53 protein-coding genes are annotated in these 54,040 nt (G+C 67.0%); 26 read left to right on the forward strand and 27 right to left on the reverse strand.

The features are described from left to right. Positions 1–102: 102 nt before the first annotated feature. A complete protein-coding gene (gene metH, locus ACZ2IA_RS01370; protein WP_470290757.1) occupies positions 103–3,822 on the reverse strand; it encodes a methionine synthase in 3,720 nt (1,239 codons plus the stop codon). A 115-nt stretch (positions 3,823–3,937) separates the two neighbouring features. Here metH and ACZ2IA_RS01375 point away from each other — a divergent pair, with 115 nt between their 5' ends. Both ACZ2IA_RS01375 and ACZ2IA_RS01380 read left to right on the forward strand, forming a co-directional pair. Then, positions 3,938–4,717, forward strand: a complete 780-nt coding sequence (locus tag ACZ2IA_RS01375; RefSeq protein WP_470290758.1) for a substrate-binding periplasmic protein — start codon at positions 3,938–3,940, stop codon at positions 4,715–4,717. Positions 4,718–4,805: 88 nt separating this feature from the next. Further along, positions 4,806–5,378, forward strand: a complete 573-nt coding sequence (locus ACZ2IA_RS01380; RefSeq protein ID WP_470290759.1) for a YqiA/YcfP family alpha/beta fold hydrolase — start codon at positions 4,806–4,808, stop codon at positions 5,376–5,378. A 24-nt stretch (positions 5,379–5,402) separates the two neighbouring features. Here the strand turns inward: ACZ2IA_RS01380 and ACZ2IA_RS01385 are convergent, their stop codons facing one another. After that, positions 5,403–5,837, reverse strand: a complete 435-nt coding sequence (locus ACZ2IA_RS01385; protein ID WP_470290760.1) for a hypothetical protein — start codon at positions 5,835–5,837, stop codon at positions 5,403–5,405. A gap of 64 nt (positions 5,838–5,901) precedes the next feature. Further along, positions 5,902–6,099, reverse strand: coding sequence for a hypothetical protein (locus ACZ2IA_RS01390; RefSeq protein WP_470290761.1), 198 nt, complete (start codon positions 6,097–6,099; stop codon positions 5,902–5,904). A 673-nt stretch (positions 6,100–6,772) separates the two neighbouring features. Between ACZ2IA_RS01390 and ACZ2IA_RS01395 the strand changes: the two genes are divergently transcribed. Together ACZ2IA_RS01395 and ACZ2IA_RS01400 are read left to right on the forward strand one after the other, a co-directional pair. Beyond that, entirely contained in the window at positions 6,773–7,498 is a 726-nt protein-coding gene (locus ACZ2IA_RS01395; RefSeq protein ID WP_470290762.1) for a response regulator, read from the forward strand. Beyond that, a complete protein-coding gene (locus ACZ2IA_RS01400; protein ID WP_470290763.1) occupies positions 7,495–8,814 on the forward strand; it encodes an ATP-binding protein in 1,320 nt (439 codons plus the stop codon). The genes ACZ2IA_RS01395 and ACZ2IA_RS01400 overlap by 4 nt, the downstream gene beginning before the upstream one ends. A gap of 144 nt (positions 8,815–8,958) precedes the next feature. On the opposite strand, the gene ACZ2IA_RS01405 is transcribed toward ACZ2IA_RS01400, so the two are convergent. Both ACZ2IA_RS01405 and ACZ2IA_RS01410 read right to left on the reverse strand, forming a co-directional pair. Continuing rightward, on the reverse strand, positions 8,959–9,861 hold the full coding sequence (locus ACZ2IA_RS01405) for a DMT family transporter (protein WP_470290764.1): 903 nt from the start codon (positions 9,859–9,861) through the stop codon (positions 8,959–8,961). Next, positions 9,858–10,745, reverse strand: a complete 888-nt coding sequence (locus tag ACZ2IA_RS01410) for a methylated-DNA--[protein]-cysteine S-methyltransferase (protein WP_470290765.1) — start codon at positions 10,743–10,745, stop codon at positions 9,858–9,860. Before ACZ2IA_RS01410 ends, ACZ2IA_RS01405 begins: the two co-directional genes overlap by 4 nt. 179 nt (positions 10,746–10,924) lie before the next feature. Here ACZ2IA_RS01410 and ACZ2IA_RS01415 point away from each other — a divergent pair, with 179 nt between their 5' ends. Continuing rightward, positions 10,925–12,550, forward strand: a complete 1,626-nt coding sequence (locus ACZ2IA_RS01415) for a methyl-accepting chemotaxis protein (protein ID WP_470290766.1) — start codon at positions 10,925–10,927, stop codon at positions 12,548–12,550. A gap of 1,060 nt (positions 12,551–13,610) precedes the next feature. Here ACZ2IA_RS01415 and prfA read toward each other — a convergent pair. Both prfA and hemA read right to left on the reverse strand, forming a co-directional pair. Beyond that, positions 13,611–14,687 (reverse strand): peptide chain release factor 1, encoded by a 1,077-nt coding sequence (prfA, locus tag ACZ2IA_RS01420; protein WP_470290767.1) that lies wholly within the window; start codon positions 14,685–14,687, stop codon positions 13,611–13,613. Further along, on the reverse strand, positions 14,687–15,943 hold the full coding sequence (hemA, locus tag ACZ2IA_RS01425) for a glutamyl-tRNA reductase (protein ID WP_470290768.1): 1,257 nt from the start codon (positions 15,941–15,943) through the stop codon (positions 14,687–14,689). Before hemA ends, prfA begins: the two co-directional genes overlap by 1 nt. A gap of 187 nt (positions 15,944–16,130) precedes the next feature. Here hemA and pdxH point away from each other — a divergent pair, with 187 nt between their 5' ends. Then, complete coding sequence (gene pdxH, locus ACZ2IA_RS01430) at positions 16,131–16,772, forward strand: pyridoxamine 5'-phosphate oxidase (protein WP_470290769.1); 642 nt, start codon at positions 16,131–16,133, stop codon at positions 16,770–16,772. A gap of 1,235 nt (positions 16,773–18,007) precedes the next feature. Here pdxH and parC read toward each other — a convergent pair. Continuing rightward, a complete protein-coding gene (parC, locus tag ACZ2IA_RS01435; protein WP_470290770.1) occupies positions 18,008–20,377 on the reverse strand; it encodes a DNA topoisomerase IV subunit A in 2,370 nt (789 codons plus the stop codon). A 74-nt stretch (positions 20,378–20,451) separates the two neighbouring features. On the opposite strand from parC, the gene ACZ2IA_RS01440 reads away from it, so the two are divergent. Continuing rightward, entirely contained in the window at positions 20,452–20,922 is a 471-nt protein-coding gene (locus ACZ2IA_RS01440) for a GNAT family N-acetyltransferase (RefSeq protein ID WP_470290771.1), read from the forward strand. Between the two features lie 102 nt (positions 20,923–21,024). Here ACZ2IA_RS01440 and ACZ2IA_RS01445 read toward each other — a convergent pair whose 3' ends face one another. Next, a complete protein-coding gene (locus tag ACZ2IA_RS01445) occupies positions 21,025–21,765 on the reverse strand; it encodes a BPSS1780 family membrane protein (protein WP_470290772.1) in 741 nt (246 codons plus the stop codon). 204 nt (positions 21,766–21,969) lie between these two features. Between ACZ2IA_RS01445 and tkt the strand changes: the two genes are divergently transcribed. The 5 genes from tkt to fba all read left to right on the forward strand — a co-directional run bounded on the left by tkt (position 21,970) and on the right by fba (position 28,281). Beyond that, positions 21,970–23,958, forward strand: coding sequence for a transketolase (gene tkt / locus ACZ2IA_RS01450; RefSeq protein WP_470290773.1), 1,989 nt, complete (start codon positions 21,970–21,972; stop codon positions 23,956–23,958). A 61-nt stretch (positions 23,959–24,019) separates the two neighbouring features. Beyond that, positions 24,020–25,033 (forward strand): type I glyceraldehyde-3-phosphate dehydrogenase, encoded by a 1,014-nt coding sequence (gene gap, locus ACZ2IA_RS01455; protein WP_470290774.1) that lies wholly within the window; start codon positions 24,020–24,022, stop codon positions 25,031–25,033. 185 nt (positions 25,034–25,218) lie between these two features. Further along, positions 25,219–26,400 (forward strand): phosphoglycerate kinase, encoded by a 1,182-nt coding sequence (locus ACZ2IA_RS01460; protein ID WP_470290775.1) that lies wholly within the window; start codon positions 25,219–25,221, stop codon positions 26,398–26,400. Positions 26,401–26,496: 96 nt separating this feature from the next. Continuing rightward, positions 26,497–27,132 carry a LysE family translocator gene (locus ACZ2IA_RS01465; protein ID WP_470290776.1) on the forward strand — a complete coding sequence of 212 codons (636 nt, stop codon included), beginning with the start codon at positions 26,497–26,499 and terminating at the stop codon, positions 27,130–27,132. An 84-nt stretch (positions 27,133–27,216) separates the two neighbouring features. Then, the gene (gene fba / locus ACZ2IA_RS01470; protein WP_470290777.1) at positions 27,217–28,281 is read left to right on the forward strand and encodes a class II fructose-bisphosphate aldolase; all 1,065 of its coding nucleotides are present in this window, start codon (positions 27,217–27,219) and stop codon (positions 28,279–28,281) included. Positions 28,282–28,425: 144 nt separating this feature from the next. On the opposite strand, the gene ACZ2IA_RS01475 is transcribed toward fba, so the two are convergent. The 4 genes from ACZ2IA_RS01475 to ACZ2IA_RS01490 all read right to left on the reverse strand — a co-directional run bounded on the left by ACZ2IA_RS01475 (position 28,426) and on the right by ACZ2IA_RS01490 (position 31,232). Beyond that, positions 28,426–29,712, reverse strand: coding sequence for an RNA polymerase sigma factor (locus tag ACZ2IA_RS01475; protein WP_470290778.1), 1,287 nt, complete (start codon positions 29,710–29,712; stop codon positions 28,426–28,428). Then, positions 29,709–30,137, reverse strand: a complete 429-nt coding sequence (locus ACZ2IA_RS01480) for a YciI family protein (RefSeq protein ID WP_470290779.1) — start codon at positions 30,135–30,137, stop codon at positions 29,709–29,711. Before ACZ2IA_RS01480 ends, ACZ2IA_RS01475 begins: the two co-directional genes overlap by 4 nt. 205 nt (positions 30,138–30,342) lie before the next feature. Continuing rightward, a complete protein-coding gene (locus ACZ2IA_RS01485; protein ID WP_470290780.1) occupies positions 30,343–30,756 on the reverse strand; it encodes a VOC family protein in 414 nt (137 codons plus the stop codon). A 38-nt stretch (positions 30,757–30,794) separates the two neighbouring features. Then, positions 30,795–31,232: a YciI family protein gene (locus ACZ2IA_RS01490; protein WP_470290781.1), complete on the reverse strand. Its 438-nt coding sequence runs from the start codon at positions 31,230–31,232 to the stop codon at positions 30,795–30,797. A 528-nt stretch (positions 31,233–31,760) separates the two neighbouring features. Here ACZ2IA_RS01490 and ACZ2IA_RS01495 point away from each other — a divergent pair. After that, the gene (locus ACZ2IA_RS01495) at positions 31,761–32,252 is read left to right on the forward strand and encodes a hypothetical protein (protein WP_470290782.1); all 492 of its coding nucleotides are present in this window, start codon (positions 31,761–31,763) and stop codon (positions 32,250–32,252) included. A 103-nt stretch (positions 32,253–32,355) separates the two neighbouring features. Here ACZ2IA_RS01495 and ACZ2IA_RS01500 read toward each other — a convergent pair whose 3' ends face one another. The 3 genes from ACZ2IA_RS01500 to ACZ2IA_RS01510 form a co-directional block, all read right to left on the reverse strand. Then, positions 32,356–34,263 carry a B12-binding domain-containing radical SAM protein gene (locus ACZ2IA_RS01500; RefSeq protein WP_470290783.1) on the reverse strand — a complete coding sequence of 636 codons (1,908 nt, stop codon included), beginning with the start codon at positions 34,261–34,263 and terminating at the stop codon, positions 32,356–32,358. A 247-nt stretch (positions 34,264–34,510) separates the two neighbouring features. Continuing rightward, positions 34,511–35,653, reverse strand: a complete 1,143-nt coding sequence (locus ACZ2IA_RS01505; RefSeq protein WP_470290784.1) for an HPP family protein — start codon at positions 35,651–35,653, stop codon at positions 34,511–34,513. 139 nt (positions 35,654–35,792) lie between these two features. Continuing rightward, positions 35,793–36,206 carry a MarR family transcriptional regulator gene (locus ACZ2IA_RS01510; protein ID WP_470290785.1) on the reverse strand — a complete coding sequence of 138 codons (414 nt, stop codon included), beginning with the start codon at positions 36,204–36,206 and terminating at the stop codon, positions 35,793–35,795. 98 nt (positions 36,207–36,304) lie between these two features. On the opposite strand from ACZ2IA_RS01510, the gene ACZ2IA_RS01515 reads away from it, so the two are divergent. From ACZ2IA_RS01515 to ACZ2IA_RS01550, 8 genes are all read left to right on the forward strand, one after another. Next, positions 36,305–36,538 (forward strand): hypothetical protein, encoded by a 234-nt coding sequence (locus tag ACZ2IA_RS01515; protein ID WP_470290786.1) that lies wholly within the window; start codon positions 36,305–36,307, stop codon positions 36,536–36,538. Next, positions 36,496–36,828 (forward strand): CBS domain-containing protein, encoded by a 333-nt coding sequence (locus ACZ2IA_RS01520; RefSeq protein ID WP_470290787.1) that lies wholly within the window; start codon positions 36,496–36,498, stop codon positions 36,826–36,828. Before ACZ2IA_RS01515 ends, ACZ2IA_RS01520 begins: the two co-directional genes overlap by 43 nt. Before the next feature lie 69 nt (positions 36,829–36,897). Then, positions 36,898–37,149, forward strand: coding sequence for a MoaD/ThiS family protein (locus ACZ2IA_RS01525; protein WP_470290788.1), 252 nt, complete (start codon positions 36,898–36,900; stop codon positions 37,147–37,149). A 1-nt stretch (position 37,150) separates the two neighbouring features. Further along, positions 37,151–37,615 (forward strand): molybdenum cofactor biosynthesis protein MoaE, encoded by a 465-nt coding sequence (locus ACZ2IA_RS01530; protein WP_470290789.1) that lies wholly within the window; start codon positions 37,151–37,153, stop codon positions 37,613–37,615. Beyond that, on the forward strand, positions 37,612–38,202 hold the full coding sequence (mobA, locus tag ACZ2IA_RS01535; RefSeq protein WP_470290790.1) for a molybdenum cofactor guanylyltransferase MobA: 591 nt from the start codon (positions 37,612–37,614) through the stop codon (positions 38,200–38,202). Before ACZ2IA_RS01530 ends, mobA begins: the two co-directional genes overlap by 4 nt. 80 nt (positions 38,203–38,282) lie before the next feature. Further along, positions 38,283–39,992 (forward strand): bifunctional metallophosphatase/5'-nucleotidase, encoded by a 1,710-nt coding sequence (locus ACZ2IA_RS01540; RefSeq protein ID WP_470290791.1) that lies wholly within the window; start codon positions 38,283–38,285, stop codon positions 39,990–39,992. A 112-nt stretch (positions 39,993–40,104) separates the two neighbouring features. Beyond that, positions 40,105–40,761, forward strand: a complete 657-nt coding sequence (locus ACZ2IA_RS01545) for an FMN-binding negative transcriptional regulator (RefSeq protein WP_470290792.1) — start codon at positions 40,105–40,107, stop codon at positions 40,759–40,761. After that, positions 40,754–41,152 carry a GFA family protein gene (locus tag ACZ2IA_RS01550; RefSeq protein ID WP_470290793.1) on the forward strand — a complete coding sequence of 133 codons (399 nt, stop codon included), beginning with the start codon at positions 40,754–40,756 and terminating at the stop codon, positions 41,150–41,152. The genes ACZ2IA_RS01545 and ACZ2IA_RS01550 overlap by 8 nt, the downstream gene beginning before the upstream one ends. A 990-nt stretch (positions 41,153–42,142) precedes the next feature. Here the strand turns inward: ACZ2IA_RS01550 and aroG are convergent. Together aroG and dksA are read right to left on the reverse strand one after the other, a co-directional pair. Further along, the gene (gene aroG, locus ACZ2IA_RS01555) at positions 42,143–43,219 is read right to left on the reverse strand and encodes a 3-deoxy-7-phosphoheptulonate synthase AroG (RefSeq protein ID WP_470290794.1); all 1,077 of its coding nucleotides are present in this window, start codon (positions 43,217–43,219) and stop codon (positions 42,143–42,145) included. 141 nt (positions 43,220–43,360) lie between these two features. Next, positions 43,361–43,777, reverse strand: coding sequence for an RNA polymerase-binding protein DksA (gene dksA, locus ACZ2IA_RS01560; RefSeq protein WP_470290795.1), 417 nt, complete (start codon positions 43,775–43,777; stop codon positions 43,361–43,363). Between the two features lie 357 nt (positions 43,778–44,134). Here dksA and ACZ2IA_RS01565 point away from each other — a divergent pair, with 357 nt between their 5' ends. Then, positions 44,135–44,347 carry a DUF4260 family protein gene (locus ACZ2IA_RS01565; protein ID WP_470290796.1) on the forward strand — a complete coding sequence of 71 codons (213 nt, stop codon included), beginning with the start codon at positions 44,135–44,137 and terminating at the stop codon, positions 44,345–44,347. Continuing rightward, positions 44,344–44,850 (forward strand): cupin domain-containing protein, encoded by a 507-nt coding sequence (locus ACZ2IA_RS01570; protein WP_470290797.1) that lies wholly within the window; start codon positions 44,344–44,346, stop codon positions 44,848–44,850. Before ACZ2IA_RS01565 ends, ACZ2IA_RS01570 begins: the two co-directional genes overlap by 4 nt. Positions 44,851–44,908: 58 nt before the next feature. Here ACZ2IA_RS01570 and ACZ2IA_RS01575 read toward each other — a convergent pair whose 3' ends face one another. The 4 genes from ACZ2IA_RS01575 to ACZ2IA_RS01590 all read right to left on the reverse strand — a co-directional run bounded on the left by ACZ2IA_RS01575 (position 44,909) and on the right by ACZ2IA_RS01590 (position 47,514). After that, positions 44,909–45,211 carry a c-type cytochrome gene (locus ACZ2IA_RS01575; RefSeq protein ID WP_470290798.1) on the reverse strand — a complete coding sequence of 101 codons (303 nt, stop codon included), beginning with the start codon at positions 45,209–45,211 and terminating at the stop codon, positions 44,909–44,911. Positions 45,212–45,231: 20 nt separating this feature from the next. After that, complete coding sequence (locus ACZ2IA_RS01580; RefSeq protein ID WP_470290799.1) at positions 45,232–45,813, reverse strand: YggT family protein; 582 nt, start codon at positions 45,811–45,813, stop codon at positions 45,232–45,234. A gap of 3 nt (positions 45,814–45,816) precedes the next feature. After that, positions 45,817–46,620: a pyrroline-5-carboxylate reductase gene (proC, locus tag ACZ2IA_RS01585; protein ID WP_470290800.1), complete on the reverse strand. Its 804-nt coding sequence runs from the start codon at positions 46,618–46,620 to the stop codon at positions 45,817–45,819. Between the two features lie 192 nt (positions 46,621–46,812). Beyond that, a complete protein-coding gene (locus ACZ2IA_RS01590) occupies positions 46,813–47,514 on the reverse strand; it encodes a YggS family pyridoxal phosphate-dependent enzyme (RefSeq protein WP_470290801.1) in 702 nt (233 codons plus the stop codon). 86 nt (positions 47,515–47,600) lie between these two features. On the opposite strand from ACZ2IA_RS01590, the gene ACZ2IA_RS01595 reads away from it, so the two are divergent. The 3 genes from ACZ2IA_RS01595 to ACZ2IA_RS01605 all read left to right on the forward strand — a co-directional run bounded on the left by ACZ2IA_RS01595 (position 47,601) and on the right by ACZ2IA_RS01605 (position 50,046). Next, complete coding sequence (locus ACZ2IA_RS01595) at positions 47,601–47,753, forward strand: hypothetical protein (protein ID WP_470290802.1); 153 nt, start codon at positions 47,601–47,603, stop codon at positions 47,751–47,753. Between the two features lie 110 nt (positions 47,754–47,863). After that, positions 47,864–48,901, forward strand: a complete 1,038-nt coding sequence (locus ACZ2IA_RS01600; RefSeq protein ID WP_470290803.1) for a type IV pilus twitching motility protein PilT — start codon at positions 47,864–47,866, stop codon at positions 48,899–48,901. An 8-nt stretch (positions 48,902–48,909) separates the two neighbouring features. Then, positions 48,910–50,046, forward strand: coding sequence for a PilT/PilU family type 4a pilus ATPase (locus tag ACZ2IA_RS01605; RefSeq protein ID WP_470290804.1), 1,137 nt, complete (start codon positions 48,910–48,912; stop codon positions 50,044–50,046). A 2-nt stretch (positions 50,047–50,048) separates the two neighbouring features. Here the strand turns inward: ACZ2IA_RS01605 and ACZ2IA_RS01610 are convergent, their stop codons facing one another. The 5 genes from ACZ2IA_RS01610 to ACZ2IA_RS01630 all read right to left on the reverse strand — a co-directional run bounded on the left by ACZ2IA_RS01610 (position 50,049) and on the right by ACZ2IA_RS01630 (position 53,935). Beyond that, positions 50,049–50,654 carry an EAL and HDOD domain-containing protein gene (locus tag ACZ2IA_RS01610; RefSeq protein WP_470290805.1) on the reverse strand — a complete coding sequence of 202 codons (606 nt, stop codon included), beginning with the start codon at positions 50,652–50,654 and terminating at the stop codon, positions 50,049–50,051. A 128-nt stretch (positions 50,655–50,782) separates the two neighbouring features. Next, positions 50,783–51,520: an amino acid ABC transporter ATP-binding protein gene (locus ACZ2IA_RS01615; RefSeq protein ID WP_470290806.1), complete on the reverse strand. Its 738-nt coding sequence runs from the start codon at positions 51,518–51,520 to the stop codon at positions 50,783–50,785. Further along, the gene (locus ACZ2IA_RS01620; RefSeq protein ID WP_470290843.1) at positions 51,517–52,182 is read right to left on the reverse strand and encodes an amino acid ABC transporter permease; all 666 of its coding nucleotides are present in this window, start codon (positions 52,180–52,182) and stop codon (positions 51,517–51,519) included. The genes ACZ2IA_RS01615 and ACZ2IA_RS01620 overlap by 4 nt, the downstream gene beginning before the upstream one ends. Further along, positions 52,182–52,928 (reverse strand): amino acid ABC transporter permease, encoded by a 747-nt coding sequence (locus ACZ2IA_RS01625; protein WP_470290807.1) that lies wholly within the window; start codon positions 52,926–52,928, stop codon positions 52,182–52,184. The genes ACZ2IA_RS01620 and ACZ2IA_RS01625 overlap by 1 nt, the downstream gene beginning before the upstream one ends. A gap of 98 nt (positions 52,929–53,026) precedes the next feature. Next, positions 53,027–53,935, reverse strand: a complete 909-nt coding sequence (locus ACZ2IA_RS01630; RefSeq protein ID WP_470290808.1) for a glutamate/aspartate ABC transporter substrate-binding protein — start codon at positions 53,933–53,935, stop codon at positions 53,027–53,029. Positions 53,936–54,040 lie beyond the last annotated feature (105 nt).

The raw sequence follows: 54,040 nt of genomic DNA on the forward strand, positions 1-54,040 counted from the left end.
CGCAGCAAATATCTGCTCGCCCAAGACCTGGCCGCGGTCGGGCGCGCAGCAAAAAGCCACCCCGCAGGGTGGCTTTGGCGATTTCGGCCAACCTTGGCCCGATCAGGCGATCACCGGCGCGAGGTCGCGCTCGGCCTGCTCGATGCTGACGCCGCGGCGACGAGCGTAGTCTTCCACCTGCTCCTGGGTGATCTTGCCGGTGCCGAAGTAGCGGCTGTCCGGGTGCGCCAGGTAGAAGCCGGACACCGCCGCGGTCGGCAGCATCGCGTAGCCCTCGGTCAGCGTCATGCCGATCGCCGGCGCGTCGAGGATCGCGAACAGGCCGGTCTTGGCGGTGTGGTCCGGGCAGGCCGGGTAGCCGGGGGCCGGGCGGATGCCACGGTACTGCTCGTCGATCAGCTCCTCGTTGGACAGCGTCTCGTCGGCGGCGTAGCCCCAGAACTCCTTGCGCACCCGCTCGTGCATCCGCTCGGCGAACGCTTCGGCCAGGCGGTCGGCCAAGGCTTTCAGCAGAATCGCCGAGTAGTCGTCGTTGGCGTCCTCGAAGCGCTTCACGTGCGGGTCGATGCCGATGCCGGCGGTGACGGCGAACGCGCCGACGTAGTCGGTCTTGCCGGTTTCACGTGGAACCACGAAGTCGGCCAGGCACCAGTTGGGTTTGGCCGGCTCGCCGCCGGCGGCGACCTTCGGAATCTGCTGACGCAGGTTGTGCCAGACCATCGCCACTTGATCGGTATCGGGGTCGCGCAGCTCGATGTCGTCGCAGGCTACGCTATTAGCCGGGAAGAAGCCGATCACGGCGGCGGCTGACAGCCACTTCTCGTCGACGATCTGCTTGAGCATCACCTGCGCGTCGGCCCACAGCGCGCGCGCCGATTCGCCGACGATCTCGTCGTCGAGGATGCGCGGGAAGCGGCCGGCCAGCTCCCAGCTCTGGAAGAACGGCGTCCAGTCGATGAAGGGCACCAGGTCGTCGAGCGGGTAGTCGTCGAAGCGGCGCACGCCGAGGAAACTCGGCTTCACCGGCTCGAACGCCGCCCAATCGGGTGCGAAGCGGTTGGCGCGCGCCTTCTCGAGCGCCACCAGTTTCGACGCGGTGTCGCGGCCTTCGTGGATCGCGCGGGCACGGGCGTAGTCGTCGGCGACGCTGGTGACGAAGTCGTCGCGCAGCGTGTCGGACAAGAGGTTGGAGCAGACGCCGACGGCACGCGAAGCGTCCGGCACGTAGATCACCGGGCCCTGGTAGTTCGGCGCGATCTTCACCGCGGTGTGCACCCGGCTGGTGGTCGCGCCGCCGATCAAGAGCGGAATGGTGAAACCCTGGCGCTGCATCTCTTTCGCGACGTGCGCCATCTCTTCCAGGCTCGGGGTGATCAGGCCGGACAGGCCGATGATGTCGGCCTTGTGCTCGATCGCGGCGTCGAGGATCTTCTGGCACGGCACCATCACGCCGAGGTCGATCACCTTGTAGTTGTTGCAGCGCAGCACCACGCCGACGATGTTCTTGCCGATGTCGTGCACGTCGCCCTTCACCGTGGCCATGATGATCACGCCCTTGGCCGGCGCATCGGCCAACCCTAAGCGGATCTTCTCTTCCTCGATGAACGGCTCGAGGTGCGCGACCGCGGCCTTCATCACCCGCGCCGATTTCACCACCTGCGGCAGGAACATCTTGCCGGCGCCAAACAGGTCGCCGACCACGTTCATGCCGTCCATCAACGGGCCTTCGATCACGTGGATCGGCCGCGCCGACTTCAGGCGCACCTCTTCGGTGTCCTCGACGATGTAGGTGGTGATGCCCTTGACCAGCGCGTGCTCCAGCCGCTTCTCGACCGGCTGGTTGCGCCAGGCGAGATCCTCGGTCTTGGCTTCCTTGGCGTCGCCGCGGAAGGTTTCGGCCAAGGCGATCAGCGATTCGGTCACGTCGCCGCCGTCGCGCGGGACACGCATCAGCACCACGTCCTCGATCCGTTCGCGCAACACCGGATCGACCTCGTCGTACACCTCGAGGGCGCCGGCGTTGACGATGCCCATCGTCATGCCGCGCTGGATCGCGTGGTAGAGGAACACCGCGTGGATCGCCTCGCGCACCTTGTTGTTGCCGCGGAACGAGAACGACACGTTGGAGACGCCGCCGGAAATCTTGGCGTGCGGCAGGTTCTGCTTGATCCAGCCGGTCGCCTCGATGAAGTCGAGGCCGTAGCGGGCGTGCTCCTCGATGCCGGTGGCGACCGCGAAGATGTTCGGGTCGAAGATGATGTCTTCGGGCGGGAAGCCGACCTCGTCGACCAGGATGCGGTAGCTCTTCTCGCAGATCTCGATCTTGCGCGCGTAGGTGTCGGCCTGGCCGACCTCGTCGAACGCCATCACGATCACCGCCGCGCCGTAACGGCGCAACAGCCGCGCCTGCTCGACGAACTTGTCGCGGCCTTCCTTCATCGAGATCGAGTTGACGATGCCCTTGCCCTGGATGCACTTCAGGCCGGCCTCGATCACTTCCCATTTGGACGAGTCGATCATGATCGGCACGCGGGCGATGTCCGGCTCGGCGGCGATCAGGTTGAGGAAGCGCACCATCGCGGCGTGGGCGTCGAGCATGCCCTCGTCCATATTGATGTCGATCACCTGCGCGCCGTTCTCGACCTGCTGGCGGGCGACGTCGAGCGCGGTCGCGTAGTCGCCGTTCAGGATCAGCTTGGCGAACGCCTTCGAGCCGGTGACGTTGGTGCGCTCGCCGACGTTGACGAACAGGTCGTGGTCGCCGATGTTGAACGGCTCGAGACCGGACAGCCGGCACTTCGCCTCGATCTCGGGCCGCTTGCGCGGCGGCACGTCCTTGACCGCCTGGTAGATCGCGGCGATGTGCTCCGGCGTGGTGCCGCAGCAGCCGCCGACGATGTTGATCAGCCCCGATTCTGCCCATTCCTTCACCGATACCGCCATATCGTCCGGCGACAGGTCGTAGCCGCCGAACGCGTTCGGCAGGCCGGCGTTAGCGTGCACCGACACATAGCTCGCCGAGATGCGCGCCATCTCTTCGACGTAAGGGCGCAGCAGATCCGGGCCGAGTGCGCAGTTGAGGCCGTAGGAGATTGCCTCGGCGTGCGACAGACTGTTGTAGAACGCCTCGGTGGTCTGGCCGGTCAGGGTGCGGCCGGACTGGTCGGTGATGGTGCCCGACACCATGATCGGCAGCCGGGTCGCCTCCGGGTGCTCGTCGAAATACTTGTGGATCGCGAACACCGCCGCCTTGGCGTTGAGCGTGTCGAAGATGGTCTCGACCAGCAACAGGTCGGCGCCGCCCTTCACCAGGCCGTCGATCGCCTCGCTGTAGCTTTCGACCAGCGCGTCGAAGGTCACGTTGCGGTAGCCCGGGTCGTTGACGTCCGGGCTGATCGAACAGGTGCGGTTGGTCGGGCCGAGCACCCCGGCGCAGTAGCGCGGCTTGTCGGGATTCTTCGCGGTCTCGGCCGCGCACAGATCCTTCACCAGACGGGCGGCCGCGTGGTTGATCTCCCACACCAGGCTTTCCATCTCGTAATCGGCCATCGCGATCGAGGTGGCGTTGAAGGTGTTGGTCTCGATGATGTCGGCGCCGGCGTCGAGATAGGCCTGGTGGATCGCGCCGATCACGTCGGGGCGGGTGAGCACCAACAGGTCGTTATTGCCCTTGACGTCGCTATGCCAATCGGCAAAACGTTCGCCGCGGTAGTCAACCTCTTCGAGCTTGTGGCGTTGGATCATAGTACCCATGCCACCGTCGAGAATCAGGATGCGACGGTCGAGCAGGGCGGACAGCGGGTGAACAATGGCGTTCGTCATGGCAATATGGGCGAGTAACGGCTAGATATGTACGGCAAAGGCCGCGTGTTGCGGGCATCTTACCATGTCGACATCGCGCCACCCGGCACCGTTAATAACAACAAGGCACAAACATATGCGGTTGATTCATAAGGCACTGCCAGTATTGATGGGCGGCGTATGGGCCTGCTCTCACGCGCACGCGGCCGAACTGCCGGCGCTGACCATCGGGGTCGCCGAGTCGGACGGCCCGGCGATCGTCAAACTGACCGGCAGCGACGCCCAGCCGACCGTGGTCGGCGGCCTGTCGAAGGAGATCGGTGACTCGCTCGCCCACGCGCTCGGCACCCGGCCGCGCTATCAGGTGCTGTCGCGCAACCGGGTCGACAGCAGCATCGAGCAGAGCCGCGTCGACGTGGTCTGCAACGCCAATCCGGCCTGGTACCGCCACCCGGACCAGCTCGGCTGGACCAACGAAATCTACCCGCAGATCGAACGGCTGGTGAGCAAGACTGGCATGCCGAATATCCAGCGCGTCGACCAGCTGGCCGGGCACAAGATCGGCACCATCCTCGGCTACTCGTACGCCAGCGTCGAACCGCTGTGGCACAGCCACCAGGCGAGCAAGGTCAGCGACACCCGTGCCGACCTGCAGATGAAGTCGCTGCTGGTCGGGGTGACCGACGTGGTGATCAATTCGGAGCTGGAGCTGGCCGCCTGGGCGCAGAGCCACCCGAAGGAGGCGCGCCAGGTGAAGATGCACCCGATGACGCTGACCGTGCTGCCGACGATGTGCGCGGTGGCGCCCAAATCGGCGTGGTCGGTGGCGCAGCTCAACCAGGCGATCGCCGAACTCAACCGCACCGGCGAGATCAAGACCATCTTCCGCCGCTACCAGTGGCAGGGTAACCGCTGATTCCCGCCGGGCGGGGTTGGCCGAACACTAGAGCCGGCGATGAGTCTGCTCTACACTGCGGCCAACCCGACCCGCTCCGGAGCCCGCGATGCCCGCCGTCGTCTACCTGCACGGTTTCAACTCCAGCCCGCAATCGGCCAAGGCGCGCGAAACCGCCGCCTGGCTCGCCGCTAACGCCCCCACTATCAGCTTCCATTGCCCGGCGCTGCCGTTCGCACCGGCCGCTGCGCTGACGCTCGCCGGCGAGCTGCTCGCCACGCTGCCGGCCGACACGCTGTTGATCGGCAGCTCGCTCGGCGGCTACTACGCGACCCATCTCGCCGAACGCTGCGAGCGCCGCGCGGTGCTGATCAACCCGGCGGTGCGACCGTTCGCCCTGCTCACCGACCACCTCGGCCCGCAGCACAACCCCTACACCGGCGAACACTACACGCTGACCCCAACGCACCTGGCGGAGCTCGAGGCCGCCTACGTCGCCCACCCGACGCCCGAGCGCTACTGGCTGGTGCTCGGCAGCGCCGACGAGACGCTCGACTGGCGCGAGGCGGCGCAGCACTTCGCCGGCTGCCGCCAGACCGTGTTCAACGGTGACGACCACCGGCTGCAGCGCTGGCCGGAGTGCCTGGCGGCGCTGCCGGAATGGCTATACGAGAGTCGCTAAACCGGGTTGAGAAAGCGTGGCCACTCAGTAGCCGTAGCGGCTCTTCACGCAGCGGCGCCGCTCGGCGCCGAAGATCTCGGCGCAGGCGGTGTCGGCGTCGGCCTGACGGTGGCAGCGCACCGGATCGGCGGCGCGTGAACAATCGGGAGGGGCGAGCTGGCCGCGGATGCACTGCCGGCGTTCGGCGCCGCTGAGGCGGTCGCAGTCCTTCTGCGCCGCCACCAGGCTGTCGCAGCGGCGGCTGTCGCGGTTGCGACGGCAATTGAGCGGGGGGGTGTATTCCTGCAGGCAACCGTTCTGCTGGTTGGGCGCCAGGTCGGCGCAGGACAGCGCGCCCTGGCGGGCGATCTCGCAGCGTTGCGGGGCGGTGGCGTTGCGGCAATCGGGGGCGGCCGCGTCGGCGGCGCCGCCCAGCAGCAGCCAGCCGAACAGCACGGGGATTCCTGCAGTCCAGCGCATCACGCGACTCCCTTGGCTATCGGTAAAGGCTGCTTCGCCCGGCGAGCGGGCGTGCTAGACGGGCTCAGTCGCGTTCGTTGTTATCGCGCCAGCGGTCGCGCCAATGATGGCTGGGCGCGCCCCGCCGCGACGGGTCGCGGCCTTCGTCAAACGCGGGTCGGTCCTGCTGATCGCGCTGGCGCTGCCAGCGTTCCTGGTCCTGGCGGCGCGACTGGCGCGCGTCATCCGGGCTGATATCGCCGTTGCGGATCGCTTCTTGCAAGCGCAGGTTTCTCAGGCGGTAGCGATCCTGTCCTTGGTCCTGTTGCCCCTGCTCACCCCGGCCGCCGGCCCATGGCGGCGGGCCGGCGAAGGCCGGTGCGCTGGTCAGAACAAGTAGCAGTAACCCACCACAAAGCATGCTACGTATCATAGTTCGATTCTATACCGATGTCGGGATGTCGAGTTCCTCAGGCGTGGAGTCGGGTTGGTGATAAAGCCGGCGGCGCGTCGCCTGAATCAAAAGAAACGCGCGCCGGACCTGGAGGCTTGGCCGTCGCCTCGTGCAGTGCGCCGGACTTCGCCGCCACCCTCCGCCGGGTCAGCTTCAATCGCCGTATCGTCATTTATTCCCCCGGATGAGAACAGTCTAGCCGCCAGGTGTTGCCCGGACATGTGCTCGGTGCGGCGGAGTGTTAACAAGTGTAAACGTCGGCCGAATGTTAACAAGTATGTCGCCGGGCCACGCCGTTAACGATTGTTGACCGGGCAGGGCTGACCGGCGTTCGCGAACGCGCTACCCTAAAAGCCTGTAATGAACCTGATCACGGCCGGGTTGCTAGAGCCCGAAGGGCCAGAGCAGATTTATCACAGGCGCCAAGCAGTCATCCACCGTTATCGGGCGGCGCGGGCCGGAATCATGACACCGGCACGCCCCGCTCCACACAGGCTTACCCATGGAAAACGCCAAGATCCTCGTTGTCGACGACGACGCCAAACTGCGCGACCTGCTCAGCCGCTACCTGACGCAGCAGGGCTTCAGCGTCGACACGCTGCCCGACTCGCGCGATCTCGATCGCAAGCTGTCGCGCAACCGTCCCGACCTGTTGGTGCTCGACGTGATGATGCCGGGCGAGGACGGGCTGGCGGTGGTGCGCCGACTGCGCGCGCAGGGCGAGAACCTGCCGGTGATCATGCTGACCGCACGCGGCGAGGACATCGACCGCATCCTCGGCCTGGAAATGGGCGCCGACGACTACCTCCCCAAGCCGTTCAACCCGCGCGAACTGACCGCCCGGGTGCAGGCGGTGCTGCGCCGCCACCGCGCCACCCCGGCGCTGACCGCCAGCCACACCGCCGACGACGTGATCGAATTCGGCCAGTTCGTGCTGCACCTGGGCCGGCGCGAGCTGTGCCGCGACGAGCAGCCGGTGGCGCTGACCAGCGCCGAGTACGCGGTGCTGGCGGTGCTGGCCGCGCACCCGCGCCGGCCGCTGACCCGCGAGCAGCTGATGGAGATGGCGCTCGGCAAGGGCGGCGGTGACTCGCTCGACCGCAGCATCGACGTGCACGTGTCGCGGCTCAGGAAGGCGCTCGACAGCGGCGACAACGGCGCGCGCCACATCCAGACGGTGTGGGGCTACGGCTACGTGTTCGTGCCGGACGGGCAGCCGCGCGAATGAGGGGGTTGACCCGGCTGCGCCGCGCCACCGACACGCTGTTCTTCCGACTGATCCTGCTGGTGGTGCTGGCGGTGATCAGCAGCCAGATGTTCACGCTGTGGCTGGCGGCGCGCGAGCGCAACCAGCTGCTCGGCCAGCAACTGTACACCGAGGTGGTCAACACGCTGGCCGACCTGGAGGGCATGCTCGACGTGCTGCCGCGCGCCGAACGCCCGCGCTTTCTCGAGTCGTACAACCGTCCCGGCCTGCCGCAGCTGTTGTCGACCGACGCCGCCAACGGCGTCGAGTTCGCCACCGAGCTGCCGTCGCTCGGCGAAGCGCTGGCCGAGCGGCTGTCGACCAGCCTCGGCGAGCCGGTGACGGTGCGCTGGCGCCGTCTCGGCGACCGGCGCGAGCTGTGGGTGGCCACCCACGTGGTCGGCCAGCGGTACTGGCTGGTGCTGCCGCTGGGCCGCTTCACCGGCGGACCGACCCACGCGATCTGGTTGGCGGCGACGCTGTCGTCGCTGCTGGCGATGGTGGTGGCGTTCCTGATCGCCTGGCGGGTGACCCGGCCGCTGACGCGGCTGGCCGGCGCGGCGCGCGCCTTGAGCGAGGGCCAGACCCCGGCGCCGGTGCCGCCGACCGGCCCGCACGAGATGGTCAGCTTCACCCAGCACTTCAACAGCATGGTCGGCGCGCTCGACACCGCCGCGCGCGAGCGCCGGCTGATGCTGGCCGGCCTGTCGCACGACCTGCGCACGCCGCTGACCCGGCTGAAGCTCGGCGTCGAGCTGCAGCCGGACAACCCCGACCGCGACGGCATGCTCGACGACATCGACGAGCTGTCGCGGATCGTCCGCCAGTTCATCGACTTCGCGCGCAGCGAGGAAGTGCTGCGCCGCGAACCGGTGGCGTTGGCCGAACTGGCCGACAGCGTGGTGGCACGCTTCATCCGCGAGGGGCTGGACGTGCGGCTGGAGTGCGACGCCGAGCCGGAACTGGAAGTCGATGCGCTGGCGCTGGAGCGGCTGCTGTCCAACCTGATCGAGAACGCCCGCCGCTACGGCGCGGCGCCGATCATGGTGACGGTAGATGGCGACGCCACCAGCGTCAGCCTGACCGTCACCGACCACGGCGCGGGCATTCCGCCGGAGCAGCGCGAGGCGGCGCTGGCGCCGTTCGAGCGCTTGGCCGAACACCGCGGCACCGACGGCGGCAGCGGCCTGGGCCTGGCGATCGTCTCGCGCATCGTCAAGCAGCACGAGGGGACGCTGCGCTTCGTCGACCCGGAGGGCGGCGGCTTCGCGGTACAGGTGCAGCTGCCACGCAGCTGACGCCCCCGACCTTGTCGTTTACTTAAACACCGCCGCTTTCCCCAATGGAAAGCGGCGTTTTGTCTTATCAAAGCCACCACCACAACGTTGGCCGAACGAACGGCATTAGCTGACCCGGGGACGCTGGCGTAGCCAGGAACCGGCTCAGCGCGGGCTCTTCGCCAGCCGGCCGAAGAACCGCAGCGGCAGGCCGCCCTGCGTCCAGGCGACCCCGGCGAGGATCAGCAAGGCGCCTGCCAGCATCGAAGGCCGCAGCGTCTCGCCGAGCAGCAGCACGCCCCACAGCACCCCGAACAGCGGCACCAGATAGGTCACCGTCACCGCGCGGGTGGCACCGAGCCGCGCCAGCAGCCGGTAGTAGAGCAGGTAGGCGAGCGCGGTGCTGCCGAGCGCCAGCCCCGCGACCGCGCACCAGCCGGCCGGCGGGATCGGCGTGGCGGGCCAGTGGCTCGCCGCCAGCGGCAGCGTCAACAGGCTCGCCACCACCAGGCTGCCGCAGGCCGACACCCGCGGCGGCACCGTGCCGAGGTAGCGGCGCGCCAGGTGCGCGGCGACGCCGTAACTGGCGGTGGCGCCGAGCATCGCCAGCACCGGCAGCAGGCCGGCGCCGCCGCCGGCGAAGCCGCCCTTGCCGGCGACCAGCACGACCACCCCGGCCAGCCCCAGCAGCAGCCCGACCAGCCGGCGCCGGGTCAGCGGCTCGCGCGCCAAGGGCCAGGCGAGCAGCGCGGTCATCAGCGGCGTGGTGGCGTTCAGCACCGAGCCGACCCCGGCCGGCAGGCTCAAGAGCGCCCAGGCGATCAGCAGGAACGGCAGCGTCAGGTTGAGCACGCCCATCAGCGCCAGCGGCCCGGCGTGGCTCCGGAAGTAGCGCCATTCGCCCGAGATCACGATCAGCGGCAACAGCGCCAGCGCCGCCAGCCCGACGCGCAGCGCGATCAGCGCGGCCGGGCCGAACAGCGGCGCGGCGACGCGCATGAACAGGAACGACGCGCCCCACAGCGCGGCGAGCAGCAACAGTGCCAACAGGTCCTGACGATTCATCATGCCTCCTCGGCGATGGACAGTTCGACGGCGCGGTCGGTCTCGGCCGCCTCCCAGCCGATCAGCGCGGCCTTGCGCTCGACGCCCCAGCGGTAGTCGCCGAGTGCGCCCTCGGCGCGGATCACCCGGTGGCAGGGGATCAGCCAGGCGAGCGGGTTGGCGCCGATCGCGTTGCCGACCGCGCGGCTCGCCGCCGGCTGGCCGATCGCGGCGGCGATCTGCCGGTAGCTGGCCAGCTCGCCGTACGGAATGGTCAGCAGCGCCCGCCACACCTGCAGTTGGAAGTTGCTGCCCTTCACCAATAGCGGCAGCGGCTGGCCGGAGTCGGCGGCGAGCGGCTCGAACAGCCGCGCCGCGACCGCCGCGGTGGCGGTGGGCTCGGCGACCAAGTGCGCGTTCGGCCAACGTTGCGCGACGCGCAACACCGGCGGCGCGTCGGCGTCGACGAATTCGACCAGGCAGACGCCGCGCGGGCTGACCGCGATCACCACCGGGCCGAAGCGGGTGGCGTGCACGCCCCACTGCAACGTCAGCCCGGCGCCGCCGGCGCGGTACTCGCCCGGCGTCATCGCCTCGAGCGTGACGAACAGGTCGTGCAGCCGCCCGCCGCCGGACAGGCCGAGCGCGTAGGCGTGCGGCAGCAGCGCGCCACCGTCGGCGAGCCGCGCCTTGGCCGCCGACAGCGTCAGGTGCTGGACGAAACGCTTCGGGCTGACCCCGGCGAGCCGGGTGAACAACCGCTGCAGATGGCTCTCGGACAGGTGCAAGGCACCGGCCAGTTCGGCAAGCATGGGCTGCTCGTCGGCGTGCCGGGTCAGCCAGGCTATCGCACTCGCGATGCGCTGATAATCTCTCGCTTGCAAGTCATCTTCATTGTCTGACAACATGACGTTCTCCTACCGGAATCCCTTGAGTCGAGTGTAAGTGGCCGACCCGCCCGTTTCGACCCGATTCTTGCTGAACTACCCGATCCAGCCCGGCCTGGCGCTGCAGCGACAGGCTCCAGCTATCGACGAGCAGGTCGATAACAATACGTCGCCCCCAATTCCACCGGATGCATGCCCTGATGAAAATGACATTACGAACCCGCCTGTTTGCGGCGGTGGCGATCACCATGGTCGGCATGGTGCTGGTCGCCGGCACGCTGATCTATTCGCAACACGACGCGCTCGTCGACGCACGCAAGGGACAGTTGGTCGATCTGGTCGACACCGTCAACGCCCAGTTCGCCCAGCTCGAAGCGCGCGTACAACGCGGCGAGTTGACCCGCGCCCAGGCGCAGGCGATGGCGGTCGCGATGGTCAACCATACCCGCTACGGCCAAGACGGCGACTATTTCGTGTTCGACCGCGACATGATCGAACGCGCCACCGCCACCGTTCCGCAATTCATCGGCAAGTCGCTGCGCGGTGCGAAGAGCGCCGACGGCGTCGACCTGGGCGCCGCCTGGGAAGCCATGCTCAAGCGCGACGGCGGCAAGGGCTACATCGAGTACGCGTTCCCGAAAACCGCCGGCGGCGAACCGCAACCGAAGATCGGCTACGCCGCCGAATTCGCGCCATGGGGCTGGTACACCGCCACCGGCGTCTACATCGACGACCTGAACGAACAATTCTGGCACAGCGTGCTGCGCGTTGGCCTGATCACCGGCACGGTGATGCTGGTACTGGTCACGATGATGACGCTGATCTCGCGCCGCATCCTCGCGCAGCTCGGCGGCGAGCCGAGCTACGCGGTCGAGGCGGTGCGTGAGATCAGCGCCGGCAACCTCAACCACCACCTCGAGGTCAAGGGCGATAACGACAGCCTGCTCGGCAGCATCTCATCTATGCAGCGCGACTTGGCGGCGATGATCCGCGGCATCCGCGAGCATGCGCAGGCACTCAACCAGACCAGCGGCCGGATTCGCGATTCGGCCGACCAGGTATCGACCGGCTCCGGCCAGCAGGCCGAGGCCGCCTCGGCGATGGCGGCGGCGATCGAACAGCTGACCGTCAGCATCAACCACGTGTCGGACAACGCCGGCGAGGCGCTGCAGCTGACCCAGGCGAGCGGCCACGAGTCGCGCGCCGCCAGCGACGTGATCGGCCGCGCCACCGACGAGATCCGCACCATCGCCGGCGCGGTCAACGACACCGCCGGCACGCTGAAGACGCTCGGCGACCAGGTCGGCAACATCTCGGCCATCATCGGCGTGATCAAGGACATCGCCGACCAGACCAATCTGTTGGCGCTGAACGCCGCGATCGAGGCGGCGCGCGCCGGCGAACAGGGTCGCGGCTTCGCGGTGGTGGCCGACGAGGTGCGCAAGCTGGCCGAGAAGACCGCCAGCTCGACCCAGGAAATCGCCGCGATGATCAACAACATCCAGGGCAGCGCCGACCAGTCGATCCGGGCGATGCAGACCGCGGTGTCGCGTGTCGAGGAAGGAGTGCGACTGGCGCAGGCGTCCGGCGAGGCGATGCACGGCATCCAGCACAACGCCGAGCGGGTGGTGTCGGTGAATCACGAGATCTCCGGTTCGCTGAAGGAGCAGAGCATCGCCAGCAACGAGATCGCCGGCCAGGTGGAGCGGATCGCCAGCATGTCGGGCGACAACGCCGACGCGGCGCGGGTCGCCAACGACGCGACCCGCCAGATGGCCGAGCTGGCGCAGCAGATGGAGCAGGCGGTCAGCCGCTTCCAGGTCTGAGTTCCTGCCCGTTTCGCCAAAACGCCGCCCGATGGGCGGCGTTTTTCATGGCGGTTTCACGTGAAACCGTGCAGGGGCATCAGCCATCTCATGGGGCCGAGGGAACTCGGGTTTGGGCGGCACCTTTGTCGGTCTCGCCCGGATTGGCGACCTATTTTTAGCCACGAAACCCGTAGGATGGGGGGAGGCGCTGGCGCGGTAAGCATCGTGCTTTTCGGCCAACGTTAGTGAGGGCCGTGGCTTTGTCGGTCTCGCCCGACCGGCGAGTTCCTTTTAGCTACGCAGCAACTTCATTGTCTTGCTTCGCCAAGAAAAGGAACCAAAAGAAGGCGACCCCACGACGCTGGCCCGCTTCGCGGGCTACCCTGCGGGCGCCACGGCCAACGGGCGGCTGCGCAACTCGCGCCGACTGCGTCGGCACTCGGACAGTGCTCGCCGACATCCCCCGTTGACCGTGTCGTCCTCGGCGGCGTCGAAGGGGAGATGGGTGGTCGTAGGTAGCGGTTGCGAGTTGGTTTGGAAAATCAGCAAATGGCTTGAGCTACTGGTGACTGTGGGTAAAGCCGTCTTCTGATCGCTTGTTGTGGATAAACACAAGGTTGGCAGAAAGTGCCTGATGCGTGCCCCTGCCCGATAAGGTCTGCTTCGGCCAACCTTAAGACAAATGAGCAGGCAAGACGGCTTGCTTGTTTAATCTTCCGAATCCAAATCCGCTGCAATCATCCTGCCCGTCCCCTTTGCGCTGCCGAGCGATCGTCAAGCGGCCAAGTTTTAAGCCGCCGCTTGTTCGAGCGGGCGGACGTTAGCCGCCCGCGAGTTCGGCGGCGCCTGGCCGCTTGGCAGGCGGGAGGGAAGCCGAAGGCCAGCGCATCGGGGTCGCCTTTTCTTTGGATCCTTTCTTTTGGCGAGATAAAAGAAAGGACCTCGCCTGTCGGGCGAGACCGACAAGGCCACAACCCCCGCCAACGTTGGCCGAAGCCACTGAAGTTTGAAACGTCTCATCCACCAAAACAAAAAGGTTGGCCGAATGGCCAACCTTTGCGGGAAAACAGCGCGACGCTTACTCGCCCATCGCCGCCAACAACTCGGCCTGATGCTCGGCCGACAGCGCATCGGTCATTTCGAACAGGTCGCCGTCCATCACCGCGTCGAGCTTGTACAGCGTCAGGTTGATGCGGTGGTCGGTGATCCGCCCCTGCGGGTAGTTGTAGGTACGGATCCGCTCGGAACGGTCGCCGGAGCCGACCAGGCTCTTGCGCTCGGCCGCCTCCTTCTGCTGCGCCTCGCGGCGCTGGATGTCGTTGATCCGCGCCGCCAGCACCGCCAGCGCGCGCGCCTTGTTCTTGTGCTGCGAGCGGTCGTCCTGGCACTCGGCGACGATGCCGGTCGGCAGGTGAGTGACGCGCACCGCCGAGTCGGTCTTGTTGATGTGCTGACCGCCGGCGCCGGAGGCGCGGTAGGTGTCGATGCGCAGGTCGGCCGGGTTCAGCACCACCTCGACCAGTTCGTCCGCCTCGGCCAGCACCGCCACGGTGCACGCCGAGGTGTGGATGCGGCCCTGCGTCTCGGTGGCCGGCACGCGCTGCACGCGGTGGCCGCCCGACTCGAACTTCAGCTTGGAATAGGCGCCGAAGCCCTCGATCCGCGCGATCACCTCCTTGTAGCCGCCCAGGTCCGACTCGGATGCCGACACAATCTCGACCTGCCAGCGGTTGCGCTCGGCGAAGCGGGTGTACATGCGCAGCAGATCACCGGCGAACAGCGCCGCCTCGTCGCCGCCGGTGCCGGCGCGCACTTCGAGGAAGATGTTCTTCTCGTCGTTCGGGTCTTTCGGCAACAGCAGCTTCTGCAGCTCGACCTCGAGCGCGTCGAGCCGCACCTTGCCGTCGGCGATCTCGGCCTGCGCGAATTCCTTCATCTCCGGGTCGGCCAGCATCTCTTCGGCGGTGGCGATGTCGGCCTCGGCCTGGCGGAACGCCGCGAACGCCTCGACCACCGGGGTCAGCTCGGCGTGCTCGCGGGTAAGCTTGCGGAACGCGTCCATGTCGCGGGTGGCGGTCTCGCTGGCCAGGAGGTGGGTGACCTCCTCGAGCCGCTCGGTCAACGTCGTCAGTTTGGCGGCGATCGACGCTTTCATCAAAAATCACTCCGGTTCAATCGGTAAAGCCGCGCGATGGTGTCGATCAGCGCGTCCTGCTCGTCGCCGCGGGCCTGCGCCAGCGCCTGCGTCGGCGGGTGCAAAAACTTGTTGGTCAGTTGCTTGGACAGCGTCTCGAGCACCTTGTCGGCCGGCTCACCGCGGGCGAGCTGTTTGAGCGCCGCGTCGAGCGCGTTGCGGCGCACCCGTTCGCCCTCGTCGCGCAGCGCGCGGATCGTCGGCACGCTGTCGCGCTGCTTGAGCCAGCCGAGGAACTCGTCGACCCGCTCGCGGATGATCGCCTCGGCCTGCTCGGCGGCCACCTGGCGCGCCTCGCGGCCGACCTCGACGATGCCGGCGATGTCGTCGACGCTGTACAGGAACACGTCGTCGAGCTCGCCGACCTCCACCTCGATGTCGCGCGGCACCGCCAGATCGAGCATGAACATCGGCCGGTGACGGCGCGCCTTGATCGCGCGCTCGACCAGGCCCTTGCCGACGATAGGCAGGGAGCTCGCGGTCGACGACACCACCACATCGTAGCGCGCCAGCGCGTCGGGCAGCTCGGACAGCAGCATCGCGGTGCCGTTCAGCTGGCTCGCCAGCTTCTCGCCACGCTCGAGCGTGCGGTTGGCGACGGTGATACAGGACGGGTTGCGCGCGGCGAAGTGGGTGGCGACCAGCTCGATCATCTCGCCGGCGCCGATGAACAGTACCTTCAGCTCCGAGATGGTCGGGAAGATCTGTTCGGCCAGCTTCACCGCGGCGGCGGCCATCGACACCGAGCTCGCGCCGATCGCGGTCTTGCTGCGCACTTCCTTGGCGACCGCGAAGGTGCGCTGGAACAGGCCGTTCAGCAGCGTGCCGAGCGTGCCCTCGTGTTCGGCGACGCGCACCGCGTCCTTGATCTGGCCGAGGATCTGCGTCTCGCCGAGCACCATCGAGTCGAGGCCCGACGCGACGCGGAACGCGTGGCGCGCCGCCGCCTGCGCGTCGAGCTGGTACAGGTACGGGGCCAGTTCCGCCGCGTCGATGCGATGGAACGCCGCCAGCCACGCCAGCGCCGCTTGCGCATCGTTGGCCGCGCAGTACACCTCGGTGCGGTTACAGGTCGACACGATCGCCGCCTCGCGCGCCGCGTGCGAGCCGACCAGGCTCGTCAGCGCCGACGGCAGCATCTCCGCCGGAAAAGCGAGCTTTTCGCGGATGGCGAGCGGGGCGGTGTGGTGATTCAGACCGAAGGCGACCAGAGGCATCGGGACGAGGCAACAGCGTTGACAAAGGTGCTGATTTTACATCAAGAGGGCTCCCCCGTGGCGGCCAACACCGCCCGGCGTCGGTCGACGCGCGCTTGAGCCGGCTCAGCGGTGGCCCCATCACCGCTCGCCGTTTTGCCGCGACGGTTCTAAGATACCGCCATCTTGCTATTGGAGAGTTGTCCCCATGCCGCTGAATCTGGCCGATATCCGTCAGGAGTATTCGCAACACGAGCTGTCGCCGGACGACTGCCTGCCCGACCCGGTCGCTCAGTTCGAACTCTGGCTGCACGAGGCGGTGCTGGCCGAGGTCAACGAGCCGACCGCGATGCACGTGGCCACCGTCGGCGCGGACGGCCGACCGAGCGCGCGGATCGTGCTGCTCAAGGGCGTCGAGGACGGCCGACTGGTGTTCTACACCAATTACCAGAGCCGCAAGGGCCAGGCGCTGACCGCGCACCCGTTCGCCGCGCTGACCTTCTTCTGGCCGGAGCTGGAGCGCCAGGTACGGATCGAGGGCCGGGTCGAGAAGGTGGCGCCGGAGGTGTCGGACGCCTACTTCGCCAGCCGGCCATATACCAGCCGCCTCGGCGCCTGGGCGTCGGAGCAGAGCCAGGAGATCCCGGGCAAGGGCACGCTGGTGAAGCGCGCGGCGATGTTCGGGGTGAAGTACCCGCTGGCGGTGCCGCGGCCGGAGCACTGGGGCGGCTTCGCGCTGCAACCGGACCGGGTGGAGTTCTGGCAGGGCCGGCCGAGCCGGCTGCACGACCGGGTGGAATATACGCTGCAGGCGGATGGCAGTTGGCGGCGGGCGCGGTTGGCGCCGTAGGTGAGCGTCGAGCGCGCGCCGCTGTCGCTAAAGGTTGGCCGAACGGGAGTCGATTTCCGTTCGGCCAACTTTTTTGGTGAATCTCAAACTTGAGAGGCTGCTTGCTCGTGGTTGGGAAACTCACCGGCTTTCAGCCAACGTTCGTGCTGGCGGCGGCCTTGTCGGTCTCGCCCGACAGGCGAGTTCCTTTTCTTGCTTCGCCAAGAAAAGGAACCAAAAGAAGGCGACCCCTGCTGCGCTGGCCTTCGGCTTCCCTCGCGCCTGCCAAGCGGCCAGGCGCCGCCGAACTCGCGGGCGGCTAACGTCCGCCCGCTCGAACAAGCGGCGGCTTAAAACCTGGCCGCTTGACGATCGCTCGGCAGCGCAAAGGGGATGGGCAGGATGATTGTGGCGGGTTCGAGTTCGGAGGGTTAAAAACCGGCAAGCGGTGGACTAGTTCGCCAAGGTTGGCCGAAGAGGATCTGACCCCCACAACAACCAGCAGGGTCTTTCACCCAACCTTTGCACTTACCCACAGCAAGATGCCAACAGGCGGTTTTATCCACAGCGTCCAATCGCTCTCGCAAACGCTGATTTTCCAGACCCATTCACGAATACCACCTACGATCACCCAATCCCCTTCGACGCCGCCGAGGACGTCACGGCCAACGGGGGTAGTCGGCGAGCACTGTCCGAGTGCCGGCGCAGCCGGCGCGAGTTGCGCAGCCGCCCGTTGGCCGGGGCGCCCGCAGGGCAGCCCGCGATAGCGGGCCGGCGTCGTGGGGTCGCCTTTTCTTTGGGTACTTCCTTTTGGCGAAGCAAAAGAAAGTACCTCGTCCCGCCGGGCGAAACCGGCGCTGCAACAGCTCACAAGAATGCCACCAACGACCACCTCTCTCCTTCGACGCCGCCGAGTATGTCACCACCAACGGGGGATGCCAGCGAGCACTGTTCGAGTGCCGGCTTCAGCCGGCGCGAGTTGCGCAGCCGCCCGTTGACCGTGGCACCCACAGGACAGCCCGCAAAGCAAGCCGGCGTCGTAGGGTCGCCTTTTTGCTTCGCAGAAACTTCGTTTTCTTTGGGTACTTCCTTTTGGCGAGACATAAAGAAAGTACCCCGCCCCGCCGGGCGGGACCGGCGCAGCAACAATCCTCACCCATCTCCGAAAGACATCACCCGCCAAAAAAATCGGCCGAACCAACATCCCGCCGGTTCGGCCAACCTTTACACACTGCGCTCATCGCAAGCGCCAGCGCTCACTCCTTCTCGACGCTCTCCGGATCGCGAATCGCCGTCACCGTGCCCTTCTTACCGGATGGCTTGCCCTTCTTGCCGCGCTTGCCGACGAACTCGGCGAGCAGAAGCTTCTCGACGCCATCCTTGCCGCGCGGCCCGGTGATGGCCAGCAGCGCCTTGTCGCCGGCCACCAGGCCGATCGCGGTCAATGCCTCGCCGGCGTCGAGCGCCATCAGCATCAGGCCGCGGCCCTTGGCCAGTTCCTTCAGCTCGCTCGCCGGGAACACCAGCACCCGGCCGTTGTCGGCGGCGGCGACCAACTGCAGCGCGTCGAGCTTGGCCGTCGCGCCCAGCGCCACCGGCGCCAGCACCGTCTCGGTCTCGTCGAGCGCCAGGAACGCCTTGCCGGCCTTCACCCGGCCGGCCATGTCGGCGATCTTGGCGACGAAGCCGTAGCCGCCACTGCCGGCGACGACATAGCGCGCCTCCGCCGGGCCGGCCAGCACCTGCGCGAGCTTCGCGCCGTCCTGCAGCTCGACCAGCGACGTCACCGGCACGCCGTCGCCGCGGCCGGTCGGCACGTCGGCGGCGTCGACGGTGTAGGCGCGCCCCTTGCTGTCGAGCACGATCAGCGGCCAGACGGTGCGGGTCTCCAGCACGCTGGCGAGCGCATCGCCGTCCTTGAAGCTGAGCGTGGTGAGGTCGGCGTGGTGGCCGACCCGGGCGCGCAGCCAGCCCTTCTGCGACAGGATGATCGTCACCGGTTCGTCGGCGACGGTCTGGTTGAGCGTGGCGCGTTCGGCGGCCTTGATCTCGCTGCGACGGTCGTCGCCGTAACGCCCGGCGTCGGCCTCGATCTCGTCGATGATCAGCTGGCGCTTGGCCTCGTCGTTGCCGAGCAGGTGACGCAGCCCGTCGCGCTCTTCGCGCAGCTCGGACAGCTCCTTCTCGAGCTTGAAGCCTTCCAGCCGCGCCAACTGGCGCAGGCGGATCTCGAGAATGTCCTCGGCCTGCGCCTCGGTCAGGCCGAACGCCTTCATCAGGTCGGGCTTGGGCTCGTCCGACTCGCGGATCACCCGGATCACCTCGTCGATGTGGATGAACGCGATCATCCGGCCTTCGAGGATGTGGATGCGCTTATCGACCTGGCTCAAGCGGTGCGCAAGGCGGCGGGTCACCGTCTCGACGCGGAAGTCCAGCCAGTCCTGCAGGATGGACTTCAGGCCCTTCTGGCCGGGGCGGCCGTCCAGGCCGATCATCACCAGGTTGAACGAGCTGTTGCCTTCCAGGCTGGTCTGCGCGAGCAACAGGTTGATGAACTCGTCCGGGTCCTGACGGCTCGATTTCGGCTCGAACACCAGCCGCACCGGCTGCTCGCTGTCCGACTCGTCGCGCACCCGGTCGAGCATCGACAGCATCAGGCTCTTCAGGTTCTGCTGCTCCTGGGAGAGCGCCTTCTTGCCGGCCTTGGCCTTCGGGTTGGTCGCTTCCTCGATCTCGGCCAGCACCTTCTGCGCGCTGCTACCCGGCGGCAGCTCTGTGACGATCACCCGCCACTGGCCGCGCGCCAGCTTCTCCACCTCCCACTTGGCGCGCACCCGCACGCTGCCGCGGCCGGTCTCGTACGCGGTGTGGATGTCCTCGACCGGGGTGATGATCTGGCCGCCGCCCGGGAAGTCCGGGCCCGGCACGTGCTGCATCAGCGCGGCGGTATCGAGCTCGGGATTCTCCAGCAGCGCCACCGCGGCCGCGGCGACTTCGCGCATATTGTGCGGCGGGATCTCGGTGGCGAGGCCGACCGCGATGCCCGAGGCGCCGTTGAGCAGCACCATCGGCAGGCGGGCGGGTAATAATTTCGGCTCGTCGAACGCGCCGTCGTAGTTGGGCACGAAGTCGACCGTGCCCATGTCGATCTCAGACAGCAGCAGGTCGGCCAGCGGCGTCAGCCGCGCCTCGGTGTAACGCATCGCCGCGGCGCCGTCGCCGTCGCGCGAGCCGAAGTTGCCCTGGCCGTCGATCAGCGGGTAGCGCAGCGTGAAGTCCTGCGCCATCCGCACCAGCGCCTCGTACGCCGAGCTGTCGCCGTGCGGGTGGTACTTACCGAGGATCTCGCCGACCACGCGCGCCGACTTCACCGGCTTGGCGCCGGTGGTCAGGCCCATGTCCTTCATCGCGTAGAGGATGCGGCGCTGCACCGGCTTCTGGCCGTCGGCCACCTCGGGCAGCGCGCGGCCCTTGACCACGCTCATCGCGTATTCGAGGTAGGCGCGCTCGGCGTACTGGTCGAGCGCTAGCCAGTCACCATCATCGTCGCTGACGACCGGCGGGTTGCCGGACGGCGGCGGGCTGCCGGCGTCGTCCAGCTCGGGGAACAGGGTTTCACTTGTCATGGGCGCACACACTGCACGGGGCGCTGCCGCCTCGTGCTATGTTGGTTGGGGTATCGATACCGGGGGATTCTACTATGGTCAGCCTGCTGCAGTGGCAGTGCCACCGCTTCGACGGCTTCACGCCGGTCAGCTTGTACCAGGTGCTGCAACTGCGCGACCAGGTGTTCGTGGTCGAACAGCGCTCGATTTATGGCGATGTCGACGGCGTCGACCTCGCCTGTTTGCACCTCTGTGGCCGCGACGGCGACGGCCGGCTCGCCGGCTACGCGCGGCTGATCGCGCCGGGCGACAAGTACCCGGACGCCGCCGCGATCGGCCGGGTGGTGGTAGCGCCCGAGCGGCGCGGCCAAGGCGTCGGCAAGCAGCTGATGACCGAAGCGGTCGCCCAGTGCGCCCGGCTGTGGCCGGGGGCGGCGCTGATGCTGTCGGCGCAGATGATCGCCCAGGAGCTGTATCGCCAATTCGGCTTCGAGCCGGTGGGCGAGCCGTACGACGACGGCGGCATCCTGCATATCGACATGCGCCGCCCGGCGGCTGCCGGTTAGGCCACCGCCCCACCGCGTCGACGGCCTGACGCGGCCCTGAACGCAACAACGCCGGCGGATCGAAACGATCGCGCCGGCGTTGTTTTTACGGCACTGCGTGCGTCAGCTCGGCAACGGTTCGCCGAACACATCGCGCCACGCGGTATAGCCGGTCACGTACATCACCGGGAACCACAGCAACAGCCCGAGCCCCAGCGGCAACAGTGCTAGGCCGAACAGCAGCGTCATCATCAGCCCGCACACCAGCATCGCCGGCCAGTTGAGCAGGCCGCCGCGCACGCCGTTCTTCACCGCCTGCCAGGCGGTCTGGCCAGACAGAGTCACCAATGGCGGGGCGAACCAGGTCGCCGCGCCGATCGCGAAGCCGAGCACCACCGCCAGCACGAACAGCACGATGCTGAAGCCGACGCCGGCGCTGACACTGTCCGCCGCCTTGGCGCCGATCCCCAGCGCCGAGCCGACCACGCCGATCACCAGCAGCGCCGCCGCCACCAGCACGATGCAGAACAGCGCCACGCCGAACAGCGGCTGCAGCGCGCGGCGGAAGCCCTCGAACAGGTCGGACAGCTCCAGCTCGCCGCCCTGGCTCGCCTTGTGCGCGGCCAGCACGAAGCCGCCGGCGAACACCGGCGAGAGCAGGAACGACAGCACCTGGCCGACGCCCGGGATCAGGCTCGCCACCAGGTTGATCACGATGAAGGTCAGCGCCAGCAGCACCCAGGTCAAGGGTTGCGGGCGGACCAGGTAAAACGCCTCGACGATCCAGCGCCAGCCGCGGCCGGCACCGACCTTGCGGGGGGTGACGCCGACCGGCGACGGGTAAAGGGATTCGGGCAGACTCATGGATCCTCCAGCGTGAGCGGCGGCCGATAGGCCACCATGCTATTGAAAAGCTCGACCAAAATGCTGACGAGGTCAAGAAAGGCGCGGTGCGGCCGGTTGCCGCAGCGCGGCATAATCGGCGATAATCCCCTGATTTCGCGGCGCTTCCATTACCCGATGCGGGCGCCGTTTCCGGTTCTTCACAGTCTCGAGGTTTTTTCCGACATGGTCACCCGAACCGAGCTTGCCAACGCGATCCGTTTCCTGTCGATGGACGCGGTGGAAAAGGCCAAATCCGGTCACCCCGGCGCCCCGATGGGCATGGCCGACATCGCCGAAGTGCTCTGGCGCGACTTCCTCTCGCACAATCCGGCCAACCCGAACTGGGCCAACCGCGACCGCTTCGTGCTGTCCAACGGTCACGGCTCGATGCTGATCTACAGCCTGCTGCACCTGACCGGTTACGACCTGTCGGTCGACGACCTGAAAAATTTCCGCCAACTGCACAGCAAGACCCCGGGCCACCCGGAGTACGGCTACGCGCCTGGCATTGAAACCACCACCGGCCCTCTCGGACAGGGTATCACCAACGCGGTCGGCATGGCGTTGGCCGAGAAGCTGCTGGCGGCGCAGTTCAACCGCGACGGCCACACCGTGGTCGACCACACCACCTGGGCCTTCCTCGGCGACGGCTGCCTGATGGAAGGCATCTCGCACGAGGCGTGTAGCCTGGCCGGCACCTGGGGTTTGGGCAAGCTGATCGCGTTCTGGGACGACAACGGCATCTCAATCGACGGCGACGTCGACGGCTGGTTCACCGACAACACCCCGGCGCGCTTCGAGGCGTACGGCTGGCAGGTGATCAAGAACGTCAACGGCCACGACCCGGTCGAGATCACCACCGCGATCCAGACCGCCAAGAAGAGCACCGACCGTCCGACGCTGATCTGCTGCAAGACCACCATCGGCCACGGCGCGCCGAACAAGCAGGGCGGCCACGACGTGCACGGCGCGCCGCTCGGCGCCGCCGAGATCGCCGCCGCGCGCGAGCACCTCGGCTGGCCGCACACCCCGTTCGAAGTGCCGACCGAGATCTACGCCGCCTGGGGTGCCCGCGACGCCGGCGCCGCGCGCGAAACCGAATGGAACCGCCGCTTCGACGCCTACCGCGCCGCCTACCCGGATCTGGCCGCCGAGTTCGAACGCCGCATGGCGGGCGAGCTGCCGGCCGGCTGGGAAGAGACGAAAACCGCCGCGATCGCCAAGATCACCGAAGCCGCGCAGACCGTCGCCACCCGCAAGGCCAGCCAGATCGCGCTCGAGGCGTTCTCGCCGTCGCTGCCGGAATTCGTCGGCGGTTCGGCCGACCTGACCGGCTCGAACCTGACCAACTGGTCGGGCTCGAAGTGGATCGACGCCGTCGGCAACGGCAACTACATCAGCTACGGCGTGCGCGAATTCGGCATGGCCGCGATCATGAACGGCATGACGCTGCACGGCGGCCTGCGCCCGTACGGCGGCACCTTCCTGATGTTCAGCGAATACGCGCGCAACGCCTTGCGCATGGCGGCGCTGATGAAGATCAATCCGATCTTCGTGTTCACCCACGACTCGATCGGCCTCGGCGAAGACGGCCCGACCCACCAGCCGGTGGAGCAGACCGCCACGCTGCGCTACATCCCGAACATGGACACCTGGCGCCCGTGCGACACCACCGAGGCGGCCGTCGCCTGGGCGCACGCGATCGAGCAGAAGACCCGTCCGACGAGCCTGATCTTCAGCCGCCAGAACCTGCCGTTTGTTTCACGTGAAACCCAGCAGGTCGCCGACATCGCGCGTGGCGGCTACGTGCTGCGCGACGCGGCCTATGCCAAAGCGGTGCTGATCGCCACCGGTTCGGAAGTGGAACTGGCGCTGAAGGCGCAGGAAGCGCTGGCCGCCGAGGGCATCGCGGTGCGCGTGGTGTCGATGCCATCGACCAATGTGTTCGACCGCCAGGACAAGGCCTACCAGGCGGCGGTCCTGCCGGCCGGCGTGCCGCGCGTCGCGATCGAAGCCGGCGTGTCCGACTTCTGGCGCAAGTACGTGGGCCTGGAAGGCGACGTGGTCGGCATCGATACCTTCGGCGAATCCGCCCCGGCCCCGGTGCTGTTCAAGGAATTCGGCTTTACCGTGGAAAACGTCATCCAAAAAACCAAGAACGTGATCCAGTAAATCGACGCAGGCCGACCCGGCACAACGACCGGGCGGCCTTTTCATCATTTTGGGAGAGAAAATGACCATCCGTGTAGCGATCAACGGCTACGGCCGCATCGGCCGTCAGGCCCTGCGTTCCATCTACGAATACAATCTGCGCGGCGACTTCGAGATCGTGGCGGTGAACGCCTCGGGCGACCTGGCCACCAACGCGCACCTGACCAAGTTCGACACCGTGCACGGCCGCTTCGCCACCGACGTCAGCCACGACGAGAAGAACCTGATCGTCGACGGCGACGTGATCCCGTTCTTCTCCACCCGCGACCCGCGCGAACTGCCGTGGCGCGAACTGAACGTCGACCTGGTGCTCGAATGCACCGGCGCGTTCACCTCGAAAGAGAAGTGCCAGCTGCACCTCGATGCCGGCGCCAAGAAGGTGCTGATCTCGGCCCCGGGCGGTGACGACGTCGACGCCACCATCGTCTACGGCGTGAACCACGATACGTTGACCGCCGACATGACCGTGGTGTCGAACGCCTCGTGCACCACCAACTGTCTGGCGCCGGTCGCCAAGGCGCTGAACGACGAGCTCGGCATCGTCAAGGGCCTGATGACCACCATCCACGCCTTCACCAACGACCAGGTGCTGACCGACGTGCGTCACAAGGACCTGCGTCGCGCCCGTTCGGCCACCGACAACATGATCCCGACCAAGACCGGCGCCGCCAAGGCCGTGGGTCTGGTGCTGCCGGAACTGCAGGGCAAGCTCGACGGCTTCTCGGTGCGCGTGCCGACCATCAACGTGTCGCTGGTCGATCTGACCTTCGAAGCGGGCCGTGACACCTCGGTCGAGGAGGTCAACGCCATCGTCAAGGCCGCCTCGGAAGGCAAGATGAAGGGTACGCTCGGCTACAACACGCTGCCGCTGGTTTCCAGCGACTTCAACCACAGCACCGAAGGCTCGGTGTTCGATGCCACGCTGACCAAGGTGTCCAACGGCAATATGGTGAAGGTGCTGGCCTGGTACGACAACGAGTGGGGCTTCTGCCAGCAGATGCTGCGCACCGCCCGCGCGCTGTTCGCCGCCAAGTAAGAACCACTCCAAAACCCTTCCGGCGTTGTTGCCCTGCCTTGCCGTACTACTTGTACTGTCTGCGGCAGGGCGGCGAGCAGAACCGCTGCGCTGGGTTTTTGAGCAGTTCTACGCAAGCTTGTCTCACTGATTGCCCACGCCGCGCGCAGGCACCCGCCACGCGCGGCGTCCGTACGGATGGAATCATGCAATTCAAGAAACTGACCGACCTGGATCTGGCCGGTAAACGCGTCCTGATCCGCGTCGACATGAACGTACCGCTGAAGCACGGCGTGCTCGGCGACGACACCCGCATCCGTGCCAGCCTGTCGTCGATCGAATACTGCCTCGAACACGGCGCCGGCGTGGTGCTGATGACCCACCTGGGCCGCCCGACCGAGGGTGAGCCGAAGCCGGAAGACAGCCTGGCGCCGGTGGCGGTGCGGCTGTCCGAGCTGCTCGGCCAGACCGTGCCGGTGAACCAGGGCTGGCAGGGGCGCCCGCCGGAGGTGCAGCCGGGCCAGGTGGTGCTGCTGGAAAACGTCCGCCTGAACCGCGGCGAAAAGAAGAACAACGAAGAGCTGGGCCGCGCCTACGCGAGCCTGTGCGACGTGTTCGTCAACGACGCGTTCGGCACCGCACACCGCGCCGAGGCGTCGACCCACGCGGTCGCCGCTTTCGCGCCTGTCGCCTGTGCCGGCCTGCTGCTGACCGCCGAACTCGAGGCGCTGTCCAAGGCGCTGGAAGCGCCGGCCCGGCCGCTGGTGGCGATCGTCGCCGGCTCCAAGGTGTCGACCAAGCTGACCATCCTGGAGAGCCTGGCCGACAAGGTCGACCAGCTGATCGTCGGCGGCGGCATCGCCAACACCTTCCTGTTGGCCGAAGGCCACGGCATCGGCAAATCCTTGGCCGAACCGGAGCTGGTCGCCGAGGCGAAGAAGGTGATCGCCAAGATCCGTAAGCACGGCGGTGACGTGCCGCTGCCGTCCGACGTGGTGGTGGCCGCCGAGTTCTCGGAAAACGCCGACGACACGCTCAAACAGGTCGACGACGTGACCAAGGACGAGATGATCCTCGACATCGGCCCGGCGTCGGCCGAAGCGCTGGCCGAGATCATCGAGCGCGCCGGCACCGTGGTGTGGAACGGCCCGGTCGGCGTGTTCGAGTTCGACCAGTTCGCCGGCGGCACCGAGACGCTGGCGCGCGCGATCGCCGAGTCGGAGGCGTTCTCGATCGCCGGCGGTGGCGACACGCTGGCGGCAATCGCCAAGTTCGGCGTCACCGACAAGATCAGCTACATCTCCACCGGTGGCGGCGCCTTCCTCGAGTTCCTCGAGGGCAAGGAGCTGCCGGCCGTGGCGATCCTGAGCGCGCGCGCCCAGGACTGACCCTGCGCCGCCGCTGGCCGCATATCGCGGCCGGTGGCGGCGACCAGCCGCTCGGCATACACTGAGCGCTTCGCCACCGCCCGCAGGAAGACCGCCATGTCGCTCAATACCTGGTTGCTGTTCATCACCACCGTATTCTTCGTGTCGGCCACACCCGGCCCGAACATGCTGCTGGCGATGACCCACGGCATCCACTACGGCGTGCGCCGCACGCTGGCGACCTGCGCCGGGCTGATGAGCGCGCTCGGCATCATCATGTTCGGCTCGGCGGCGGGGCTCGGGGCGCTGCTGGCGACGTCGGAGCTGCTGTTCAGCGCGGTCAAATACGCCGGTGCGGCGTATTTGATCTACCTGGGCATCAAGACCTGGCGCGCCACCCCGGCGCCGCTGCAAGAGAGCGAGATCGCCGAGCCGGCCAAGCTGCCGGGCGCCTGGCAGCGCTACCGCACCGGCTTCCTGGTGGCGATGAGCAACCCGAAGGCGTTCATCTTCTTCACCGCGCTGTTCCCGCAGTTCATGGACGCGAAACTGGCGCAGGGGCCGCAACTGGCGATCCTGGCGGCCAGCTTCTTCGTGATCGAGAGCAGCTGGCAGCTGGTCTACGCCGGCGGCGGCCAGAAGATGGCGAGCTGGCTGAACAACGCGCGGCGCCTGAAGATGGTCAACAAGGTGTCGGGCGGCTGCTTCGTCAGCGCCGGCGCCTTGCTGACCAGCGTGTCGCGGCACGCCTAAGCAGTACGCTTAGGCCGAACGGCCCACTAGACAACACGGCGCGACGCCACGGCGGCGCGTCACCCGATAATCCTGGAGAAAAGTATGGCACTCGTTTCGATGCGACAGCTGCTGGACCACGCAGCGGAATACGGCTACGGCCTGCCGGCGTTCAACGTCAACAACCTCGAGCAGATGCGCGCGATCATGGAAGCGGCCGACAAGGTCGACGCCCCGGTGATCGTGCAGGCGTCGGCCGGCGCACGCAAATACGCCGGCGCGCCGTTCCTGCGCCACCTGATCCTGGCCGCGGTCGAAGAATTCCCGCACATCCCGGTGGTGATGCACCAGGACCACGGCACCAGCCCGGACATCTGCCAGCGCTCGATCCAGCTCGGCTTCAGCTCGGTGATGATGGATGGCTCGCTGAAGGCCGACGGCAAGACCCCGGCCGACTACGACTACAACGTCGGCGTGACCCGCACCGTGGTCAACTTCGCGCACGCCTGCGGCGTGTCGGTGGAAGGCGAGATCGGCTGCCTGGGTAGCCTGGAAACCGGCAAGGCCGGCGAGGAAGACGGCGTCGGCGCCGAAGGCGTGCTCGACCACAGCCAACTGTTGACCGACCCGGAAGAAGCCGCCCAGTTCGTCAAGGACACCGGCGTCGATGCGCTGGCGATCGCGATCGGCACCAGCCACGGCGCGTACAAGTTCACCCGTCCGCCGACCGGCGACATCCTGGCGATCGACCGCATCAAGGCGATCCACGCCCGCCTGCCGAACACCCACCTGGTGATGCACGGTAGCTCCTCGGTGCCGCAGGAGTGGCTGGCGATCATCAACGAATTCGGCGGCGAGATGCCGGAAACCTACGGCGTGCCGGTCGAAGAAATCGTCCAGGGCATCAAATACGGCGTGCGCAAGGTGAACATCGACACCGACCTGCGTCTGGCGTCGACCGGCGCGGTGCGTCGCTTCCTGGCGCAGCACCCGTCCGAATTCGACCCGCGCAAGTTCCTGGCGGTGTCGACCGTGGCGATGCGCGACATCTGCATCGCGCGCTACGAGGCGTTCGGTGCGGCCGGCATGGCCAGCAAGATCAAGGCGATCAATCTCGACACGATGGCGGCCAAGTACGCGAAGGGTGAGCTGGCACAGATCGTGAAGTAAGCGCTGGTTTAGCAGTGAAAATGCCGCCCCGATGGGGCGGCATTTTTTATGGGCGGTGGGACGAGCCCAAGGTTGGCCGAACAGCACGATGCGTTGCAGCAGCGACACCGCCACTCGCCATAAAGCGCGAGCCGCGCCCTTTCGTCAGCGCGGCTCGGGCGGTACCGAGCCGCGCGCGCATGCTCGGGCGCGCTCGAGGAGCAGCTCGCGCTCGCGGGCGTTGCGCGTGAGCGAGGCCGCGCGCTCGAACTCCGCACGGGCCTCGTCGAGGCGGCCGAGCTTGGCGAGCAGGTCGCCGCGCACGCTCGGCAGCAGGTGGTAGCCCTTGAGCGACGGCTCCGAGCTCAGCGCCTCGACGAGCTCGAGCCCCGCGGCCGGACCGAACGCCATCGCGAGCGCGACCGCACGGTTCAGCTCCACGACCGGGGACGGTGCGAGCTGGGCGAGCGCGTCGTAGAGCGCCGCGATGCGCGCCCAGTCCGTCTCCTCCGGCGTGCGCGCTCGCGCGTGACAGGCGGCGATCGCGGCCTGCAACGCGTACGGGCCGAACGCACCGCCGAGCGCCTCGGCACGCGCAAGCGCCGCGAGACCGCGACGGATCAGGAGCCGATCCCAGCGCGCGCGGTTCTGTTCGAGCAGCAGGACCGGTTCGCCCGACGGGCCGATCCGCGCCCGCGCGCGCGACGCCTGGATCTCCATCAGCGCCACCAGGCCGTGGACCTCCGGCTCGTTCGGGACGAGCTCGGCCAGGATACGGCCGAGACGCAGCGCCTCCTCGCACAGCGCCGGCCGCATCCAGTCGTCACCGGCAGTCGCCGCGTAACCTTCGTTGAAGACGAGGTAGATCACCTCGAGCACCGACGCCAGCCGCGCGGCGAGTTCGTCCCTTCGCGGCACCTCGAACGGGACGCGTGCCTCGGTGAGGGTGCGCTTGGCGCGGACGATGCGCTGCGCGACGGTCGGCTCCGGAACGAGGAACGCCCGGGCGATCTCATCGGTGGTCAGCCCGCCGAGCAGGCGCAGCGTCAGCGCGACGCGCGCCTCGGTCGAGAGCACCGGATGGCAGGCGGTGAACACCAGGCGCAACAGGTCGTCGCCGATATCATCGTCGAGCGCGGCGTCGACGTCCTCCCCGGCCAGCTCCTGCTGCACCTCGAGCTCGCGGCCGAGCTCCTCGTGCTTGCGCTCGAGCAGCTTGCGTCGACGAAAGTGATCGAGCGCACGATGCTTGGCGGCGGCCATCAGCCAGGCGCCCGGATTGTCCGGGATGCCCGACTCCGGCCAGCGCTCGAGCGCGATGACCAGAGCGTCCTGCGCCAGCTCCTCGGCGAGGCCGACGTCACGCACCATGCGCGCGAGGCCGGCGATGATCCGGGCGGACTCGATCCGCCAGACCGCGTCGATCGCGCGGTGGGTGGCGGAAGTCGTCATGCCTCCCGGCGCGGCCCGAACTGCGCCGGCATCTCGGGAAACCCGGCCACGACCTGTTGGACGTCGGCCGGGAAGTCCGAGAAATCCTGCACCTGGCGAATCTCGATCACTTCGTTGGCCGAAGCGGGGCAGCGCGACGCCCATTCGATCGCCTCTTCCTTCGACTTCACCTGGATCATCCAGTAGCCGCCGACCACCTCCTTCGCCTCGGCGAAGGGCCCGTCGGTCACCTTCGGCTTGCCGCCTTCGAACGAGACGCGCGCGCCCATCGACGGCGGGTGCAGACCATCGAGCGCGAGCAGCACGCCGGCCTTCTGCAGCGCTTCGTTGTATTTCATCATCGCGGCGACGGCCTCGGCGCTCGGCATGGCGCCCGGCGCGGCGTTCTCGTAGCCCTTTGGGATCATCAGCATCATGAATCGCATCTTGTCACTCCTTGTGGTTGCGAGCGGGGCTGCCGACCGGCACGACCGGCCAGGCCATCGCTCTTTAGAACCGCTAACAAACCCAGCGCAGCGCTCCCTGCTAGGCGCGCCGCCGTAGACAGTACGGCAAGGCGGCGCAACAACGCAGGGAGGGTTTTGTTAGCGGCTTCTAAGTACGACGAACGAGGCCTGGCGAAATCGACACCTAAGCGGCCACGATGATCATCCACGACACGCCGAAGCGGTCGGCCACCATGCCGAAGCACGGCGAAAAGAAGGTCTTGCCGAGCGGCATCTGCACCTGGCCACCGTCGGCCAAGGCCGCGAACAGTCGCTCGGCCTCGGCCTGGTCGGACACCGAGAGCGACAGCGAAAAGCCCTGGAAGCTCGGCTGCCCCTGGCTGCAGCCGTCGGACGCCATCACCGTGGTCTCGCCGATGCGGAAGCTCGCATGCATCACCTTGTCCTCGGAGCCGGGCGGAACCATGCCCGGTTGAGAGGGCTCGGGGCTGTCCTTCATACGCATCAGCATCAAGACCTCGGCGCCGAGCGCGCTGCGGTAGAACTCGACCGCCTCTTCACAGCGGCCGTCAAAAAACAGATAGGGCTGGACTTGCATGACGTTTCCTTCTCAAGCGTTGGGGTGATGTTTCGGGTTTAGCGCTTCGCGGCGTTCGCCAGTTGCTCGACCTCTGCACGCATGCGCTCCTCGGCCTCCCTGAGCTCGGGCGTGAACTCGGCGCCGAAGTCTTCCGCCTCGAACACCTGGCGGATCTCGATCTCGACCTCGCCGTCGAGCGCCGGCCAGCGCTTGACCCATTCGATCGCCTCTTGCTTCGAGTTCACCTGGATCAGGCAGAAGCCGGCGATCAGTTCCTTGGTCTCGGTGAACGGCCCGTCGATCACGGTCGGCTTGCCACCCGATAACCTGACACGCGCACCCTTCGCGCTCGGCTGCAGCCCTTCGCCGGCCAGCATCACCCCGGCCTTGGTCATCTCTTCCATGTACTGCCCCATCGCGGCAAGCAACGGCTCGCTCGGCATCACGCCGGCTTCGGTGTCCTTATCGGCCTTGCGCAAGATCATGAATCGCATCGTAGTGACTCCTTCTGGTTTGGGGTTGGGAGCTCTGGGCCGCCGGACGGTCTCGACCGGCTAAACCTAGGCTCTACTGACACGTCGAACGAGCGGCAGCGAAATCGACAGGTTCAGTCGCTTTTTTTTTTTGGGAAAGACTGCTTAAGTGTCGGCGATGCGGTGACTTTTTCCATCTCGCGGTCGGTGATGGTGCGGCGGTCACGCACAAGCACCCTGGCGCGGCTGCGCTGCCCGGCCTCCTCATCGACCCACGTAGACCCCGATTTCTGCGCCGGGCCTCACCCTGACTAGGCCCTCCCGCCAAAAATTCAGAACAGGCTTTCAATAATATATTGTCATTGAAATTTTCCGCAATAAAAAATAAACGTCATCGAACCGGCCGGCCATGCCAAACCCGCCGCCGCACGATATGGGCGCCCCCCAAACGCGGATCAACAAATGTATAATCTGACCGCTTTACAATAGGCCGCCCAGCCTATGCATCGCGATGACTGTTGCCGCGATTTATTACCGACGGCAACGGCAATGCAAAACCTCAAAGAGAGAAATATGAGAATAGTAAAAACAATCCTTGCCACGATTATTTTGAGCCTGTCACTGACAGTAAAGGCCGAAGTAAAAATGCACGGTCTGCCAATAAAAATCGGCGACTCCGTTGAAGAAGTACAGAAAGCACTGGGTACCAAAATGGAGCCGGAACCTTATCAGTCGCCAGGCGCGCAGACGGCAAACCCCGTGAAGAAGCTTCAACTTCGTTTGAAGACGAAAGGAATCTGGGTAATTTTTGAAAAAGAGAAAGCCACCACCATTCGGGTGGATGCGCCTTTTTCGGGGAACATTGGCGGTGTGAAACTCGGCGATCCCGAACGCAAAATCGAAAAGACGTTCGGCAAGGCCATAAAACAGGGCAGTTTGGGTTCGTCCACCACGTACCAGTATTACTTTAACGACATCACCACAACGCAATTTGTCGTTAATAATGGCGGGACGCTTGAGACCATCTTCCTGCTTAAATGACAGCTAGTCTCTACCGGTGAATCCAGCACGGCTCGGCGGCGCGATGCCGCCGAGCCGTGCTGGCAAGCTGCAGGGCTAGGGGAGTCCGACCCGGGAATCGGCACTAGCGCGCCGACAGCGCCCGCTCGATGAAGTGATGCGGCACCCGTGAACGCGGCACCCGGCCGGCGAACCAGCGGCGCACGTCCTCCTCCAAGCCGATGCCGTGCATGTAGTTGTAGAGCGCCTTGTTCAGCGCCTGGCCGAGCGCGGCGTGGTCGACGCCGGTCGGGTCGATGAAGCCGACGTCGTTCTTGGCGAAGTTGCCCTGCGGCAGCGGCTCGAGCGTCACGCCATATTCCTCCGGGTTCTGCCCGACCGGCGAGTGCACGGTGCAGGCGAAGCGGTGGAAGAAGCCGGACTGGATGCAGCCGGACTCGAACAGCTGGCGCACGTATTCGAGCGCGTCGACGGTGTCCTGCACGGTCTGGGTCGGGAAGCCGTACATCAAATAGGCATGCACCAGGATGCCGGCCTCGGTAAAGCCGCTGGTGACCCTCGCCACCTGCTCGACCGATACGCCCTTCTTCATCAGCTTCAGCAGCCGGTCGGACGCGACCTCCAGCCCGCCCGAGATGGCGATGCAGCCGCTGTCGGCCAAGAGCTGGCACAGCTCGGGCGTGAACGACTTCTCGAAGCGGATATTGCCCCACCAGGAAATCGCCACATTGCGACGCAACAGCTCTTCGGCCAAGGCCTTGAGCATCTTCGGCGGCGCGGCCTCGTCGACGAAGTGGAAGCCGGTCTGGCCGGTCTCGGCGACGATCTTCTCGATCCTGTCGACCAGCTCGGTTGCCGACGCGGTCTCGTAGCGCGAGATGTAGTCGAGCGTCACGTCGCAGAAGCTGCACTTCTTCCAATAGCAGCCGTGCGCGACGGTGAGCTTGTTCCAGCGTCCGTCCGACCACAGCCGGTGCATCGGGTTGAGCATGTCCAAGAGCGACAGGTAGCGGTCGAGCGGCAGGCCGTCCCAGGTCGGCGTGCCCCATTCCTCGAACGGCACGTCCGGTTCGGGGAAGTGCTGGTAGCGCACCAGCCCCGCGTCGTCGCGCACGAAGGTGCGCACCAGCCGCGCCTGCGAGCGCTTGCCCTGCAGGTGGTCGAGCAGGGCCAAGAGCGGGCGCTCGCCCGAGTCGAGCGTGACGAAATCGAAGTAGTCGAACACCCGCGGTTCGGCCAACTCGCGCAGCTCGGTGTTGACGAAGCCACCGCCGAGCACGGTGACGATGGCCGGGTTCTGCGCCTTGATCGCCTGCGCGATCCGGAACGCGGCGTAGACCGCGCCCGGGAACGGCACCGACACCAGCACCACGTCGGGCGCGTGCCGCGCGATCGCTTCCAAGGTCAAGTCGTGCAGGGTGCGGTCGACCAGGTTGAGCGGCGCGGCCAGCGCGTCGGCGAGCGGGTCGAAGCTGGCCTGGCTCATCGCCAGCGATTCGGCGTAGCGCACGAATTCGAAGCGCGCATCGACCGCGTCGCGCAGCACGTCGGCGATATCGTTCAGGTACAGGGTGGCGAGATGCCGGGCGCGGTCCTGCAGGCCGAGCGCGCCGAACGCCCAGGCGAGCGGGTCGCCGCCGTCTTCGTCGATATAGACGTCGAGCGACTCGAAGCGCGACCCCTCGGGCAGGAAGTTGCGGCCGCAGATGCGGTGGCCGACAGTAGAGTCGCGCCCCTGCAGGAACGCCATCGTCGGCGTGATCGTGGCGCGATAGCGGTCGAACTGCTCGAGAAACGCCTGGACGCGGAACGAGCGCTGGCGCGCCGGCAGCGCCTCGCTGCGCTCGCGGATAGACAGCAGCCCGTCGCCGGAGAACAGCTTCAACACCAGCGCCAGCGCCAGGTCTTCCTGCACCGCGTCCACGCCGCGCGAGCGCAGGAAGCCGGTCAGGTAGGCGGTGGACGGGTAGGGGGTGTTGAGCTGCGTCATCGGCGGAATCACCGACAGCACGCGCAGGGCCTTGCTTACCATGCCAAGGCCCCCGTCATGGGGTAGCCGGGCCGAGGCGACCCGTTTCGATTGCTGATGTTCGTGTTCATGCACCGCGCCCTTCCTTGTACGCCGATGTTACGCGCGCACACAGGCTGACGCGGCCCTCTATTTTGCCAGAATCGGCGCCTTCGATCAGACCGTGCACGCCGAACGGCGCCGGTCGCGTCGAAGCCATCCCGCCTGAGCGGCGGGTGAATACCAAGAGCACTGGTCCGAAACGGCGGAATCAGCCGCGCCGCAGCACACCGGCGTACAGCGCCGCAATCAGGTCCGACTGGGTCAGCATCCCGACCAGGCGGCCGGCGTCGTCGAGTACCAGCAGATGGTGCAGGCCGCGGTCGGTCAACAGTGGCACCGCGTCGACGATGGGCTGCGTGGCGGCGACGCACACCACCGGCGAACTCATGATCGCGCCGACTTGCGCGGCGCGGTCACGTTGGCCGAACAGCTTCATCAGCCGCTCGCGCAGCCGTCCGGGCTGGCCGTCGATGCGCCTGAGGAAGTCGACCAACGCCAGCACGCCGAGCACCCGGTGGTCCTGATCGACCACCGGCAGCGCGCGGATGCGGTGGCGGCGCAGGCGTCGCCACGCCTCCTGCAGGCTGGTCTCGGCGCCGACGGTGATCAGGTCGCGGCTCATGACGTCGGCGCAGCTCACGCCGTCGTGTGCGCGCTCGGCGGCGTAGCGTTGCGCCAAAGCCAGCACCTCGGCCAGGTCGTCGCGGCCGATGTCGAGCAGCTCGCCGTAGTGCGCCAGCGCCGCGTCGAGATCCTGTGCCTGCACGCCGAGCCGCGCCAGCGGCGGCACGTCGTCGACGAGGTGCGGGTTGGCCGCCGGCAGCGGGCGCGGGTAGGGGTGGCGCAGCCACAGATTGTTCAAGAGCAGTGCCATCCCCAGCATCAGCAGCGAGTTGAACAGCACCGGGCTGATCACGAAGGCGAAGCCGAGCGCCTTGATCGCCGGGCCGCCGATCACCCCCATCACCGCGATCGAGCCGGCCGGCGGGTGCAGGCAGCGCAGGAAGGTCATCGCCATGATCGAGAAGCCGACCGCGCAGGCGGCGGCCAGCACCGGTTGTCCGATCAGCTTGGCGCACAGCACGCCGATCGCCGCCGACACCAGGTGGCCGCCGACGAAGGACCACGGCTGCGCCAAGGGGCTCGCCGGCAGCACGAACAGGATCACCGAGGCCGCGCCCATCGACGCGGCCAGCCACGGTGCATCGCCGACCGTCCAGTGGGTGACGGCCGCCGACACGCCGATCGCCAAGAGCGCGGCGAGCCCGGCCTTGATCTTCTGCGCCGGGCTCAGCGCCATCGGCTCCGGCCACCAGCGCCGCCAGGCGAATAATTGCAACAGGGAAGACATGGGAAGAGCGTCCGGTAGCCGGTAGCGGCATGGGTTGATCGGAGCGACTACAGGGCAGCCGCCGGGCGCGCTGCGGCGTCGGCAGATTTTATATCGTGTTGTGATATAGTCAAGCCGGTCTTGCGCGACCGCGGCCGCGCTACGCCCGAAAACCGATCGCCGGGATCTTCAGCTCGCCCTGCACCTCGGCCAGCTGCTGCTGGTGCTGCAGCGCCAGCTCGGCCAGCAGCGCCTCGCCGTGGCCGGTCAGGTGCACCTCGACGCAGCGCTGGTCGCTGCGCCCGGGGCGGCGCTCGACGAGATCGGCCTTCTCGCAGCGCGACACCAGCGCCACCACGCTGTGATGGTGCGACTGCAGCCGTTCGGCCAACTCGGCGACAGTCGCCCATTCGCGACCCGGGTAGCCCTTCACCTGCAACAGCAGCAGGTACTGCAGCACGGTGATCCCGTGCTCCTGGGCCACCTCCTCGCTGAAGCGCAGGAAGCGACGCAGCTGGTAGCGGAATTCGGCGAGCTCTTCGTAATCGGCCTTGGCGAGCGGCGGCGTGGACATGGGAGACCTCGATGCGGACAGGCCCCCATGCTAACCGCTGTGGCCGACGGGTCAACCCGGGCGCGCAAGACTTCACCCACCCCCACCGGAAACCGACGATGAACCACAAACGCGACTTTGCCGTCGCCCCCGGCCAGGCACGCCTGGCCGGACTGGCGCTGGTAATCGGCGTGCTCGCCAGCGGCGGCGCCTGGCTGCTGCTGACGCTGATCCGCCTCTTTATCAACCTGTTCTTCTACCAGACGCTGTCGGTGGCCGCGCGCTCGCCGGCCGGCACCGCGCCTACCCGGTGCTCGACGACGGCCGTTATCTGGGCCTGCTCGACGAGCTGACGCTAGTCCACCTCGCCGCCGCGCACCCGGCTGACACGAAGCTTGCCGGCCTGCTCGATGCGACCGCGCAGCCGTTCGCCTTGCCCGGCGACAGCGGCCGGGTGCTGGCGAGCCGGCTCGCGCAGCAGGGGCTGGAGCGCATCGTGGTGCTCGATAAGGCCGGCGGGCGCCTGCTCGGCCTCATCACCCGCAGCGACCTGCTCAAGACCGCGTTGGCGTTCCATGCCGAGGAACAGCACGCCGAGCACCACGCGCTATGGCGCCGACCTAGCACCCGTCCGGCGGATTAGGCGCTCTGTGCATTGGCCTTGGCCGCCGCATTCTTTACACTTGAAACAATCTATCGCGGAGTGCGCAGCATGACCCTGAACCTGATTTACTTCGCCCGGCTGAAGGACACCTTCGGCCGCGGCGGCGAAACGCTCGACAGCGACGCGGCGAGCGTCGCCGAACTGTTGGCCGAACTGGCCTCGCGCGGCGGCGTGTGGGCCGACGAACTCGGCACTGGCCGGGTGTTCCGTGTCGCGATCAACCAGACGATGGCGCAGCCGGACACGCCGCTTGCCGCCGGCGACGAGGTGGCGATCTTCCCGCCGGTGACCGGAGGCTGAGATGGGCGACTTCACGATACGCGTCGGCCATGCCGAATTCGAGCCCGGCGCCGAGATCGCCGCGCTGTCCGGCAACCCGGCGGCCGGCGCGATCGCCAGCTTCGTCGGCCTGGTGCGCGACTACGGTGATGCCGCGCACGTCACCGCGCTGGAGCTGGAACACTACCCGGGCATGACCGAGGCGGAGCTGACCCGCATCGTCGGCGAGGCGCGCGAGCGCTGGCCGCTGAACGGCGCGACGATCGTCCACCGGGTCGGCTACCTGCCGCTCGGCGAACCGATCGTGTTGGTGGTGGTCGCCGCCGGCCACCGCCGCGACGCGTTCGCCGCCTGCGAATTCCTGATGGACTACCTGAAGACGCGCGCGCCGTTCTGGAAGAAGGAGTACTACCAGGACGGCACGAGCCGCTGGGTCGACGCCAAGGACAGCGACGACGACGCGGCGACGCGCTGGATGGCGCAATGAGCGTGCCGGCCTATTCGGCGCTGGTGCTGGCCGGCGGCAGCGCGCGGCGCTTCGGCGGCGCCGACAAGGGGCTGCAGCTGCTCGCCGGCCGGCCGCTGATCGAACACGCGCTGGCGGCGCTGGCCGCGCAGCAACCGCCGCCGGCCGAGATCCTGATTTCAGCCAACCGCCACCTCGACGTGTACGCCGGCTTCGGCCACCCGGTCTTGAGCGACAGCCTGCCCGGTTTCCAGGGTCCGCTGGCCGGCATCGCCGAGGGCCTGGCGCACGCTCGGTGCGACTGGCTGGTGACGATGCCGTGCGACGTGGCGCGGCTGCCCGCCGACTTCGTCGCACGGCTGTTCGCCGAGCGCCACGGCGCCAAGACCGACGCGGTGATCGCCTGCGACGCGCACTCGCTGCACCCGACGCTGGCGCTCTTGCACCGCCGCGTGCTGCCGCGGCTGATCGAGTTCCTCTCCGGCGACAGCCGCCGGCTGCGCGACTGGCTGGCCGGCCTCTACACCCGCGAGGCCTTCTTCGCCGAGCCGTTCCCGAACCTGAACACCCCCGAGGCGCTCGCCGCGCTCGAAGCGATCACCCGCTAAACCATTCGTCATAAAACAGTGAGCCGCATGTCATATGCGGCCCTTACCCTCCTCGGTTTCGTTCACCGAGGAGTATCTGCATGTCTTTGCGTCCCCTGCTGCTGGCGCTCGCCGTCGGCGCCTTGTTCACCGGCTGTCAGAACGGTTCGGCCACCGGCGCCCCGACCGCGGCCGTTGCCGACGCCACCCAGCCCAACACCACCCCGGTGCCGGTGCGGCTGATCGCAATCAACGACTTCCACGGCAACCTGGAGACCCCGTCCGCCACCGTCACCGTCCCCGACCCGAACGACGCCAGCAAGACCGTCAAGCTCGCCGCCGGCGGCGTCGACACGCTGTCCGCCTGGATCAAGCAGCGCCGCGCCCAGGTGCCCAACAGCGTGGTGGTGTCGGCCGGCGACCTAATCGGCGCCAGCCCCTTGATCTCCAGCCTGTTCCATGACGAGCCGACGATCGAGGCGATGAACAAGCTCGGCCTCGACATCAACGCGGTCGGCAACCACGAGTTCGACGACGGCCAGGACGAGCTCATGCGCATGCAGCAGGGCGGTTGCAAGCCGGGCAGCACCACCAGCTGCCAGAACGGCAACTTCACCGGCGCCAAATTCCGCTTCCTCGCCGCCAACGTCGAGAAGGCCGACGGCAAGACGCTGTTCCCCGCCTACGAGATCAAGCGCTTCGGCGGTGTGCCGGTCGCGTTCATCGGCATGACGTTGAAGGGCACGCCGGACATCGTCACCGCCGCCGGCGTGCAGGGCCTGTCGTTCAAGGACGAGGTCGCCACCGTCAACCAGCTGGTGCCGACGCTGAAGCAGCAGGGCGTCAACGCGATCGTCGTCGTCGTGCACGAGGGCGGGCTGCAGACCGGCAGCTACAACGACTGCCAGGGCATCTCCGACGCGATCGTCAACATCGTCAAGGGCTTCGACAAGGCGGTCGGCCTGGTGCTCACCGGCCACACCCACCGCGCGTACAACTGCGTGATCGACGGCCGCCGCGTCACCAGCGCGTACAACTACGGCCAGATGTTCACCGAGGTCGACTTCCAGCTCGACCCGACCACCGGCACCATCGTACCGGCCACGCTGAAGGCGACCAACCGCATCGCCACCCGCGACATCGCCCCGGACAGCGTGCTCACCCAGCTGGTGAGTCTCTATAAGACGCTGGTGGCGCCGATCGCCAACCGGGTGTCCGGCTACGCCGCCGGCAACCTGCCGAAGAGCCAGAACGCCGCCGGCGAGTCGGTGCTGGGCGACGTGATCGCCGACGCGCAGCTGGCCGCCACCGCCAGCCAGGGCGCGCAGCTGGCGCTGATGAACCCGGGCGGCATCCGCGCCGACATCACGCCGGCCGCCGACGGCAGCGTCACCTACAACCAGCTGTTCACCACCCAGCCGTTCAACAACCTGCTGGTGACGCTGACGCTGTCCGGCCAACAACTGGTCGACCTGCTCGAGCAGCAGTGGACCGATCCGGCCAAGATGCGGGTGATGCAGGTGTCTAGCACGCTCGCCTACAGCTACTCCGCCGCGGCGCCGGCTGGCAGCAAGGTACAGGTGGGCAGCGTCACGATCAACGGCCAGCCGCTGCAGCTCGCGCAGGACTACCGGATCACCGTCAACAGCTTCATGGCCGACGGCGGCGACGGCCTGACCGTGCTGAAGCAAGGCCGCAACCGGGTGGTCGGCAGCGCCGACATCGACGCGCTCGACGCCTACTTCAAGGGCTATAGTGCGTCCAGCAAGCTGCCGGTACCGAGCGCCCAGCGCATCACGCTGCTGCCGTAAGTACCACCAAGCGGTCCCTCGCACGCCCGGCCTCGCCGGGTGTTTTGGTTCTGTTCGCCGCCGCCCGGCGCCGCTACGATGGGCTGTCGTCATCGCCCTAGCGAGTCCCGCCATGCCCTACATCCCCGAGCACTTCATCGAACCCGACCCGGCACGCCTCGTCGCCGCGATCCACGCCTGGCCGTTTGCGGTGCTGATGAGCAACGGCGCCGAGCTGCCCGAGCTGAGCCACCTGGCGCTGCTGCCGGTATCGGCAGCGGGCGAGCCGCTCACGCTGTTCGGCCACCTGGCGCGCGCCAACCCGCAGCTCGACACGCTGTTCGACGGCGACCGGGTGCGCGCGCTGTTCCTCGGCCCGCACGACTGCATGTCGCCGAACGACTACGTCACGCCGAATCTCGTGCCGACCTGGAACTACCAGGCGGTGTACGCCGACGGGGTACTTCGCCGCGTCGACGAGCCGGAGCTTCTGCACGCACGGATGGCGGCGCTGAGCGATCGGTTCGAGCAGGGTTCGGCCACGCCGTGGCGCTACGATCCCGAACGCCAGGCCGGCCTGTTGCCGCACATCGTCGGCTTCGAGATCGACGTCGACAGCCTGGTCGGCAAGTTCAAGCTCAGCCAGAACCGTAGTGACGCCGACCGGCAAAGCGTGATCGCCCGCCTCGCCGGCGGCGACGACAACCAGCGTGCGCTGGCCGCGGCGATGCAGGCGGCGGGTCGAGCGCTAACGTTGGCCGAACCTCGTTCAGGAGAACACCATGCCTAGCTACCACGGTTCCTGTCACTGCGGCGCGGTACGCTTTCGCGTCGACGCCGCCATCACCGAGCTGACCACCTGCGACTGCTCGCTGTGCGTGAAGAAGAACGCGCTGATGGCTAAGGTGCACGAGATCCAGCTGACCCTGCTGCAGGGCGAGGAGGCGCTGAGCCTGTACCAATGGAACAGCCGACGGGCGCAGCACTACTTCTGCTCGCGCTGCGGCATCTACCCGTTCCACCGCAAGCGCGCGGCGCCGGACCACTACGGGGTGAACGTGTTCTGTCTCGACGATTTCGACCCGCGCGGGGTGCCGGTGCGGGCGACCGAGGGGGTGGGGATGACGGTGGTGGATCCTGCGGCGCGGCCGGAGTGGCCGGGGCCGCGGGAAGAGGGGTAGGGGGAATGCTTAGCGGCGGGCACGTTATCCACCGCATTTGTTGTTTCCCTGCTTCGGCCAACGTTGGTGCGGGCTGTGGCTTTGTCGGTCTCGCCCGACCGGCGAGGTCCTTTCTTTTGTCTCGCCAAAAGAAAGGACCCAAAGAAAATGCGACCCCGATGCGCTGGCCTTCGGCTTCCCTCGCGCCTGCCAAGCGGCCAGGCGCCGCCGAACTCGCGGGCGGCTAACGTCCGCCCACTCGAACAAGCGGCGGCTTAAAACCTGGCCGCTTGACGATCGCTCGGCAGCGCAAAGGGGACGGGCAGGATGATTGCGACGAGTGTGAATTCCGGGTATGAATTCTAAGATGTGAAGCGCTGTGGTGGATCTGCTGGCTGATGCGCCAAGGTTGGCCGAAAGCATCCGTTTTTCAACGGGATCACTTATCCGGCTTTCGGCCAACCTTAGGGTTTATCCACAGCCAAACGCCAACTGCCGCTTTATCCACAATCAGCAACAGCCCAACAATTAACTGATTTTCCAATCCAACTCACGACGGCCGCCGACGACCACCCATCCCCCTTCGACGCCGCCGAGGACGTCACGGCCAACGGGGGGTGTCGGCGAGCACTGTCCGAGTGCCGACGCAGTCGGCGCGAGTTGCGCAGCCGCCCGTTGGCCGTGGCGCCCGCAGGGTAGCCCGCGCAGCGGGCCGGCGTCGCGGGGTCGCCTTTTCTTTGGGTTCTTTCTTTTGGCGAAACAAAAGAAAGAACCTCGCCGGTCGGGCGAGACCGACAAAGCCGCAATTCCCAACAACGTTGGCTGAAAGAGATGAAGAGTTGCGGCACAGCCAACGTGGGTCGTCTGCGAACACTGTCCGGGGCCGGCTCACCCGGCGCGAGTTGCACATCTCTCGTGTCGACCATGCCTGGCCGCAGCCGTGTTCCACGTGAAACCGAACGCAAAACGCCCGGCACGAGGCCGGGCGTTGTCGGGCGGAATGCGACAGGCTTATTTGCCGGCCGGCACACCGAATTTGTCGCGACGGACACGCACCGCGTCGGCCAGCGTCTTCACCAGCTTCTCGGTGTCGTCCCAGCCGATGCAGGCGTCGGTGATGCTCTGACCGTAGGTCAGCTCGCAACCCGGTTTCTGGTCCTGACGGCCCTCGACCAGATGGCTCTCCACCATCACGCCGAAGATGTGCTGGTCACCGGCGACCAGCTGGCCGGCGATGTCCTCGGCCACTTCCATCTGGCGCTTGTAGTCCTTGCGGCTGTTGGCGTGGCTGAAGTCGACCATCAGCTTCTGCGAAAGCCCCACCGCGGCCAGCTCGGCGCCGGCGGCGCGGACATGGTCGGCCGAGTAGTTCGGCTCCTTGCCGCCGCGCAGGATCACGTGGCAGTCCGGGTTGCCGCCGGTCGACACGATCGCCGAATGGCCGGTCTTGGTCACCGACAGGAAGTGGTGCGGCTGGCTGGCGGCGCGGATCGCATCGACCGCGATCCTCAGGTTGCCGTCGGTGCCGTTCTTGAAGCCGACCGGACAGGACAGGCCGGACGCCAGCTCGCGGTGCACCTGGCTCTCGGTGGTGCGCGCGCCGATCGCGCCCCAGGAGATCAGGTCGGCGAAGTACTGCGGCGTGATCATGTCGAGGAATTCGGTCGCCGCCGGCACGCCCATGCTGTTCAGGTTGAGCAGCAGCTTGCGCGCGATGCGCAGGCCGGCGTTGATGTCATAGCTCTCGTTCAGGTGCGGGTCGTTGATCAGACCCTTCCAGCCGACCGTGGTGCGCGGCTTCTCGAAGTAGACGCGCATCACCACCACCAGCTCGCGCGCGTATTCCTGACGCAGCTTCAGCAGCTTGTGCGCGTATTCTTCGGCGGCCTCGGTATCGTGGATCGAACACGGCCCGATCACCACCAGCAGTCGGTCGTCCTCACCGCGCAGCAGTGCGGCGATCTCGCGGCGGGTGGTGTAGATCAGCTCGGACGCCGACTCGTTGATCGGCAGCTCGTACAGATGGGCAATCGGCGGCAGCAGTTCTTTGATTTCGCGGATTCTGACGTCGTCGGTCTGGCGTTGCATGGCGGTTTCTCTAATGTCCGGGTATTCATTTAGGTATTCCCACAGACTACCCGCATTTTGCGCACTGCGACAAGTCTGTCCGACAAAGGAAAACGCCGCCCCAAGGGGCGGCGTTGGCGGGCGGGACGGGGTGAGCCACCGTCAGTCCGCGTACTGGCGCTTCATCCGTTCGCGGCGCTCCTGCGCCTCGACCGACAGCGTCGCGGTCGGCCGTGCCATCAGCCGCTTCAGGCCGATCGGCTCGCCGGTGTCTTCGCAGTAGCCGTAGGAGCCGTCTTCGATCTGGCGCAGCGAGGCCTGGATCTTCTGCAACAGCTTGCGCTCGCGGTCGCGGGTACGCAGCTCCAGCGCGTATTCCTCTTCGAGGGTGGCGCGGTCGGCCGGGTCCGGGGTCGCTTCCTGTTCCTGCAGGTGGTTGGCCGTGGCGTTGGCGTTGTTCAGCATTTCCTGCTGCAACTGCAACAACAGCTCCTTGAAATATTCAAGGTGATCGGCGTTCATGTAGTCGTCGTCGCCGCCATTCCAATTGAGGATGTCTTGTTCGGTCAGCTTGGCCATAGTTAGGCTTCCATCAAAAAGTTGGTGGGCAAACAGGGAGGCAAGATTACCGACCGCTCGGAGAATAAGCAACCTTCTTGAACCATGCTCAGTGCTTGTCACAAGGCTGACACAGGTATAGCCCATTCGTATCGGCAAACAAGCCCGATATGGCCCGCCCGCCCGCCATCCCGCCCGGCCCACCCGGTTATTCATGACAATGACACGGTTTTCAGCCAACATGGGCGCAACTTTATACCCGGCCGGGTCAACCCGCGGCAATCAGGAGCTGCCCATGGGCGCGGTCACAGGTGCCGTACGACCACGCTGCGGCGGGAAGGACTGGCGCTGCTGACGCTGACCGTACTCGGCGGCGCGGTGGCCTATAACCTGACGCACAGCAAGCTCGGCCCGGCGCTGCTCGCCGCGCTCGGCATCTGGCTGGCGACGCCGCGGCTGTTGCAGGCAGCGCTGATCTGGTTCGCCCACATCGGTTTCGACCGCGCGCTCGGCTACGGCCTGAAGTACGCCAGCGGTTTCGCCGACACCCATCTCGGCCGGATCGGCCGCCACCGTCAGGAGAACGCATGAGCCCCGACTGCATCAAGCATTACCGCGACATCCAGGAGCCCGACGACGACCGCTACCCGGGCAGCGACGAGTTGCTGTCGATCGGCGCGCCGTTCGGCCGGGCGTTCGGCTTCACCCGGCTCGGCATCCACCACGAGCTGCTGCCGCCGGGCCGGCGCACCTCCTGGCCGCACGCCGAGAGCAGCGAGGAGGAGTTCGTCTACGTGATCGAGGGCACGCCGGACGTCTGGCTCGACGGGGTGCTACACCGGCTCGGCCCGGGCGACGCGGTCGGCTTCGTGCCGGGCAGCGGTCTCGCGCACAGCTTCCTCAACAACAGCGACGCCGACGTACGGCTGCTGGTGGTCGGCGACACTCGCCGCGCCGACAACCGGGTGCACTACCCGCTGCACCCGGCGCGCAATGCCGAAATCGGCGCCCAGCACTGGCACGACGTGCCGGAACGCGAGCTGGGCGGGCACGATGGCCTGCCCGACGCGCTGCGCGACAGCAATATCCGCTGACTCACCCCCAAAAAAACAGCCGCCCGGCTAGGGCGGCTGCGGCGCGGCGAGGCGGCGCTTACTTCTGCGCCAGAATCCACTGCACCAGCGTCTTCAGCTCGGCGTCGCTGACCTGCGGGTTCGGCGGCATCGGCACCGGTCCCCACACGCCCGAACCGCCGGCCTTGATCTTGGCGGCGAGCTTCGCCCCGGCGCCCTTGTCGCCGGCGTACTTGCGGCCGATCTCCTGCCAGGACGGCCCGACCAGCTTCTTGTCGGCGGCATGACATTCGGTACAGCTGTACTTCTGCGCCAGCTGCGGGTTGGCCTGGGCGGTGCCGGCCATGAGGCCCAGCACGGCCAGGCCCAGCAGTTTCTTCATCGCGTTTCCTCGCATCGCGTTCACACCACCAGCTTCAGCTGCTCGACCAGCGACAGCTCGACCAGGCGCACCGGCAGCATCAGCACCACCTGGATCAGCAGGAACAGCACCAGCGGCGACAGGTCGATCCCGCCGACCGCGAAGCGACGCAGCGGTTTCAGGAACGGCCGGGTCAGCGCATCGAGGATCGGCGTCATCGCGTTGTACGGGTTCACCCACGACATCACCGCCTGCACCAGCACCGCGCCCATCAACAGATAGAGCGACTGCTTGAACACGTCGAGCAGCGACAGCAGCGCCAGCGCGAGCCAGGTCTGCGGCACGGCGAAGTTGTACGGCCACGGGTTGAGCGCCAGTACCACCGCGTTGGCGATCAGGCTGACCAGCCAGGCCAGCGTCAGCGTCGCGCTGTCGTAGCCCTTGATGCTCGGGATCAGCTTGCGCGCCGGCAGCACCGCGAAGTTGGTCAGCGCCAGGCAGAACTGCGCCAGCGGGTGCTTGAACGGCGCGCGCGTCACCTGCAGATAGAAACGCAGCAGCAGCACCAGCGTGAACAGGTCGGCCAGCGTCTTGATCAGGAATTGCAGGGTTTCGGCCAACATGGATCAGTCCCGGCTCAGCTGTTCGCCCAGCTCGATCGAGCGGGCGCGGCAATCACGGGCACCCTGCACGATCGCCGCCTTGACGAGTTCGGCGTCGAAGCGCGCGATCGCCCGCTCGGTGGTGCCGCCCTTGGACGTCACGTTGGCGCGCAGCTGGGCGATGTCGGTATCGGTCGACTGCGCCAGCGCCACCGCCCCCTCGAAGGTGGCCAGCACCAGCCGGCGCGCCTCGGCATCGGAGAAGCCGACCTCGCGCGCGGCGTTGATCATCCCCTCCATGAAGTAGAACACGTAGGCCGGGCCGCTGCCGGACACGCTGGTAATGTCGTCGATGCCTTCCTCGTCGGCCAGCCACAGCGTCACGCCGGTCGCGCCCATGATCGCGTCGGCGGCCTTGCGGTCGGCCTCGCCGACCGCAGCGTCGGCGAACAGGCCCGACACGCCCTTGCCGACCATCGCCGGGGTGTTCGGCATCACCCGCACGATGCGGTCGTGGCCGCCGAGCCAGCGGCTCAGCGCCGCCAGGCGCACGCCGGCGGCGATCGACACCACCAGCGCGCCGTTCAGCGTCGCCGACAGCGCCTCGCACACGCCCTTGAGCTGCTGCGGCTTCACCGCCAGCACCACCACCTCGTCGACCGACAACGCCGGCACCGCCGTGCTGGCTGAGACGCCGGGCAAGGCGGACAACGCGTCGCGGCGGTCGGCGTTCGGGTCGACCACCTGGATCTGGTGGCCGCCCTGTTTGACCAGCCCGCCGATGATGGCGGTCGCCATATTGCCGCCGCCGATGAAGGTAATCTGCATATTCTTGGTCCTCATTATTGTTGGGGGAACCTCGAAAAACCTGCTACGCGTCACGGATGCTTCGTTGGGCGGTGCTCGAAATCCTCATGGACATCGAGTCCATTCCGGTTTCTGCGCTCCGTCCGCCTCGCCTGCGTGTCGCTCGCGACGGTTTTTCGAGGCCCCCTTGGGGTACGCCGCAGCGGGGCCGGCTCAGGGTCGGGAATAATCGCGCGCGCCGAAGATCGCGGTGCCGACCCGCACCAGCGTGGCGCCTTCGGCCACCGCCACCTCGAGGTCGGCCGACATGCCCATCGACAGCGTATCAAGGGCGATGCCGTCGCCGGCCAGCTGATCGCGCAGCCGGCGCAGCCGTGCAAACTGTTCGGCCAAGCGGGTGGTGTCCGGCGTCGGCTCGGGGATGCACATCAGCCCGCGCAAACGCAGCCGCGGCAGCGCCGCCACTTCCCGCGCCAGCGCCGGCAGCGCCTCCGGCGTGCAGCCGCTCTTGCTCGACTCGCCCGACACGTTCACCTGCAGGCAGACGTTCAGCGCCACCAGCCCCTCCGGGCGTTGCGCCGCCAGCCGCTCGGCGACTTTCAGCCGGTCGACCGAATGCACCCAGTGTGCCAGTTCCGCCACCGCACGGGTCTTGTTCGACTGCAACGGCCCGATGAAGTGCCAGACCAGATCGGGCAGGTCGGCCAGCGCGGCCGCCTTGGCCGTGAGTTCCTGCACATAGTTTTCGCCGAACTCGCGGCAGCCTGCGGCGTACGCCGCGCGCAGCGCCGGCTCGGGAAAGGTCTTGCTGACCGCCAGCAGCGCAACGCTGCCGGCGGGGCGGCCGGCCGCCTGTTCGGCGGCGGCCAGCCGCGCGCCGACGTCGGCCAGCGCGCGGGAAATCGGGTGATCCATGACCTTCCTTGTCTTGCCGGACCAACGGCACCAGCGCCCGGCGGTGACGGCCGAACGGGGCAGTACCCCGGCCAAACGTGAATGGGATGAATGGAATTATAAAGGGAAGCACCGCGGCGACGATACCGGCGCGCCGCGGCGGCGGGCACAAGGCCGCCGACAGCCAGGCGTCCGGCACCTCCCCGGCCACCCCGGCGCTGGCCAGCAGCGGTGGCACCCAGGTCAACACCACCGCCTGAGCGTACCTCCCGCCCTACCGCCGGCCGGTGGCGTCTTCGCACGCCACCGGCCGTTTTGCTTGCCGGCACGGCTATGCCATCATCCTGACTTCCGATTCGCGGAGTCTCCGATGGACATTGCCGAGCTGCTGGCGTTTACCGTCAAGAACCAGGCATCCGACCTGCACCTGTCGGCCGGCCTGCCGCCGATGCTGCGCGTGCACGGCGACGTGCGCCGCATCAACCTGCCGCCCCTGACGCAGGCCGACGTGCACGACATGGTGTACGACATCATGAACGACTACCAGCGCAAGCTGTTCGAGGAAACGCTGGAGTGCGACTTCTCGTTCGACCTGCCCGGCATCGCGCGCTTCCGCGTCAACGCCTTCGTGCAGAACCGCGGTCTCGCGGCGGTGTTCCGTAACATCCCGACCCGGATCCAGACGCTGGAGGAGCTGAACGCGCCGGCGATCCTGCGCGAGATCGCCGGCTACCCGCGCGGCCTGGTGCTGGTCACCGGGCCGACCGGTTCGGGCAAGTCGACCACGCTGGCGGCGCTGCTCGACCACGTCAACGAGACCCGCTTCGGCCATATCCTGACCATCGAGGACCCGATCGAATTCGTCCACGACAGCAAGAAGTGCCTGGTCAACCAGCGCGAGCTGGGGCTGCAGACGCACAGCTTCGACAACGCGCTCAATAGCGCGCTGCGCGAGGACCCGGACGTGATCATGGTCGGCGAATTGCGCGATCTGGCGACGATCCGGCTGGCGCTGACCGCCGCCGAGACCGGCCACCTGGTGTTCGGCACGCTACACACCAGCAGCGCGCCGAAGACCATCGACCGGATCATCGACGTGTTCCCGGCCGGCGAGAAGGACATGGTGCGCGCGATGTTGGCCGAAAGCCTGCGCGCGGTGGTCGCGCAGACGCTGCTGAAGAACCGCGACGGCGACGGCCGGGTCGCCGCGCACGAGATCCTGCTCGGCACCGCCGCGGTGCGCAACCTGATCCGCGAGAACAAGGTCGCGCAACTGGTGTCGGCGCTGCAGAGCGGCCAGCAGCAGGGCATGCAGACGCTCGACCAGAGCCTGCAGGAGCTGGTGCGGCGCCACCGGATCAGCGCCGCCGAGGCGCGCGGCCAGGCGAGCAATCCGGCGCAGTTCTAGGAGCGAAGATGGAACAGGACCAGGCGTCGCGCCTCATCCACGACATCCTGCAGCACGCGCACGAGCGCAACGCCTCGGACGTGTTCATCGCCGCCGACTTCCCGCCGGCGATCAAGGTCGACGGCCGGATCGTGCCGGTGGCGCCACAGGCGCTGTCCGCGCCGCACTGCCGCGCGCTGGTGCGCGCGGTGATGAACGAGCGCCAGGCCGCGGAATTCGACGCCTGCCGCGAGGCCAACTTCGCGATCCAGCCGGCAGGTCAGGGCCGCTATCGGGTCAGCGCCTATCAGGAGCAGGGCCGGGTCGGCATGGTGCTGCGCAAGATCAACACCGCGATCCCGGAGCTCGGCAGCCTCGGCCTGCCGGCGGTGCTCGAAGACGTGGCGATGCTCAAGCGCGGCCTGGTGATCGTGGTCGGCGGCACCGGCTCGGGCAAGTCGAGCACGCTCGCCGCGCTGATCGACTGGCGCAACCGCCACGCCGGCGACCACATCATCACCGTCGAGGAGCCGATCGAGTTCGTCCACGCGCACAAGCAGAGCATCGTCACCCAGCGCGAGGTCGGCGTCGACACCGACAGCTGGGAGGTGGCGCTGAAGAACGCGCTGCGCCAGTCGCCGGACGTGATCATGATGGGCGAGATCCGCGACCGCGACACCATGTTGCTCGGCCTGCAGTTTGCCGAGACCGGCCATCTGTGCCTGGCCACGCTGCACGCCAACAACGCCAACCAGGCGCTCGACCGCGTCCTCAACTTCTTCCCGGCCGAGCGTCACCCGCAGGTGCTGATGGACCTGTCGCTGAATATGCGGGCGATCGTCTCGCAGCGGCTGCTGCCGCGGCGCGGCGGCAGCGGCCGGGTGGCGGCGGTGGAGGTGCTGCTGAACAGCCCGCTGATCGCCGAGCTGATCTTCCGCGGCGAGATCGCGCAGATCAAGGAGGTGATGGCACGCGCGCAGGAAATCGGCATGCAGACCTTCGACCAGGCGCTGTTCGCGCTGTTTGAAGCGGGCAAGATCGGCTATGAAGACGCGCTGAAGAACGCCGATTCGCTGAACGACCTGCGCCTGAGGATCAAGCTCTATGGCGACAACGGTCGCCGCCGCGAAGGGCGCGGCGGGCTCGACCACCTCGACCTGCTCTAGCGTCAGCCCGGCCGGGACAGCACGGTCGGCCGCGCCACGTAATAACCCTGGAACAGGTCGATGCCGAGCGCGCGGCAACGCTCGAAGTCCTTGCGCGAATCGACCTTTTCGGCCAACAGCAGCGGCCCGTACGGCCTGATCTCGCGCACCAGCCGTGCCAGCTGCGTCGGGCTCAACGCCGGCAGGTCGAGCTTCACATAGTCGAGCAGCGGCAATAGCGCGCGGTGCGCGTCGGTCAGCTCGGTCAGGTCGTCGAGTGCCAGCTTGAAGCCATGCCGCTTCAGTTCGCGACAGCGCGCGATCACCGCCGGGGTGATCGCGATCGTCTCCAGCAACTCCAGCACCACCTGCGCCGGTGGCACCGCGTCGAGCAAGGGTCCCATCAGCAGCCCCTCGCCGACGTTGACGAAGCCGGGGTGGCCGGCCAGCGCGGTGACCAGCCCCAGGTCGACGAACATATGACGCAGCACGGTCACCGTCGCCACCTGCTCGTCGACCACCCGCGCGCGGTTTTCCCGGCTGGATCGGAACAACAGCTCGTACGCCACCAGTGCCAGCTGGCGGTCGACGATCGGCTGTCGGCCTAGAAACACCTGTGGTTCGGACATGATGGCGCGTTGGACTGGGCTGAAAAAAGGGCTAATTTTAAATTAATCTCAAAATCACTTTATAGCATCAATAAAAAAACGCCGCACCCGAGGATGCGGCGTTTTCACGGACCCTCGCTGGTGCCGGCTCAGTGCTGCAGGATCTTCGACAGGAAATGCTGCGCCCGCTCGCCGCGCGGCGCGCCGAAGAAGTCGTCCTTGGTGCAGTCCTCGACGATGCGGCCCTGGTCCATGAAGATCACCCGGTTGGCGACGCGACGGGCGAAGCCCATCTCGTGCGTCACGCACATCATCGTCATGCCCTCGTGCGCCAGGCCGGTCATCACGTCGAGCACCTCGTTGATCATCTCCGGGTCGAGCGCCGAGGTCGGCTCGTCGAACAGCATCGCGATCGGGTCCATCGACAGCGCGCGGGCGATCGCCACGCGCTGCTGCTGGCCGCCGGACAGCTGGCCGGGAAACTTCGCCGCCTGCTCCTTCAGGCCGACCCGGTCGAGATACTTCAGGCCCTTCTCGTTGGCCTCGTCGCGCGAGCGGCCGAGCACCTTCATCTGCGCGATCGTCAGGTTGTCGGTGATCGACAGGTGCGGGAACAGCTCGAAGTGCTGGAACACCATGCCGACGCGGCTACGCAGCTTCGGCAGGTCGGTCTTCGGGTCGCCGACCGAAATGCCGTCGACCAGGACGGTGCCCTTCTGGAACGGTTCCAGCGCGTTCACGCACTTGATCAGCGTCGACTTGCCCGAGCCGGACGGCCCGCACACCACCACCACCTCGCCCTTGGCGACCTGGGTGCTGCAATCGGTCAGCACCTGGAAGCTGCCATACCACTTGCTGACGTTGGAGAGCTGAATCATGGCTGTCATACCGCGAACCTCTTCTGCAGGCGCTTGACGAGTTGCGTCGCGCCGAAACTGATCACGAAATACACCGCGCCGGCGAAGATCAGGAACTCGTGCGGCAGGCCGACGATGTCCCCCTTCGAACGGGCGGTATTGAGAAAGTCGAGCAGGCCCACCGCGTACACCAGCGAGGTGTCCTGGAACAGGATGATGCTCTGCTGCAACAAGAGCGGCGTCATCTTGCGGAACGCCTGTGGCAGCACGATCAGGCGCATCGCCTGGGCGTAGTTCATCCCCAGCGCGTAGGCGGCGTTGACCTGGCCCTTCGGGATAGCCTGGATGCCGGCGCGGACGATCTCCGAGAAGTACGCCGCCTCGAACATCACGAACGCCACCAGGCACGAGGTGAACGCGCCGACCGGCTCGAAGCTGCCGGTGATCCAGTTGTAGATCAGCGGCACCACCAGGTAGAACCACGAGATCACCAGCAACAGCGGGATCGAGCGGAAGTAGTTGACGTAGAACTTGGCGAGGCCCGAAAGCAGCCGGATGTCCGACAGCCGCGCAAGAGCCAGCAAGGTGCCGAGCACCACGCCGCCCGTCACCGCCATGCCCAAGAGGCGCAAGGTCAGCACCATGCCGTCGGTCAAGGCCGGCAACGCAGGAATGATCTGACTGAAGTCCATCATTTGCCGTTGCTCCCGATCAGACCGGGCACGCGCACCCGGTTTTCCACCCAGCCCATCAGCTTCATCAGGCTCATATTGAGCACGAAGTAGATCAGCGTGGCGAGGGTGAACGCCTCGAACAGGTTGGCCGAAAACTCGGCGGTCTGCTTGGTCTGCGCGAGCAATTCCATCAGCCCGATCAGCGACGCCACCGACGAGTTCTTGAACACGTTGAGGAATTCGCTGGTCATCGGCGGGATGATGATGCGGAACGCCTGCGGCAGCAGCACATGGCGGTACACCTGCGGCAGCGTGAAGCCCATCGCGTAGGCGGCGTAGCTCTGGCCCTTCGGCAGCGCCTCGATGCCGGTGCGCACCTGCTCGCACACCCGCGCGGCGGTGAACAGCCCCAGGCACACCACCACCGACATATACGCCGAGGTCGCCGGCTTCAGGCCCTGCTTGAACCAGATCTGCACCGAGTCGGGCAGGAAGTCCGGCACCAGGAAGTACCAGAGAAACAGCTGCACCAACAAGGGTACGTTGCGGAACAGCGCCACGTAGCCGCTTGCCAAGCCGGCTAGCGCCTTGTTCGGCAGCGTGCGCAGCACGCCGAGCAAGCTGCCGAGAATCAGCGCGATCACCCACGCCGCCAGCGCCACCGCGACGGTCCACCCTAGGCCGGCGACGAACCAGTCCAGGTAGATCTCGTGGCCGATGCCGGTGGACTTGAAGAACACGCCCCAGTCCCAGTGGTAATTCATCGTCACCTCCAACAGACAAAAAGGGCACCGCCCCGACGCGGCGAGACAGGCTCGGCACGCCGGGGGCAGCCCCCGTTACAGCGTCAGCGGGACGCGAATTACAGCTGTTCGGCCGACTTGTCGGTCGGATTGGCCACCAGCTTCTTGAACACGTCGGACATCGGGAAGTTCAGGTTCAGGCCCTTCGGCGGCACCGGGGACTCGAACCACTTGGCGTAGATCTTGTTGACTTCGCCGGACTTGAATGTCGCCTTCAGCGCGTCGTCGACCACCCTCTTGAACTGCGGGTCGCCCTTGCGCAGCATGCAGCCGTAGATCTCGAACGACTGCGGCTTGCCGGTCACCACCCAGCCCGTCGGGTTCTTGGCCTTGGCCATTTCGCCGTACAACAGCGCGTCGTCCATCATGAACGCCACGGCGCGGCCCGACTCCAGCATCAGGAACGATTCGCCGTGGTCTTTCGCCGAGATGATGTTCATGCCCATGCTCTGCGCGGCGTTCATCGACTTCAACAGGCGCTCCGAGGTGGTGCCGGCGGTGGTCACCACGTTCTTGCCCTTCAGGTCGCCGAAATCCTTGACGCCGGAGGTCTTGGCGGTCAGCAGGCGGGTGCCGATCTCGAAGATGCCGACCGAGAAGTCGACCTGCTTCTGGCGCTCCAGGTTGTTGGTGGTCGAGCCACACTCGAGGTCGACGGTGCCGTTCTGCACCAGCGGGATGCGGGTCTGCGAGGTGACCAAGTTGTAGCGCACCTGCAGGTTCGGCATCTTCAGCTCTTTCTTCACCGCCTCGGCGACCTTGTTGGCCAGGTCCACCGAGTAGCCGATCGGCTTCTGCGGGTCGTTGGCCAGGTACGAGAACGGGATCGAGGCGTCGCGGTTACCCAGCACGATCACGCCGGATTCCTTGATCTTCTTCAGGGTACCGGTGAGCTCGGCGGCCATCGCCGGTGCCGCCACCAGGGCCCCGATTACCGCCGCGCCGATCAGCTGTGTACGTACATTCATGACAGTCTCTCCTGTTGATAACGTTGCTGCTGCGAGGAGCCGCCCTTCTGTTATGGGGGAAGGGTCGGCCGAAACCTTCGAGAACCTCTAAAAACCTGCCGCGCG

The sequence above is a fragment of the Crenobacter sp. CS_VA4 genome (assembly GCF_055597485.1).

What these genes read in the sequence shown, in the direction of transcription:
- metH (WP_470290757.1), bottom strand. Translation starts at nt 3,822, where the DNA reads ATGACGAACGCCATTGTTCACCCGCTGTCCGCCCTGCTCGACCGTCGC.
- ACZ2IA_RS01375 (WP_470290758.1), top strand. Translation starts at nt 3,938, where the DNA reads ATGCGGTTGATTCATAAGGCACTGCCAGTATTGATGGGCGGCGTATGG.
- ACZ2IA_RS01380 (WP_470290759.1), top strand. Translation starts at nt 4,806, where the DNA reads ATGCCCGCCGTCGTCTACCTGCACGGTTTCAACTCCAGCCCGCAATCG.
- ACZ2IA_RS01385 (WP_470290760.1), bottom strand. Translation starts at nt 5,837, where the DNA reads ATGCGCTGGACTGCAGGAATCCCCGTGCTGTTCGGCTGGCTGCTGCTG.
- ACZ2IA_RS01395 (WP_470290762.1), top strand. Translation starts at nt 6,773, where the DNA reads ATGGAAAACGCCAAGATCCTCGTTGTCGACGACGACGCCAAACTGCGC.
- ACZ2IA_RS01400 (WP_470290763.1), top strand. Translation starts at nt 7,495, where the DNA reads ATGAGGGGGTTGACCCGGCTGCGCCGCGCCACCGACACGCTGTTCTTC.
- ACZ2IA_RS01405 (WP_470290764.1), bottom strand. Translation starts at nt 9,861, where the DNA reads ATGATGAATCGTCAGGACCTGTTGGCACTGTTGCTGCTCGCCGCGCTG.
- ACZ2IA_RS01410 (WP_470290765.1), bottom strand. Translation starts at nt 10,745, where the DNA reads ATGTTGTCAGACAATGAAGATGACTTGCAAGCGAGAGATTATCAGCGC.
- ACZ2IA_RS01415 (WP_470290766.1), top strand. Translation starts at nt 10,925, where the DNA reads ATGAAAATGACATTACGAACCCGCCTGTTTGCGGCGGTGGCGATCACC.
- prfA (WP_470290767.1), bottom strand. Translation starts at nt 14,687, where the DNA reads ATGAAAGCGTCGATCGCCGCCAAACTGACGACGTTGACCGAGCGGCTC.
- hemA (WP_470290768.1), bottom strand. Translation starts at nt 15,943, where the DNA reads ATGCCTCTGGTCGCCTTCGGTCTGAATCACCACACCGCCCCGCTCGCC.
- pdxH (WP_470290769.1), top strand. Translation starts at nt 16,131, where the DNA reads ATGCCGCTGAATCTGGCCGATATCCGTCAGGAGTATTCGCAACACGAG.
- parC (WP_470290770.1), bottom strand. Translation starts at nt 20,377, where the DNA reads ATGACAAGTGAAACCCTGTTCCCCGAGCTGGACGACGCCGGCAGCCCG.
- ACZ2IA_RS01440 (WP_470290771.1), top strand. Translation starts at nt 20,452, where the DNA reads ATGGTCAGCCTGCTGCAGTGGCAGTGCCACCGCTTCGACGGCTTCACG.
- ACZ2IA_RS01445 (WP_470290772.1), bottom strand. Translation starts at nt 21,765, where the DNA reads ATGAGTCTGCCCGAATCCCTTTACCCGTCGCCGGTCGGCGTCACCCCC.
- tkt (WP_470290773.1), top strand. Translation starts at nt 21,970, where the DNA reads ATGGTCACCCGAACCGAGCTTGCCAACGCGATCCGTTTCCTGTCGATG.
- gap (WP_470290774.1), top strand. Translation starts at nt 24,020, where the DNA reads ATGACCATCCGTGTAGCGATCAACGGCTACGGCCGCATCGGCCGTCAG.
- ACZ2IA_RS01460 (WP_470290775.1), top strand. Translation starts at nt 25,219, where the DNA reads ATGCAATTCAAGAAACTGACCGACCTGGATCTGGCCGGTAAACGCGTC.
- ACZ2IA_RS01465 (WP_470290776.1), top strand. Translation starts at nt 26,497, where the DNA reads ATGTCGCTCAATACCTGGTTGCTGTTCATCACCACCGTATTCTTCGTG.
- fba (WP_470290777.1), top strand. Translation starts at nt 27,217, where the DNA reads ATGGCACTCGTTTCGATGCGACAGCTGCTGGACCACGCAGCGGAATAC.
- ACZ2IA_RS01475 (WP_470290778.1), bottom strand. Translation starts at nt 29,712, where the DNA reads ATGACGACTTCCGCCACCCACCGCGCGATCGACGCGGTCTGGCGGATC.
- ACZ2IA_RS01480 (WP_470290779.1), bottom strand. Translation starts at nt 30,137, where the DNA reads ATGCGATTCATGATGCTGATGATCCCAAAGGGCTACGAGAACGCCGCG.
- ACZ2IA_RS01485 (WP_470290780.1), bottom strand. Translation starts at nt 30,756, where the DNA reads ATGCAAGTCCAGCCCTATCTGTTTTTTGACGGCCGCTGTGAAGAGGCG.
- ACZ2IA_RS01490 (WP_470290781.1), bottom strand. Translation starts at nt 31,232, where the DNA reads ATGCGATTCATGATCTTGCGCAAGGCCGATAAGGACACCGAAGCCGGC.
- ACZ2IA_RS01495 (WP_470290782.1), top strand. Translation starts at nt 31,761, where the DNA reads ATGCAAAACCTCAAAGAGAGAAATATGAGAATAGTAAAAACAATCCTT.
- ACZ2IA_RS01500 (WP_470290783.1), bottom strand. Translation starts at nt 34,263, where the DNA reads ATGGTAAGCAAGGCCCTGCGCGTGCTGTCGGTGATTCCGCCGATGACG.
- ACZ2IA_RS01505 (WP_470290784.1), bottom strand. Translation starts at nt 35,653, where the DNA reads ATGTCTTCCCTGTTGCAATTATTCGCCTGGCGGCGCTGGTGGCCGGAG.
- ACZ2IA_RS01510 (WP_470290785.1), bottom strand. Translation starts at nt 36,206, where the DNA reads ATGTCCACGCCGCCGCTCGCCAAGGCCGATTACGAAGAGCTCGCCGAA.
- ACZ2IA_RS01515 (WP_470290786.1), top strand. Translation starts at nt 36,305, where the DNA reads ATGAACCACAAACGCGACTTTGCCGTCGCCCCCGGCCAGGCACGCCTG.
- ACZ2IA_RS01525 (WP_470290788.1), top strand. Translation starts at nt 36,898, where the DNA reads ATGACCCTGAACCTGATTTACTTCGCCCGGCTGAAGGACACCTTCGGC.
- ACZ2IA_RS01530 (WP_470290789.1), top strand. Translation starts at nt 37,151, where the DNA reads ATGGGCGACTTCACGATACGCGTCGGCCATGCCGAATTCGAGCCCGGC.
- mobA (WP_470290790.1), top strand. Translation starts at nt 37,612, where the DNA reads ATGAGCGTGCCGGCCTATTCGGCGCTGGTGCTGGCCGGCGGCAGCGCG.
- ACZ2IA_RS01540 (WP_470290791.1), top strand. Translation starts at nt 38,283, where the DNA reads ATGTCTTTGCGTCCCCTGCTGCTGGCGCTCGCCGTCGGCGCCTTGTTC.
- ACZ2IA_RS01545 (WP_470290792.1), top strand. Translation starts at nt 40,105, where the DNA reads ATGCCCTACATCCCCGAGCACTTCATCGAACCCGACCCGGCACGCCTC.
- ACZ2IA_RS01550 (WP_470290793.1), top strand. Translation starts at nt 40,754, where the DNA reads ATGCCTAGCTACCACGGTTCCTGTCACTGCGGCGCGGTACGCTTTCGC.
- aroG (WP_470290794.1), bottom strand. Translation starts at nt 43,219, where the DNA reads ATGCAACGCCAGACCGACGACGTCAGAATCCGCGAAATCAAAGAACTG.
- dksA (WP_470290795.1), bottom strand. Translation starts at nt 43,777, where the DNA reads ATGGCCAAGCTGACCGAACAAGACATCCTCAATTGGAATGGCGGCGAC.
- ACZ2IA_RS01570 (WP_470290797.1), top strand. Translation starts at nt 44,344, where the DNA reads ATGAGCCCCGACTGCATCAAGCATTACCGCGACATCCAGGAGCCCGAC.
- ACZ2IA_RS01575 (WP_470290798.1), bottom strand. Translation starts at nt 45,211, where the DNA reads ATGAAGAAACTGCTGGGCCTGGCCGTGCTGGGCCTCATGGCCGGCACC.
- ACZ2IA_RS01580 (WP_470290799.1), bottom strand. Translation starts at nt 45,813, where the DNA reads ATGTTGGCCGAAACCCTGCAATTCCTGATCAAGACGCTGGCCGACCTG.
- proC (WP_470290800.1), bottom strand. Translation starts at nt 46,620, where the DNA reads ATGCAGATTACCTTCATCGGCGGCGGCAATATGGCGACCGCCATCATC.
- ACZ2IA_RS01590 (WP_470290801.1), bottom strand. Translation starts at nt 47,514, where the DNA reads ATGGATCACCCGATTTCCCGCGCGCTGGCCGACGTCGGCGCGCGGCTG.
- ACZ2IA_RS01595 (WP_470290802.1), top strand. Translation starts at nt 47,601, where the DNA reads ATGAATGGAATTATAAAGGGAAGCACCGCGGCGACGATACCGGCGCGC.
- ACZ2IA_RS01600 (WP_470290803.1), top strand. Translation starts at nt 47,864, where the DNA reads ATGGACATTGCCGAGCTGCTGGCGTTTACCGTCAAGAACCAGGCATCC.
- ACZ2IA_RS01605 (WP_470290804.1), top strand. Translation starts at nt 48,910, where the DNA reads ATGGAACAGGACCAGGCGTCGCGCCTCATCCACGACATCCTGCAGCAC.
- ACZ2IA_RS01610 (WP_470290805.1), bottom strand. Translation starts at nt 50,654, where the DNA reads ATGTCCGAACCACAGGTGTTTCTAGGCCGACAGCCGATCGTCGACCGC.
- ACZ2IA_RS01615 (WP_470290806.1), bottom strand. Translation starts at nt 51,520, where the DNA reads ATGACAGCCATGATTCAGCTCTCCAACGTCAGCAAGTGGTATGGCAGC.
- ACZ2IA_RS01620 (WP_470290843.1), bottom strand. Translation starts at nt 52,182, where the DNA reads ATGGACTTCAGTCAGATCATTCCTGCGTTGCCGGCCTTGACCGACGGC.
- ACZ2IA_RS01625 (WP_470290807.1), bottom strand. Translation starts at nt 52,928, where the DNA reads ATGAATTACCACTGGGACTGGGGCGTGTTCTTCAAGTCCACCGGCATC.
- ACZ2IA_RS01630 (WP_470290808.1), bottom strand. Translation starts at nt 53,935, where the DNA reads ATGAATGTACGTACACAGCTGATCGGCGCGGCGGTAATCGGGGCCCTG.